Below are 57,671 nucleotides of genomic sequence, written 5' to 3' on the forward strand. Positions count from 1 at the left end.
CGGCAGTGTGACGATAATCATTAACGGAAATAAAATGGTTAAATAATTCAAAGAAAATATAAATACTAGATTAGCCCATTTCACATCTTTTTCCGTAAATAACCCCATAAAACCTATCACTAGCCAAGCAATATTTAATATTGTTGCCACAATGGTAAATGTCAACCCTAATGCAGGCATTAAGAAAAACGGCAATGGTAAAAGACAGGCAATATAAACAGCAATTTGTCTTTTAGTTATTTCCATACCTCTTACTACTGGTAACATTGGTACACCAGCCGCCTGATATTCTTCTTTCTTTTTCATTGCTAATGCAAGAAAATGTGGTGTTTGCCATATAAACATAATAAGAAACATTACAAATGGAACCACATGAAAAGAAGGGTCAACTGCTGCCCATCCAATTAGAGGAGGCATTGCACCGGATAAGCTTCCAATAGCTGTGTTTAAAGTATACCTTCTCTTTGACCACATGGTATATAAGACTACATAGCCAATCCAGCCAATAAAAGCAAATAATGCTGCATACCAGGTAGTAAACATTAATACTGCAAATCCAAGGAAACTTATAATAATTCCTGTTGTAAGCACTGCCCGCAATGAAAAGAATCCAGTTACAGTAGGTCTTTTCTTCGTTCTAGACATCTTAGGATCAATATCTACATCATACCAATTATTAATAATACATCCGCCGGCAATAACGAATGCACTTCCGATTATCATCAGAAGAAAGGCTCCCCAATAATCACTAAAGGAGGAGTTTGTTAAAGCGATGGCCACTAAAAAACCTGTTATTGCTGTAATTAAATTTGAATTTACAATTCCGATTTTTATAAGCGCCTTCACTTCTGACAGAAAAACAGTTACTTTTTGTTTGTTTGAAATAGTCGTGTTACCGATTAATTCCGAATAAGTCATATCTACTTTATCCATAATTTCCCCCCTTCGCACCAGTAGGAAGACATAATAATAAACAGAATACACGCGTTTGATTCTATGTACTCCGTTTCCTATCTAATTATAGCATGGATTTCTTTGACAATCTAATGAACTTTGAATATTATATTACAACAATTTGAACATCCAGCTAATAAGGAGATCGGAAAGTAGATAAAGAAAACAAATTATGTATATTTTCTATTTTTTTAGAACTTTAACTGTTCTTCTGCATACCCATCCATACTATATTTCTAGCAAACATAACTGAATTATGCAAGCTTTTTTTATTTGCTGATGAAAACTTTCAGAAAACATGATAGTATTAACAAGGGTTCGTTTATTATACTCTCTGCAGGCTGAAAACTGCCTTCATAACATGGATAGTTTTAGAGGTTGTTATATTTTGTTCAAAATTGGAAAGCGTTTCCCCCAGTATTTTTGGTAAACTGGAGATACTGTATATTTTTACATAGAAGTGAGGTTACATAGATATGTTGAAAAAACTAAAAATACTATCTGTGATAACGACCATAGGAATGCTTCCTCTTCTTCTCGGAGGAGCACTTGTTACAAAAACAGGTTCAGCAGATGGATGCGGAGACAGCTGGCCGCTTTGTGAAGGAGAATTTCTTCCTGCCAACCTGCATTTTGAAATGATAATCGAGTTAAGTCATCGAATGGTCAGTGGCGCAGTTGGTATATTAGTACTTTTACTTGCAATACTATCCTGGAAAGCATATAGAAATCATAAAGAAGTCATTTTCTTGAGTTTGTCTGCTTTATTTTTTATTATTGTACAGGCGCTTGTTGGCGCAGCTGCAGTTGTGTGGGGACAATCTGACTTTGTATTAGCTACACATTTTGGGATATCTTTAATTTGTTTCTCTTCCGTTTTTTTACTTATGTTATTATTCTTTGAAATTGATAAAAAGTTACATACAGAAGATATCCATATTAAAAAGCCCCACCGGATTGAAATCTATGCAATTTCTATTTACACCATGTGTGTAGTTTACAGCGGTGCATTGGTACGACATACAGAATCAAATCTGGTTTGTTCGGACTGGCCGTTTTGCTTCAACTCTGTGCCCTTTTCTATTGGAAGCTATACATTTAATCAATGGGTACAGATGGGACACCGTTTTGCAGCTGGAATTTTATTTTTGTGGACCATCTTCTTAGCGCTCCGCATGATAAAGAAGTATGGTGACAATAATGTTATGCGGTGGGGCTGGATTATAACGCCGGCACTGATTGCACTTCAGGTTATATTTGGAGCACTTGTAGTCTTCACGCAGCTTAATCTGTTTATCGCATTAATGCATGCCTTGTTTATCACATGTTATTTTGGAATGCTAAGTTACTTTATACATTTGTCATTCCGAAGCAGCAGAAAAGAAAAAGAATAGAATTTAACATATGGCTTAACTGTAAAACGAAAGGAACTACTGTTAAACAGGGTCCTTTCGTTTTTATCCTATAGTTGCGTATTTGTTCTATTAATTATTTAAAACCCAGGCGATGCGATTGCTTTATCTGGAATATACTTTTTGTTGTGTAGAAAACATTCTAAAATTACTGTATTCTATTCGTCATATAATCACTCCTATAACATTACAACACCCCTGGCAAGCCTGCCAGGGGTGTTTATTTTGCTTATTCAAATTCGATTAATAAATCATTTACTGCAATAGAGTCTCCTGCCTGGACATGAATTTCTTTAATCACACCATCTAGCGGCGCCTGTACAGAGGTTTCCATCTTCATTGCTTCATTTGTCATTAGATGCTGTCCTTTTTTAACAGTATCTCCTTTTGCGCAATGAATTTCAAGAACCGTTCCCGGCATTGTTGCCCCTACATGATTTGGATTTGATTTATCTGCTTTCGGGTTCGCTAGAATAGCAGACTCTATATTATTATCACGAATCGTGATCTCTCTGGATTGACCATTTAATTCAAAATAAACAACACGTGTACCGTCTTCTTTTGGTTCAGAAATAGTAACTAATTTAACAATCAATGTTTTACCTTTTTCAATTTCTACTTCAATCACTTCACCAAGTTTCATTCCATAAAAGAAAGTCGGCGTATCTAATACAGACATATCACCATAGGTGTTCAAGAAATCTTGGTAATCTTTGAATACTTTCGGATAAAGTGCATTAGAAATTAAATCATGGCTGTTAACCGGACGATTCAATTCATTATACAGCGCATCACGCATCTCTTTAAAATCTACATCCTCTAACAACTCACCAGGTCTGACCATAATAGGCTCTCTATCTTTCAAAATCAGTTTTTGCAGTTTTTCCGGGAAGCCTTGATATGGTTGTCCAATGTACCCTTGCGCAAATTCGATTACAGAATCAGGGAAGTCAATGGATGCACCTTTTTCATAAATTGTTTCCTCATCTAAATCGTTTTGCACCATAAACAGTGCCATATCCCCCACTACTTTAGAAGATGGAGTAACTTTTACAATATCTCCAAACATATCATTCACTTTACGGAACATATCTTTTACTTCATTCCAGCGATCACCAAGTCCGACAGCCTTTGCCTGCTGCTGCAGGTTACTATATTGTCCACCCGGCATCTCATGGTGATAAATTTCGGTATGCGGAGCCTTCATACCACTTTCAAAATCTTTATAGTACTCCCGGACACCTTCCCAGTACTGTCCAATTTCCTCATATTTCTCGATATTCAGCTCCGGCTGGTATTCCGTTCCATCTAATGCATAATATAGTGACTGCGCACTTGGCTGTGATGTCATTCCAGACATGGAACCAACAGAAACATCTACTGCATCCACACCTGCTTCAATTGCTCTTGAATATGCATAAACACCGTTTCCGCTTGTGTCATGTGTATGCAGATGAATTGGAATATCCACTGTTTCTTTTAGAGTGCTGATCAGCTGATACGCTGCTTCCGGCTTCAGTAATCCTGCCATATCTTTAATTCCCAGAATATGGGCACCTGCAGTTTCTAATTCTTTTGCCATATTTTTATAATAATCAATATCATATTTCTTTCTGCCTGTATCTAAAATATCACCAGTATAGCAAATAGCAGCTTCCGCAATTTTATCTGTTTTACGCACATTATCAATTGCTACCTGCATGCCTTCTACCCAGTTTAAGCTGTCAAATATTCGGAATACATCTATACCAGCTTCAGCGCTCTTTTTCACGAATAATTCAATAACATTATCAGGATAGTTCTTATATCCAACCGCATTGCTTGCACGCAGCAGCATTTGGAATAATACATTCGGCATGCGTTTTCTCAGCTGCAGCAACCTTTCCCAAGGGTCTTCTTTTAAGAAACGGTATGCCACATCATACGTTGCCCCGCCCCACATTTCTACAGAAAATAGGTTTGGAAGTAATTTTGCTGTCGGCTCTGCAATGTGAATTAAGTCATTTGTACGTACACGTGTAGCTAATAATGATTGATGTGCATCACGAAATGTCGTATCTGTTAATAATACCTGTTTCTGTTCTTTCAGCCATTTTGCAAGCCCTTCAGGACCGCGTTCATCTAAAATTTGTTTCGTCCCCGGCTGTATCTCTATATTTTCAGTGTTAGGAATAAACAATTTATCAAAATCCGGCTTTTCTTGTTTTTCAGCACCATCCACACCATTTAAAGTCGTATTTGCGATATACGTCAGCATTTTGGTTCCGCGGTCACGCCGTACCGGGAATATAAATAATTCTGGTGTTTTATCAACAAAAGTCGTATCATATTCCCCTGATAAAAATTGCTCGTGAAGCATAACATTTTCAAGGAATGGAATATTTGTCTTAATTCCTCTGATACGGAATTCCTTTAAGTTACGTACCATTTTAATTGTTGCCTGTTCAAAGTCAAGAGCCCAGGTAGAAACTTTAACTAATAATGAATCATAGTGAGGTGAAATAATTGCTCCCTGATATGCATTTCCGGCATCCAGACGGACACCAAATCCGCCCCCACTGCGGTATGCATTGATTTTTCCTGTATCAGGCATGAAATCATTCAACGGATCCTCAGAAGTTACACGGGATTGAATAGCGTATCCTTGCGTTGTAATTTTGCTTTGTTCCGGTATGCCGACCTCTTTATCGTGCAATCCAAAACCATCAGCAATTTTTATCTGTGTTTGAACAATATCAACACCAGTAATCATTTCAGTGATTGTGTGCTCCACTTGAACACGTGGATTCACCTCGATAAAGTAAAAATCATTATCAGTTACAAGAAACTCAACTGTACCTGCATTAATGTAGTCAACATTTTCCATCAAGTCTACAGCTGCCTGACAAATCGCTTCTCTTAAATCATCATTTAGCGACAGGCTCGGGGCAACCTCAATTAATTTTTGATGACGCCGCTGTACGGAACAGTCTCTTTCATATAAATGAACAATATTCCCTTGCTTATCACCAATAATCTGTACCTCAATATGCTTTGGGTTCTCAATTAATTTTTCAACATAAATTTCATCATTGCCAAAGGCAGCCTTTGCTTCTGATTTTGCGCGGTCATATGCATTTTCCACTTCATTTACATCCTGAACAACACGCATTCCTCTTCCACCACCGCCAAGCGATGCCTTAATAATAATTGGGTATCCATGCTCGTCTCCAAAAGCTTTTACCTCTTCTAAAGATTCAACCGGACCATCACTTCCCGGAATAATCGGCAATTTGGCAGCCAGAGCTTGTTCTCTCGCTTTTACTTTATCTCCGAACATATTTAAATGTTGGCTGTTAGGACCAATAAAAATAATGCCCTCTTCTTCACAACGTTTTGCAAATTCAATGTTTTCAGAAAGAAATCCATAACCTGGATGGATAGCATCCACATTTACTTCCTTTGCTAAAGCTATAATTCCTTCAATATCCAAGTAAGCATCGATTGGCTTCTTCCCTTCACCGATTAAATATGCTTCATCCGCTTTAAACCGGTGAAACGAAGCAGAATCTTCGCTGGAGTAAACAGCGACTGTACGGACATTTAACTCCGTACAGGCGCGAAATACACGTATAGCAATTTCTCCTCTGTTTGCAACTAATACTTTATTAATCTGCTTTAAGTCTGTCATGCTTTACCACCTCTGTATGAATTAATAGATTTTCTTTGAAATAAGCCAGATTTGGGTGCCAGCTCTTCCTTTTCAATTTCTTTCTTATTAACCTGCATAGCTATATTGTTAAGAATTCCCATGGCTATCATCATGAACAATAATGAAGATCCTCCATAGCTAATAAATGGTAAGGGAACACCAGTAATTGGCAGAACCCCGCTAATGGCACCTAAATTAATAAAGGTTTGAATTCCTACCATTGATGCAATTCCAAGTGCAAGCAAGGATCCAAAACTATCCTGGCACTTTCTTGAAATATATAGTCCTCTAAAAACAATTGTTGCCAATAGACCTAAAACGATGGCCACACCTACAAAACCAAGCTCCTCTGCAATAATGGCCATAATAAAATCTGTATGACCTTCTACCAGAAAGCCAAGTTTTTGAATACTCTGGCCTAGCCCTTCTCCTGTTAATCCTCCATTACCAATTGCAACATACGATTGAATTAATTGATAACCGTTTAAATCCGGAGAATTAAATGGCTGGTAGGCTCCTGTAAAACGGGATAATCTTTCCTCTGTTACCATATTCGGAATTGCAAACGCCAGTAAGACCAGTCCAGCAAAAACCAGAAGAAACAGATGCCTCCATTTAATACCAGAAGCAAAAATCACGGAACACGCCATTAGAAAAATGATGGATGCTGTTCCGATATCAGGCTGCCCTACAATCAATCCAAGGACCAATGCAGTGATTATTAGCGGAGGCAATACACCTTTACTAAATTGGTCTAAGTATGCCTGCTTTTTAGAATATATAGCAGCCAAATAAATAATTAAGCCGAGCTTGGCAACTTCAGCAGGCTGTAAGCTGAATGGGCCAAAACGAAACCAAGATCTTGCATTATTTACTGTATCTCCAAAGAAAAGAACAGCTACCAGTAATACAATACAAGCTATAATGATTAGCTTCATCAATCGCTGGTAAGTCTGGTAAGGCAGGAAAGATATGATGGCAAAACCGATAAGCGCAACAATAAAGAATATTGACTGTCTTATAAGATAATAATTGCTGTTAAAACCATCTACAACAGCTACTACCATACTTGCACTATATACCATTACTACTCCAAAACCAGCTAATAGAATTGGCGCAATCATCAATGTGAAATCGAAGTGTTTCCAATTTTTTAACATTATATTTTTCTCCCAGTCATTATGTAAGATTAAGAGATTTTTAACAGTATATCATAATATCTATAGAGCTGTTATTATTTATCTCTCTTTTGCCAGTATACATTTTTTAACATATTTTAAACAATAGCGAGCTCTAAAAGATTTAAAAAGAGCTTCAAAACTTTAGATTATAAGCTTCAAATCTCTTCTTGGGCTAACTTTTGTTACAGATGTCTTTATTTGTAATGCTTTTTTTGAATACGCTTTAAGCTGTCCTTATGTTCTGCGCTGCCTCCTGTTATACTATAAAAAAACCTTGCCGCTCTTTCAATTGGCAAAGTTTTATTTTAGTACTGTCACAGTTACAGGCAGTTATAATCACAATGTGCTTTGTGAGGCCTCATGTAGTATATTAAGCTTTTTCTCCAGATTTCCTAATAGATTTCGTCCCTCTTCTTCTGTAATTAATTCTAGGCGAACGGCAAAATCAATCTCTCTAGATAAGCCAAACATCTGTGTATCCAGTACGTCCTCATATACAGGACATTGTGGCATTGTTAAATTTTCTATCTGAACCTCGATTAAACGAAGTATCTTTTCAGCATCAGCTTTTAAAAGAGCGTGGGCTTTTTCACGGTGATTAATCGTTACATCAGGCATCAATATAATCCCCTCCGCATTTATCATTCTTGATATAATATTATCGCTACAAGCGCAAAAATGCAAATCTAATTTAAGTATATTATTAAAATTACTCTGTTTATATCCTATTAGTACGTATTCAAAAAGTACAATGAAAAGGACCAGTCGATCAGGAAAACGTCGTCCCGGGGAGCAATTGCTCACCCCATCAAAAAGCTCATCAGCGCACTTTGCACGTGTTGTGGCGGCTTATGCGTTACCCGCATTGCAGGTGTTTTTAGTAAAAAATTCTCTTATCACCGCGTCATTTTTACTGGATTTTTTGAACATCCTCTTTTATCCAATCTAAAATAGATGAAAGTAACTCCAATCTTTGCTATTGTTATAAACAGAAAGAATATGCACTGTACTTTTGATGAAGAGCGGGTTTATTCTTCATCCGTTCTCCCGCATGAAGCTTTCTCACATCACTGTACATATTGTAATTAATTTAGGGGGATAAGATAACATGATTGTAATGATTAAAGGAAATGTCGGGTACCCTATCACACTTGATCCTACTGTATGGATTTTTGATGATAGAAAAATTGAACTGGAAAAAGCTTTTATAGAAAGAGAAGTAAACAAAGACAGTGAATCCATTTTTCAGAAACCTCCCGTTAACAGAAGCATCTCTAAAATGGAGGGAGAAGAATACTTAAAGAACAGTTATGTGATCCCATTACATGACTTTCTTAATAATGCTGAACCTAAGGCTAATGCTAAAGAAGCCGAATTCATTAAAAACAATGGAAAAAATGAAAAAATATCATTAGAAGATGCAAAAAACGGCTACTTACTTTTCTCTCAAAAAGGTAAGCCCCTGCGTGAAGATGGTCCTGTACACTTTTATTATAAAGATGGCTCTAATCAGGATAATCCGATTAAACACATTAAGGAAATTCATATACACTAAATTATAGTTTTCCTTATATATTATTTTAAAGCTTCTGCAGAGAAACATTTTTGCAACACGTACTTTATGTAATAATTAAGCCTGCCTGCTGAATGCTGATAGTTTAAGCAAATTAGCAGGCAGGCTATTTATATTATTCATCTTCCTTGGACAGCTGATACATTTTATCCTTTTTTTCGTTGTAATACTGCACTCCAAATTGTGATCCTTCTGAAACCATTTTAGCATTTTCCAGCTGATCTAATTCTTCATCTGAAGACTCATCAGGTTTTCCCGCATTTTCAAAAACTCTCAGCGTACCTGAAACTGATTTTAATTTTTTCCGTTTTTTTCTATCTGACAATAATACCCCGGCAACTCCTGCTCCGACTGCTCCTAACGCTGATACAACATATCTTTTTTTCATATAATCACCCTTTCAAGATTCAGGCATTTACTTTAATTATATGATTCCCACTTTTCACCTTTTCAAACTTTGATTATTTAAATTGGTTTTAAAATTATGCTATACTAATAAAAGATATCGTTTTACTATTTTTGTCGAATTGGGGTGAAAAAATGCAGGTTAAATGCACCATATGTGATAAAGTAGAAGAAATAGAAAATGATTCGCCACATGCAAAAAGATTACGTAACCGCAGAAAAAATATTCATTTATGCACTCCATGCTATAAACGCATTGAAGAGAATACAAAAAAAAGGCTGGATACAGGTAAGTTTCGTTTCTACCAGGAAACAAAGAAAGTAGATGACTACTTATAACCCGTCGTAAATTTTTTTATCAGCTAAAAAAGCAGAGATCCCAAAATGGATACTCTGCTTTTATTATTGCGTATACAATATGCCAGAAATTCTTGCTGTAATCTGTGTACGTTACGAGCTGCTTTCCTGTACATCTTCCCGATTTTTTCTTTCTCGATGCAATCGAAATCGATAAATTCCCAGTACAAATATTATAATAACTAAACACTCCACGGTAGGCATTCTCATTACTGTTGAGAAGATTGTTACAACGAATGTACCAATCATCAATAATATGTATACAATCATATTTTTTAAGACCGGGAGCTTCTTAGCAAAGCCCAATTGATAAGCTATTGCTGAAAGAATTAAATTAATTACATAAAAAATCCAAAAGATATGCTCTGTTCCATTCATTTTAAGGATATACTCTAATACCATTATTCAAACGCCACCTTATCTTTACACTCCCTTTATCATACTAAAAGTGCTTCCATATGACTAGAGAAAAATATAAAATTATATGTCTGTTTTTTGAAGTTCTCCGCGCTATCCTTTATACTATTCTGTGGACAGATAATAAAGGCGGTTGAAAAATGAAAAAATTAGACATTCCAATGCTGTTATTAGCATTTCTAGTAGTTCTGCTATTTATTTTAGTTGGGCTGGCTATTGCTTTCCGAAGTGTTTGGGCTATCATTTTATGTATTATATTGGCATTTTCTACATTCGGATTTGCAATGTCTTACAAGAAAAAAAGGAAGGGATAATTATTTCCTTCCTTCCTTTATGAATTCTACGATAGATTGATGAATTGCCGGATTTGCAACTAAAGAAGATGATCTTTCCAAAGGATTCCAAGGATTTCCGTCAATATCTCCTGCAATACCGCCTACTTCTTCATTTAATATAATTCCTGCAGCTACATCCCACGGTGAAAGACTTAAAGCAAGATAAGCATCTTGAACTCCTTCAGCAATATACGCCAATTCTAATGACGCCGAACCGTGTGAACGTGTTCCTCTCACCTTGCGCACAAATTTTTGCATCACTGGATAATCTACCAGTTTATTCTCGCATAACCAAAAATGGTTCATACCGACAATAGCTTCTTCCAGCTTTTTCTCCTTGTCCAGCGGCGCTAATTTTGTATTATTTTTAAAAGCTCCTTCTCCACGTTTAACATGATATAATACATCACCCATAACATCATAAATAAAACCAATTTCACCCACGCCATTATGTAAAATACCAATAGATATGGCGAAAGTTCTCTTTTGATGGACAAAATTCATTGTTCCGTCAATCGGATCGATAATCCAAATTGTTCCATCAACTTCAGATAATGTATCTCCATATCCTTCTTCACCGATAATATGATGTTCTGGATAATATTGATGAATACGGTCTACAAAAAACTTTTCCGTCTGTTTATCGAGAACAGTTACTAAATCATTCGGATTTGATTTTGTTTCGATACCCAGCGGCTCATCCATATGTTCACGAATTAAATTTCCTGCTTCATATATCCAATTCTTTGCTGTCTCATAAATTTCTTGTCTTTGCTGCTGATTCATTATACATCGCCTCCAAAAACTTCAAGTAAGCTTATTTTATCAAACTCCTGTCCATTAGACCAATCCTAAACTTTTTAGTCAGAGTTTTTATCAACAAATAACCCTAATACGCCTCTTTCTTATATAGAAAGCTGCACTATATTAGGGTAAGCTAATCTCATATTAATCCATCAGAGCCATCCATTGTTCACTAAGCTGCTTTAATCTCTCTTTGGATTTAATTATTTGTACAGTATCCTCACCCTGCATAGCCTCGTACAATGTTGCCAATTCATAATCAATCTCTAATTTGATGACAGGGAGACGTTCTTCTGCTTCTTTTCGCCGGAGAGCTTCCATAACATATTTCATCCTATCACTCCTTAACGTGAAAACATATTGATTACTTTCGTTTCATGTATGTGCTATATATTATGATTTACAGAATAAATTGTTCACCTAAAATAATAAAAACAATTTATTGTTATCTGTCTATTCCCTCTATTTGATGAATTAAAACCTGCTTCTGGTCCGGCTTGACTTCTTTCTACAGATAAAGAATAATAATCTATATCAAAAAAGGTATGCAACATTAAAGAAAGGGTGTCATTTGTGAAATTACATCATTTTAATAAAAAAGATTTCCAAACATTTTTAATCGATGGCTTAGACGAGCGTATGGAAGCTATCCAAAATAGAATACAGCCAAAATTTCAGGCGATAGGTGAAGAGCTCGTATCATATTTATCAGAAAAGACTGGTCAAGAGCTATATTTACATATTGCAAAGCATGCACGGAGAACTGTCAATCCGCCGAAAGATACCTGGTTAGCCATTGCTGATAACAAGAGAGGCTATAAAAAACATCCTCATTTTCAGGTTGGATTATTTGATGATCATTTATTTATTTGGCTTGCACTTATCTATGAATTACCAAACAAGCAAAAAATTGCACAGAACTATTTAGACAGCTTTACTGAAATAAAAAGTCTTCCAAAATCATTTGTTGTCTCACTGGACCATACAAAAAAAGATTCTATTTCGTTAGAAGAGTTATCTCAAAAGGATTTAGAACGTTTCCGGGATGTAAAAAAAGCCGAGTTCTTAATTGGTAAGCATCTTTCTTATGATGATCCTATTTTACAAAACGATAAGGAGCTGTTCACCACCATAACAAAAACATATGAACAGCTGCTTCCTCTTTATCAATTAGCAATAGACAGCAGAGATGCATAAAAATAGCCCCTAAATTTTAGGGGCTATTTTTATGCCATGGTTATCAATGCTTCTTCCGACTCCCTTGCTTTTTTCACAACATGGTAGCTGGAATATCCGGAAGACCGTTTAAATTCCTCAAACAATTGCTTTTCTCTGCTTTTCGAAGGAACAATTTCCTTAAAACGACGATATAGATGAAGGAGGTCTGTACGTCTGACTTTTTTCTCGTATGCCTGTTCAATTAAAGAGAAAAAGTTCACTACATCAATAATTTCCTGCGTCGACCACGTCTCATCCATTGGATATGCGTAATTCATTTTTACACCTCTTTACTCCATTTTTCCCGAATCTGATCCGCTTCATGTATAATGGAGCTTATTAAATCTTCCACGCTTAAAATTTGATGAATACGGCTGGCCCCTTGGCCAGCCCATCCAAAACCTGCCGATTCCTCACCTGACTGAATATATTTTTGATTTACCTCTCCACTAATATAATCTTTTAACTTCTCATAATTATTCCCGTACTTTTCTTCCAAAGAAAGAATATTTTCTGTAAAAGAACTGCGTAATGCTCTGGCCGGAGTTCCTAACGAACGTTTTATCACAACAGTGTCTCCTTCATCTGCAGACAAAATCGCTTGTTTATAATTTATATGCGTGTGTATTTCCTTTGTTGCAATAAACCTTGTTCCCATTTCAATTCCCTCTGCACCAAGAGCAAGTGCGGCCATTAAGCCTCTTCCATCAACAATACCGCCAGAAGCAATTACCGGGATTTTAAGCGCATCAACGACATGCGGCGTTAAAACAATGGTACCTGTATCACTTCTGCCCAAGTGACCTCCACCTTCTTGTCCAACGACCATCACTGCATCTGCGCCTAATTCCTGGGCTTTTTGAGCCTGCCTTGAGGATGCTACCAAGACAAGTGTTTTTATGGAGGAATTTTTTAACATATCTAAAACACCAGCCGGGTTTCCGCCAGTAATAGAAACTACTGGGACTTGTTCATCGATGGCAACCTGCACCATGTGTTCAAATTTTCTGCCGTGCTGCCCAATTGCAAAATTTACACCAAACGGCTGAGTGGTCAGCTGTTTTACCTTATGAATTTCTTTTTGCAGACTTTCTGGAGTCGGTAAGCTCATCGCAGTAATTTGACCAAGCCCTCCAGCATTACTAACTGCTGCTGCAAGATCAGCATAAGCCAAATATGCCAATCCGCCCTGAATAATTGGATATTTAATATTTAACAGCTTTGTAATTCTCGTTTGGAACACAGTCTCCCCTCCATCTTTTTAGTCTATGGTTTCAATTAGATCTGGATCAACAATCTCATAGCCTTGTTCTCTGAAGCCGTCAATTACATCACCTAACGCTTCATTTGTCCATTCCCGGTCGTGCATAAGAATATTGGCGCCAGACCTCAATAAAGAGTGCTCCTCTCCAATTTCAGGAGCTTCTCCGCTAATCAGAGCTTCTTTCAGCTTGTCTGCATCTTGATACGGCTCAAAATAATCAAAACCATACGTCCAATTCATTAACACCATTCCTTCTTGCTCAACTACTTCACGAGAATGATCTGTATTCATCCCATGAGGCGCTCTGAAAAAAGCAGGCCGTTCCCCAATAATTTCTTCTACACGATCATTCACTGCTATAATTTCCTCTGTCTGCTCCTCTTCAGAAACATCAGGCAGCACCACATGCGTATTTGTATGATTTCCTATTGGAAAGCCCATTTCATAAATTTTTTTGAGCTTCTCTGCTCCTTCTTCGTCATCAATAAAATGACCATTAACAAAGAATATAGCCTTTGCATCCTTTTCTTTCAATGTTTCCGCCATCTCTAAAGCATTCTCATCAGGTGCATCATCAATTGTTAACAGTACTACCTTTTCCTCCGCATCATCAATAGGTTCTATTGATGATGTTTCTTCGGATATGTAATATTCCGGCTCTTTTTCTTCTGCCGCTTCGTCCTGTTCTTTATCTTCACCTGTTCCCTCAGACTGTGCAGATGCATCGTTTTCGTCAGTATTTTCTTCTGCTTCTGTGTCTTCTGTTTGGTCCTCCCCTTGCTCGCCGGTGCTGTCTTCATTATCATCACCAGAGCTGCACGCAGAAAGAACTCCAATGACAACAATTAACATAAAAATAACACTGCTTTTCCTTAACATTCTACAAAAACCTCCACGTTTCATAATAGTTTACTAGTTTTATTATAGGATAATATGTTACAATGAGCAATCGTACGGCTTGCATAGAAAACATAGAATAGCGCGTTTATTTCTTAACATTATGGGTATTTTACTAAAGAGCAGTCAGGAGGAGTTATTAGTGAAGAAAATAACAAATGTTTTCTGGATTTCGACAGTAATCGTACTTATTTTTATCATATGGGGAGTAATACCGTCCAGTATACTTCCAAATGCTAATTTAGATAATGTTACAAGTACAATTCAATCATTTATTGTAAGTCATTTTAGTTGGTATTACTTAATTGTTGCCACAATGTTTATCGGTGTTTCTTTTTTCTTGATTTTTTCGAAATATGGACTGATTAAATTAGGGAAACCGGAGGATAAGCCAGAATTTACTTATATCAGCTGGTTCGCTATGCTGTTCAGTGCAGGTATGGGTATCGGGCTTGTTTTTTGGGGTACTGCCGAGCCAATATTACACTTATTCGATAATTCACCTTATGGAGAGCTTGGAACAACTGAAACAGCTATGGTAGCTATGCAATACAGCTTTTTCCACTGGGGATTTCATCCGTGGGGGATTTATGCAATTGTCGGCTTAGCACTGGCATACTTTAAATTCCGGCATAATTCTTCAGGATTAGTAAGTTCCATATTAGTTCCTCTTTTCGGTGATAAAGTTAAAGGAAAATGGGGAACAGCCATTGATGTATTAGTTGTATTTGCTACTGTATTTGGTGTAGCAACATCATTAGGTTTTGGAGCCATTCAAATCAGCGGAGGTATCTCCTACGTTTTTGGTATTGACTCCGGCATATTATTACAACTGATTATTATTTTAGTCGTAACAGTATTATTTATTATTTCTGCTTTGAGCGGTGTCAATAAAGGCATTAAAATTCTCAGTAACGCAAATATTGTACTTGCAATTGCTTTAATGTTCCTTATATTAGTTTTAGGCCCAACAGATTATATTTTAAGCTTATTTACAAATACAGCAGGAAACTATATTCAAAACCTTCCCAGCATGAGCTTAAGACTGGATGCCTTTGGAACTGGGAATACAGAATGGATTAACGATTGGACTATCTTTTACTGGGCATGGTGGCTGGCTTGGGCTCCATTTGTGGGAACATTTATAGCCCGTGTTTCCCGAGGACGTACAATTCGTGAATTTGTCATTGGTGTTTTACTTGTACCTACTATTTTTGGCGCATTATGGTTTACTGTTTTTGGCGGTACAGCGATGTATTATGATTTACAAGGAACAACCAATATCGCCGGCCAAATTTCTCAATTCGGGGAAGAAGTAGCATTGTTCTCATTGCTTGAAAACTTCCCGTTAGGAACTGTACTTTCTTTAGTTTCTATTTTATTAATTGCTATATTCTTTATCACATCAGCAGATTCGGCAACATTTGTACTTGGTATGCAGACAACAGGAGGTAGCTTATACCCTCCTTATCAGATTAAATTAGTATGGGGAGTTATTCAGTCAGCAACTGCTGCTGTATTGCTATGGCAAGGCGGACTAAATGCATTACAGACTGCCTCTATTATTGCGGCATTGCCATTCTCCATTATTATGATTTTAATCGTATTCTCTCTGATGAAAACACTAAAAGCAGATGCAGCTAATATAGAACGAAAAAAAAGAAAAAGTTTAAAATCATAAATAAGTTAATAAAATGCAGAAAGCTTTCCTTGAGGCTACGGTAAATAATACGGAGTCCAAGGAGAGCTTTTACTATTTATAATCTTTTAATCTTTTTGCAACAAAAAAACTTATCATTTTACAGAATCTATTTTTCATTACTTTTCTTTTAAAGTATTACACTTTACTACAATTGAATGTTACTCTAATATCATTTTCTTTACTATTTTATAACATCTGCAAATTCATAAAATATATTTGTTAAGCTATGTATATCGTATGAAAATAAAAAAGTAGATACTTGTTTTATTTTCTGGAAGAGGTGGCATAGAATGAAGAAATTCAGTATCATTCTACTATTATTTACGATCATCCCTATATTAAATAGTTGCCAATCGGAAGAGGACATACAAGTAATCGAATTTCAATTTACGGATTATCAGGTTATATATGTACCTCCAGATGACGATAATGATAGCTATATGAATACATTTATTGACTTGAAGGCAAAGTATCCTAAAGAGCTTTCCAGTCCCGAAAAGCGTACAATGGATAATCAGGATTTACCTTCGGATTATACCTTAAGTACAAATAGTTTTTACTTACTTAAAGATGAATCAGTTGTTTTTTCAGTTGAAAATGCAATGTCACGCGGCCAAATCATGGATACATTAGAGTCTATTGTAGATACAAGCAATCAAATCGTATATTAAATACTTGCTAATGAAAAAAACATTAGAAGAAGTTATAATATGATAAAAAGGTATCAGCTTCTGTTTAAACATTTGCAGTAGCTGATACCTTTTTTATCCATCATCTGTATCATATTGTACGAGATTAAATTTAATACTTACTTGTAATCAGATAAAAAAAGACATGCCGGGCAGATTTACCCGATACATGTCTTTTTGGTTTAGGAACTTACATTGTGTGGATCGGTGTACCTAATCCAACTTCTGCAGCTTCCATTGTAATTTCACCTAAAGTTGGGTGAGCATGGATAGTTAATGCAATATCTTCTGCTGTCATACCAGCTTCAATAGCCAGTCCGATTTCAGAAATCATATCACTCGCATTTGGACCTGCGATTTGTCCGCCGATAATAAGACCGTCTTCTTTGCGGGTAACTAATTTCACAAAGCCTTCTGACGTATTTAATGATAATGCACGTCCATTTGCAGCAAATGGGAATTTCGCTGCTTTTACATCATAACCTGCATCTTTAGCAGCTTGTTCAGAAAGACCAACAGTTGCTAATTCAGGTTCAGTAAATGCTACTGCCGGGATAGCATTGTAATCAATGGCCACTTTCTCACCACTAATTGCTTCCGCTGCGATCTTAGCTTCATAAGATGCTTTGTGAGCAAGAGCCGGACCAGGAACAATATCACCAATTGCAAAGATGTTGCTTACAGAAGTTCTTCCTTGATTATCCACTTTGATCAAGCCTCTGTCATCTTTTTCAACGCCAATTTGTTCTAATCCAAGTTCTTCTGTATTAGGACGGCGTCCTACTGTAACAAGTACGTAATCTGCTTCAATTACTTCCTCTTTGCCATTTGCTTCATAAGTAACTTTTACGCCGTCTTTTGTTTCTTCTGCACCTTTAGCCATTGCTTCTGTAACAATTTTAGCGCCTTTTTTATCCAAAGCTTTTTTAACAACCTGTGTCATTTGTTTTTCAAATCCGCCAAGAATATCTTTCGCGCCCTCTAAGAAGGTTACTTCTGTGCCAAAGTTCGCATAAGCTGTACCAAGCTCTGTTCCAACATAACCAGAACCGATAACAACTAATTTTTTAGGAACTTCAGGTAAGTTCAATGCACCTGTAGAATCCAATACTCTTTCAGAGAACTTGAAAGAAGGAATTTCAATCGGTGAAGAACCAGTACCAAGAATACAGTTGTTAAATTTATAAGTTTGAGAGCTTTTTTCATCAGCAACTTTTACAGTATGCTCATCAACGAAGTAAGCTTCCCCTTTTACAATGTCAACTTTATTTCCTTTTAATAGTCCTTTAACACCAGAAGTAAGTTTGTTTACAACAGAGCCTTTCCATTCTTGTACTTTAGAAAAGTCAAGATTTACTTTTTCTGTTGTAATACCTAAATCTTCGGAGCCTTTAGCATTCTGATATTTATGCCCTGCTTCAATAAGTGCTTTAGAAGGAATACATCCAACGTTTAAACAAACGCCGCCCAATTCACCTTTGTCAACAATTGTAACCTTTTGTCCCAGCTGTGCTGCACGAATTGCTGCAACATAGCCTCCTGGACCAGCACCAACGACAAGTGTATCTACTTCTACCGGGAAATCTCCTACTACCATGACTTACGCCTCCATCATAATTAATTGTGGGTCATTCAATAAACGTTTGATTTGGTTCAATGCATTTTGAGCAGTTGCACCATCAACGATACGATGATCAAAGCTTAGTGATACAGCAAGAACTGGAGCCACTACGATTTCACCATCACGAACGACAGGTTTTTCTGCAATACGACCAATTCCAAGAATAGCAGCTTCAGGGTAGTTTAATACTGGAGTAAACCATTGACCTCCCGCTGAACCAATATTGGAAATCGTATTGGAAGCACCTTTCATTTCGTCTGGTTTTAGTTTACCATCTCTAGCTTTAACTGCCAATTCATTAATTTCGCTGGAGATTTGGAAGATAGATTTTTTATCTGCATCCTTCACAACAGGAACTAAAAGTCCACGATCTGTATCTGCAGCAATTCCGATATTGTAGTAATGTTTTTGTACAATTTCTTCTGTTTCCTCATCAATGTAAGAGTTAAAGATCGGGAATTTCTTAGTTGCAGAAACCAATGCTTTAACTACATAAGGTAAGTAAGTTAACTTAATTTCCTGTTCTGCAGCAACAGCTTTGAATTTCTTACGGTGTGCTACTAATTCTGTTACATCCACTTCATCCATCAATGTTACGTGTGGAGCTTTAGATTTAGAGTTAACCATAGATTTTGCAATTGCTTTACGCATTGCAGTCATTTTTTCACGTGTTTCTGGATACTGACCTTGTGGAGCAGCTGTTGTATTTTCAGATGTTGCAGTTTCTTTCGTTTCTCCAGCTTCTGCAGCATCAGAAGAAGCTTTAGGCTGATCTCCACTTAAGAAGCTTTCCACATCTTCTTTTGTAATACGGCCGTTTTTACCAGAACCCTGTACGTCTTTAATATTCACATCATTTTCACGTGCGAATTTACGGACAGAAGGCATCGCAATGACACGTTTATCATCAGAAGATTCATCTGCAGCTTCTGATTCTTGTGCAGCATTGTCATTTGTTTTTTCTTCTTTAGATTCAGAAGAAGTATCTTCAGATTTTGTTTCTTCCTCTTCTTCATCGTCATATCCTTCAGCATCGAATGAAATCAATGTATCACCTACAATTGCAACTTCACCTTCTGCTACGTGGATTTTAGTAACTGTTCCATCAACTTGAGACGGAATTTCAACGACAGATTTGTCATTTTGAATTTCACAAAGCACGTCGTCTTCTTTTACTTCATCGCCTTCTTTAACAAACCATTTAACAAGTTCGCCTTCGTGAATTCCTTCACCAATATCAGGTAATTTAAAATTAAATGCCATGAATTTGTCCTCCTAAAATTTAGAAATTAATTACTTCGTTTACTCTTTCAACAATATCTTTATGATCAGGTAACCAAACTTCTTCTGCATCAGAAAATGCATAAACTGTGTCTGGTGCAGTAACACGAAGAATAGGAGCTTCTAAATGTAAAATTGCTCTTTCTTGGACTTCAGAAATAACTTGTCCAGCAATACCAGCTTGACGTTGTGCTTCTTGAACAAATACAACGCGATTTGTTTTCTTAACTGATTTTAAGATAGTTTCATAATCAACTGGAGAAACTGTACGTAAGTCAATTACTTCAGCAGAAATACCATCTTTTTCTAATTCTTCAGCTGCTTTTAATGAAGAATGAACCATTGCTCCATAAGCAAGTAATGTTACATCAGATCCTTCACGTTTTACATCAGCTTTTCCAATTTCTACTGTATAAGCATCTTCTGGAACTTCGCCGCGGAAAGAACGGTATAATTTCATATGCTCTAAGAATACAACCGGATCATTATCACGAATTGCAGAGATTAATAATCCTTTTGCTTCATATGGTGTAGAAGGAATAACTACTTTTACACCTGGTTGTTGAGCGATAAGTCCTTCTAAGGAATCTGCGTGTAATTCAGGTGTATGAACTCCGCCGCCAAATGGAGCACGGACAGTAATCGGTGCATTATAATGACCGCCAGAGCGATAACGCAAACGAGCCATTTGACCACTGATTGAATCCATTACCTCATAAACGAAGCCGAAAAATTGGATTTCCGGAACCGGGCGAAATCCTTCCATTGCTAAACCGATGGCTAAACCGCCAATTCCTGATTCAGCAAGCGGTGTATCAAATACACGATCTTCGCCGAATTCATCTTGAAGACCTTCCGTAGCACGGAAAACTCCACCATTTTGTCCAACATCTTCACCAAATACAAGCACGTTTTCGTCATTTTTCAATTCTACGCGCATTGCATCAGTGATTGCTTGAATCATTGTCATTTGTGCCATGATTTATTTCGACTCCTTTGCTTCGTAGATTTCTTTTTGCTCCTGTAAGTGAGTTGGAAGCTCTTCGTACATATGATTAATTAAATCTGTAACTTTTTGTTTTGGTTGTTGTTCAGCTTGTTTGATTGCTTTTTTAATATCTTCTTTCGCTTCTTCAATTACTTTGTTTTCATCTTCTTCAGACCAAAGTTTTTTACCTTCAAGGTATTTACGGAAACGAACTAGTGGATCTTTTTGTTCCCACTCTTTATCTAATTCTTCAGTACGGTAACGTGTAGGATCATCACCGGACATGGTATGTGGTCCAAAACGATAAGTTAATGTTTCAATTAATGTAGGCCCTTCACCAGCAACTGCACGTTCACGGGCAAACTTTGTTGCAGCATAAACTGCTAAAACGTCCATGCCGTCTACTTGAATTCCTTCAATTCCAGCTGCAACAGCTTTTTGAGCTAATGTTTTTGCATTCGTTTGTTTTTCTACTGGAACAGAGATAGCAAAACGGTTATTTTGCACAACAAAAATTGCAGGAGCTTTATATGCACCAGCATTGTTTATTCCTTCATAAAAATCACCTTGAGAAGTACCACCGTCACCAGTATAAGTGATTGCTACATTTTTCTTGCCGCGTTTTTTCAAACCAAGAGCAACACCAGCTGTTTGAACATACTGTGCACCGATAATGATTTGTGGACTTAACGCTCTTACTTCATCCGGGTATTGATTCCCGTGAAAATGCCCTTTTGAGAATAAGAAAGCTTGATATAACGGAAGTCCTTGCCAAATTAGCTGTGGAACATCACGATACCCTGGTAAAATAAAGTCATCCTGCTCTAATGCAAATTGACTGCCTAACTGAGAAGCCTCTTGACCTGCTGTTGGTGCGTAGAAACCTAAACGTCCCTGACGATTAAGTGCAATGGAACGTTGGTCAAGTATACGAGTATACACCATACGTCTCATTAACTCCTTCAATTCATCATCTGATAAATCAGGGAGATCATTTTTGTTTACAACTTTTCCATTTTCATCTAGAACTTGGAACATTTCGAATTGGTTTTCAATATTTTCAAGTACCTGTTTCAAAATGATTCACCTCTTCCTTTCTTATATCAAAATTAAGTATTCTTTATCTATTCTACCCTTAAACAATAAAAATTACATACTAAAATCATTTACTCTGATATAGGATTTCCTAATCTGTGCTATTTTATCATTACTGTTCTAAAAGGACGAGCAATAGAAAGTAATACAATTTTTATCCTCTCTTATCTTAGCTCATTTTTTTATGATGGTCAATCACTTTGCTTCTTGTATTTTTAATATATTTCCCAAGGACTTTCCCTCCATCATTCTTCTAAGTTTAAACTGTATTACTAAATAAAAAAACTGTATTAGTTTTGTCCCGAAACTTAACAAGCTGCTTCTCAAAAATATTTTTTGCATTATGGAAAAGCCCACCTGTGTTATTATTTAGAGCTCTGTTTCATAAGAAAAGCCAAGAAAAGCAATCGGTCTTTAAAACAATGGTGTTCTTACCAAGGAGGTGCCCGCTCCAACATTTTTATTTATATACTTTCTTATTCTTTAAGAAAGACACCCTATACCGTTGTTGCAACGGTATAGGGTGTCTTATCATTTTACTTATTCATCTGTTTCCGTTTCTGCTGCATCTTCATAGCTCACATTCAGATTAGAGGCTTCATAAAATGCACGTTTTGCATCGTTGTACTCTGCTGTTAATTGATTAAATTCTTCGTTAAACGAAATAATTGTTTCATAATTTTCATTTAGTGCTTCTAAATGGTTGGTTACTTCTTCTTGTTCAAGCTCTTCTAACTGCAGCATTTCATATAATTCTTTTTCCTGTTCTACTGAAGTTTGGTAGGTATCATTTAAATCATAATATGCTGCATACCGGTTTGTCATAATTTCAAACATTTCTTCTGCATCCTGCTTTAGGTTTTCATCCTCTAAATCTGTAATAATAGATTCGACCTGGACAAACTCCTCCTCTGATGCTTCTATACTTTCTCTTTCTTCACCGAGCTTTTCCTGTTTTTGATCAGAAATAGAAATTGCATTCTGCGACAATTCTTGAATTTGGTCAAATTGCTCCATATCAAGATCCACAATTTGATTAAATATTTCCTTTTCTTGCAATTCAAGTTCTTCAATTTCTCCCTGCATCGTTTCGTAATCTTCTTCTAAATTAATTGCTTCTTCTAAATGGTCATGTATTTTTTCTTCAGAAGATTTACTACTGCATGCCGTAACTAACAATAAAGATGAAATAATGATTGCAAACATATAAATCTTTTTTGACACAAAAAAACCTCCAATATGTACATTTCTTTTTTTACTTCATAGCTGTTCATTCAAATCCTTCGACCTTGAGACTATACATGAATAAAATTGTAACATACTCACTAAGAGTCAGGGAAGAAAAGAGTAAAAGCTTTTACATCTCCTTCTCCTATTTTATAATATGAAATATCCTTAATTCAAATATGTGTTACTATAAGCAACAGACTTGTCTAACGTAAATTTTTAATGTGTTATAAACTCAACTTTCGCACTTTAAAAAGAAACTTCCTATCCATAGGAACAGGGGTTGATCATCTCTTCCATATATCTGTTGACAAAGATAGAAGGTAAAGTGTAAAGCGACCGCTGCGGCGGACCGTTTTGCTTTCCTAGGGGCACGCTCTTCAGCTAACTTTTGCCAAGAAGATCACTTGGCAAAAGTGGATCTTCAGATGGTGCTAATCCCTCAGGAGTCAAAACGGTCCGCCTCCGCTAACAGGGTATTCTATACTGAAATAACTGAACAAAAAAAGGCAGATCTGACAGAACAAATTTTTCGTGTTGCATGGTAAACATGCTCAGCAATCCTTGTTTTTGGTGTATGAAAGCTATTTTTGATATGAATTATTCCTGCTGTCATGATTTGAACTGCTAAACACCATTTGAAACACCAGCATGATTGTTTATTTAGGCTAAAAAGCGATGATTTCATCTTACTTCATCAGGATATTATTTCTTCCATGCGCTGTAGAATCCTATTAGAGCGCAGGCCAACCACGTAGACTCCTATGGGAACAGGGCGAGCTGAAGATCCACTTGAAAAGCGGGTTTCTTTTCAAGTTAGCTGAAGCCGTCCCCATGGAAAGCGGAGTGGTTGGCCGGAGCGGAAGCTATACACAATAACCTGTTCAAAATATAAAAAGATAAGTTAACTAAAAGCAAGTATGTTAATAGAGACCATGTACATCTTGGAACAGCAAGGTTAGTGTGTTTATTCTTAGGTGCGAAAGTTGAGTTATAAAGATAAATCTATAAAAGGAGTTATAAACATGATAACAATGAATGATATTGTCAGAGAAGGACACCCTTCTTTAACTAAAAAAGCAGCAAAGGTCAATGTTCCATTATCAGTAGATGATAAACAGTTATTAGAAGACATGCTTCAATTCTTGAAAAACAGTCAAGATGAAGAAATTGCCGAAAAGTATAATTTAAGAGCCGGAGTAGGTCTGGCAGCACCACAGCTAGGTGTAGAAAAACAATTGATTGCACTGCACTTTGAAGATAGTAAGGGAAAAAAATACAGTATGGGATTAGCCAACCCTAAAATTATCAGCCATTCTGTAGAGCAGTCATATTTACAAAATGGAGAAGGATGTTTATCTGTTGACCGTGTTATAGAAGGATATGTTCCAAGACATGCCCGTATTACAATAACCGCAACAGATATTAATGATAATCCTGTTAAGCTCAGATTGAAAGATTATCCAGCTGTTGTATTCCAGCATGAAATCGATCATTTAAATGGTGTTATGTTTTTTGACCGGATTAATGAGGACAATCCATTCGCAATTCCGGATAATGCAATTGAGATAAGCTAAGCTGACACATATCTAATGTGATATTTCTTTTCAAAATTGTATAATTTTGTTGATTTGGACGATGATAAATATAGTTTATACGATTCGATCAGACGTTTAGTTTTATAACGTCAAAAGTACGTCTTTCAAGGATAGGGCCTATAAAAAAAGCGTATTTATCCGCTCAATAAAAGATGGGCAAACTCGAGTTTTTCTAATTATTTATCGTTTTTTATTTAATTCTTTCCAATTTCGTACTATACTATAGATAAGAGGATTGGACGGTAGAGTGGTTAAATTTGCTTTTCTAAATTATCGGAAGGAGAAGTGAGTCCTTATGCTGAAACGTCTTAAAGAGAAACTCAAAAAACGTTTAAAGGATTTACTGGGCAAAGAGGGGCGTGTACCAACTACTAATAAATAATTAAACCGCCAAACAATAAATTTTAACGGAAAAAGCCATTTTTCAGGTGAGCTGACGGAAACTTACCTTTTATAACGGAATATAACACATCTAAATAATAACCCTAATGAAATAAAGTTTGTAAATTTTAAAGGAGAGATGAAATGATTTTTAAAGTATTATATCAGGCATCACAAGATCAAGTGCCTGTAAGAGAACGCACGGAGAGCCTTTATGTAGAAGCGCAATCCGTAAGAGAAGCAAGATCAAAAATTAGTGACCGTAACATTAACATTGAGTACATTCAAGTATTAGATGAGGCACATCTCGAATACGAAAAAAGTACTGGCAAGTTCGAATTGGAGAATGTATAACAATGAAGTTTGTAAAAAATGATCAGACTGCTGTATTTGCCCTTGGCGGACTTGGGGAAATCGGCAAAAATACGTATGCAGTTCAATTCCAAGACGAAATCATCCTTATTGATGCAGGAATTAAATTCCCGGAGGATGAGCTTCTTGGTATTGATTATGTAATCCCGGACTACACCTATCTTGTACAAAACCAAGATAAAATTAAAGGTCTTTTTGTTACACACGGTCACGAAGATCACATTGGTGGAATCCCGTTTTTATTAAAACAAATTAATGTGCCAATTTATGCTGGAAAGTTAGCAATCGGTTTAATCCGTAATAAACTGGAAGAACATGGCTTATTGCGCAGTACAAAGCTAATTTCCATTCAAGAAGATGATGTTATTAAATTCCGTAAGACTTCCGTAAGCTTTTTCCGCACGACACACAGTATTCCAGATTCATTTGGGGTCGTTGTAAAGACGCCGCCTGGAAATATTGTGCATACAGGTGATTTCAAATTTGACTTTACCCCTGTCGGCGAACCTGCAAACCTTTCTAAAATGGCTCAAATTGGCGAAGAAGGGGTATTATGCCTTCTATCCGATAGTACGAATAGTGAAGTACCTGGATTTACAATGTCTGAAAGCGTTGTTGGCGAAAGCATCCAAGATATATTCAGCCGTGTTGATGGCAGACTGATATTTGCTACATTTGCGTCTAATATCTATCGATTACAGCAAGTTGTTGAAGCAGCCGTTAAGCATAACCGTAAAGTGGCTGTCTTTGGAAGAAGTATGGAATCCGCGATAAACATCGGTCTGGATTTGGGTTATATCCAAGCTCCAAAAGATACGTTTATTGAAGGAAACCAAATTAATCGTCTTCCAGCAAATGAAGTAACGATCCTCTGTACTGGTTCACAAGGCGAATCAATGGCAGCACTTTCTCGAATTGCCAATGGAACGCATCGTCAAATTCAATTAATTCCTGGAGATACGGTTGTATTTTCATCATCACCAATCCCTGGTAATACTGTCAGTGTAAGCAGAACAATTAATAAGCTGTATCGTGCAGGAGCAGATGTTATTCATGGAAAACTGAGTAATATCCATACATCCGGTCACGGAAGTCAAGAAGAGCAAAAGCTTATGTTACGCTTAATTAAACCAAAATATTTTATGCCGATTCATGGTGAATACCGTATGTTAAAAGAACATACAAAATTAGCTGAATTATGCGGGGTTGAAGAAAATCATTCCTTTATCATGGATAATGGTGATGTATTGGCTCTTGGAAAAGAACAAGCTTCAATCGCAGGCAAAATCCCATCTGGCTCAATTTATGTAGATGGAAGCGGCATTGGCGATATCGGAAATATTGTTCTTAGAGACCGCCGAATTCTTTCTGAAGAAGGTTTGGTTATTGTCGTTGTCAGTATTAATATGAAAGAATTTAAAATTGAAGCAGGTCCAGATATTATTTCTCGCGGCTTTGTTTATATGCGTGAATCTGAAGACCTTATCAATGATGCACAAAAGCTTGTTGCCAAGCATTTAGAAAAAGTAATGGAACGACGGACAACACAGTGGTCAGAAATAAAAAATGAAATTACAGATACGATTGCTCCGTTCCTATATGAAAAAACGAAGCGTCGTCCAATGGTATTACCAATCATTATGGAAATTTAAATAACTAAAGCTTCATTCTCCCGGACAGATTACCAGGAGAATGAAGCTTTCTTTAAATGAGTCAAATATTGCTGTCTATTTTAGAAAGAGGTACAGACAATGAAAGATAAATACTATGATAAGCTGCTAAATATTTATACCATGGAGAACAAGAAAACAGTATACCCCGAGTCACATCACTACAACCCTTATGAGCCTACTCCATATAGTGCTTTGGAAAAATTAACTAAAGCTTATCCCTTTGATAAGCAGGACTCGGTTATTGACTTTGGCTGTGGGAAAGGACGTTTACCTTTTTACCTTCATTATTTTCAGCATTTATCTGTCACTGGAATTGAAATGGATTCAAATTTTTTTAATGATGCCGAATACAATTTACAAGCATATAAGCAATTATTAAGTTCTGAAAATAACAAAGCTGACATTCGATTTATCTGTTGCTTGGCAGAAGAATATAAAATTGCCGCAAAAGATAATCGTTTTTACTTTTTTAACCCATTTTCTATTCAAATTTTCAAGCGTGTTATTTCCAATATTCAAGAGTCTGTAGAAAATACACCACGAGAAGTCGATGTTATCTTATATTATCCGCATAGTACTTATATTCATTTTCTAGAGCACTACAGTCCATTCGAGCTATTACTGGAAATAAAACTAAAAGCTTATTGGTTGAATGCAGATGAGCGAATCGTTATCTACCGCTTGAATAATTAAATTTTTGAACTACATATATTTTACAAACTAGAATCTGTCTCTCTAAGATTTATTAAAAAAGAACCTTTCGTCTAATGGAAGGTTCTTTTATTTTCAGTCAAAAATATAGGCTTTTTCAAACCGGTTTATATCATAATCTGCTCCTATAATAATAAGTATATCCCCTTCTTTTAAAGGTTTGTCCGCTTCAGGGGATACATCAATTTCCGTACCACTTTTTATTGCAACAATATTGCATCCGAACTTCGCACGGACATCAAGTGAGATTAAAGTCTTTCCAATCATTTTCTTACCGGCAATCACCTCTACAATACTGTATTCATTGGAAAGCTCCAGATACTCTAAAATATTATTTGAAATAAAGCTGTGCGCCAATCTTTTTCCCATATCCCGTTCTGGATGAACAACATGATGGACACCAATCCTATTTAATATCTTATCATGATAATCATTCTGAGCTTTGACAGTAATTCTCTTTATATCCAAATCAGTTAATATCACTGCTGTCAGAATACTTGCTTGGATATTTTCACCGATAGCAACGATAACATGATCGAAATTTGTAATACCTATTTCTTTCAAGGCATCTTCATCCGTTGCATCGAGCACCACAGAATGATAAGCGATATTTTTATATTCATTTACTTTAGCTTCATCAGAATCAATTGCCAGGACATGCATTCCTTTCTCGCTCAGCTCCTTACAAATGCTGCCTCCAAATCTGCCTAAACCAATTACTGCAAAATCCTTTCTCATAAGAAACCTCCATTCTTCTGTTCCTTATATTAACATAAAGCATAAAAGAAAGGGAGCAGTTCAACCATCTGCTCCCCGCCTATACTATATTGCATCCAGCATTGTAAACTGTGATTTTACAAGATCATAATATTTTCCATGCTGCTGCATTAACTCCTGATGGCTTCCATACTCTAAAACCTTACCTTGCTCCAGAACATAGATACAGTCTGCTTCCCTTATGGTAGACAGACGATGCGCAATAATAATGGAAGTTCTTCCTTTTAATAATCGTTTCAATGCCTTTTGAATTTTCACTTCAGATTCTGTATCAATACTTGCTGTTGCTTCATCCAATATAATAATACTTGGATTTGCCAGCAAGGCTCTTGCAAAAGATAACAATTGTCTTTCTCCAGCAGATAGAATATTTCCCCGCTCTTCTACTTCTGTCTCATAATCATTCGCTAAACGGCTGATAAAACTATCTGCACCGACAACTTTTGCTGCTTCTTTTACTTCTTCATCCGTTGCATCCGGCCGTCCAAAACGAATATTTTCCATGATTGTTCCTGAAAAAATAAACGTATCCTGAAGGACGACACTGATTCGTTGTCTTAAGCTGTCTAACGTGACATCACGCAGGTCATGGCCATCGACTTTTACCGCACCAGATGTGGGATCATAGAAGCGGCTTATCAGATTTGCAATGGTAGATTTACCGCTTCCTGTATGCCCAACTAGAGCAATCGTCTGCCCAGCCTGAATATCCAGGGAAATTTTCTTTAAAGCTAAACGATCCGCATTATATGCAAATTCCACTTCATCGAATTCAATTCTTCCATCCATTTTTTTAATTTCATAAGCATTTTCTTTTTCAGCAACATTAGGCTGCTCATCCAGGAATTCAAAAATACGTTCTGATGACGCCATTGCCATTAAAAGCTGATTGTACATCTGTCCCAGCCTGGAAATAGGCTCCCAGAACATCCCCAGGAAAAAGGCAAAGGAAATAAAAGTTCCCAATTCAATTGTTCCATTAAGAATTAAATAAGAGCCAAAGGCAATTAGTATGATGGTTCCTGCTGCATCACAGATATCCACAAGCGGTCTGAAAAATGCACTTTTCTTCGCCGCATCACGGAAGCTGTTAAAATAGCCGCTGTTCACTCCATCAAAGAATTCCGCATTTTCTTTTTCCTGTGAGAAGGATTGGGTAATACGCATACCTTGAAGTCCTTCATTTAAATGCGAATTCATTCTGGATTGCTGCAGACGGACCATTTGCCAGGAACGTCTTATTTTCCTTCTTAATGTAGTAGATATAATAAACATCAGCGGAATAACGATGACAACAGCCAATGCTAAAGGCGGACTCATTATGAAAAGAATAATAATAATTCCACTTAACATTAAAATATCCATCAATAGATTAATAATTCCATTTGTAAACAGCTCTTGCAGGGAGTTGATATCATTTAAAATCCGTACAAGTATTGATCCCGCTGAACGAGTATCAAAAAAACGGTGGGAAAGTCTCTGTACATGGGAAAACAGCTTTTGTCTTAAATCATAAATAACATTCTGCCCTAGTATATTAACCCACTTTATCCGAAAACGATTGGCAATAAAACTGATCATATAAAGAATAGCAATACCTATAACGAGATAGACTAAAAGATTTGTATCACTGCGTGCAATTGCTATATCTACAGCTACTTTACCAATTAAAATAGGTATGGCTAACCTGACAGCTGTAGCAATAACCATCGCAATAATTGCGCCAGGCAGATATGTTTTTGAATATGGCTTTAAAAACTGAAGTAATCTCCACATCTGCTTCCAGTTAAACGGCTTCTCAATTGCCTGGTCTATCGTATAATGAAATCGCTCTAAATGCTTGCTTTGTTTTTTAGCTTCTTTTACTTTCGCCAAGATTTCTCCACCTCCCTTTAATGGACCACACTCATTATTTCTTCACGGTCCTGGTATTGGATATTATAAATACGTTCATAAGGGCCATTATTTTTTAATAAGAAATCATGTGTACCCCGTTCGACAATCTCTCCGTCCTCCAGCACTAAAATTTCATCAGCATGCTTTAAAGAGGAAATACGATGCGCAATAATAAAGGATGTTCTGTTTTTCATCACTTCCCGCAAAGCCTTTTGAATCTTATGCTCTGTCTGCATATCAACAGCAGATGTCGCATCATCTAAAACAAGAATACTCGGGTCGATACAAATTGCACGGGCAATTGCTATCCGCTGTTTCTGCCCTCCAGACAGACCCATTCCCCTCTCTCCGAGAAGCGTATCATATCCATTCGGAAGCTCCATGATAAAATCATGTGCTTGAGCCATTTTTGCCGCAGCTATAATATCTTCATCTTTAATTCCAGGTGTGCCATAAGAAATATTTTCTTTAATTGTTGTTGAGAACAGGAATGGCTCCTGCAAAACAAACCCGATTTGGCTTCGGAGACTTTTCAGCTTATAATCTGAAACAGGGTGTCCGTCAACCAGAACTTCTCCTTCCTCAGGCTCATAGAACCGTGTAAGCAGTTGTGTAATACTTGTTTTCCCGGAACCAGTTGCACCAATTAAACCAATCGTTTTGCCAGGTGGGGCATCGAAGCTGATATTCTTTAACGCTTCATCATCATCCTCAATATACGTTAACGTGACATTCTTAAATGTTACATGACCTTGAATCTCTTTATCGATGGCATCAGGCTTTTCTTCGATGTCCTCATGCGCTTCCAGAATCTCCAGCAGCCGCTCTCCGGATGCTTTTGCCTGAGAAAATTGATTAATGATAAATCCTAAGTTCATAAGTGGTCCCATAATAAACCAGACAAGGCTGAAAAATGCCATTAATTCTCCTGTTGTCATGGAGCCGTTTATTACAAAAAAACCACCGAACGCTAATAAAACAACTGCGCTAACATTTCCGATAAATTCCATTACCGGGAAATACTTTGCCCATAAACCTGAAGTAAACAAATATTTTTGCCGATAATTATCATTACTTGCAGAAAATCTGCCAATCTCGAAATCTTCTCTTGATAATGACTTAACCGTGTTCATCCCGCTTATATTTTCCTGTACCCTGGTGTTTAATCTTCCAAAGGAACGTCTAATGCTCCGAAAGGCCGGATGAACCTGCTTATCAAATTTATAAACAACAAATGCCAGAAATGGCATTGCAGCCATTGTTATAAGTGCTAGAGGAATAGAATAATAAAACATAACTGAAATACTTATCAGCATTAAAGAAACAACTCGAATTAATTCTGCAAAACCGACAGAAAGGAAGAAACGGAAACCTTCCACATCTGCAGTCAGCCGGGACATAATATCCCCTGTTTTTGCATTATCATAATACTTGAATGCAAGCGCCTGCAGCTTATCATATAACGATTCACGCAGCTTATATACAGCAGTCATTCCAAATAAATCACCCAGATACTGAAAGAAAAAAGTGGACACCCCTTTTATCATCATTAAGCCTAAAAAGGCACCACAGATATAAGGAATCAATCCATATCTCTGTTCAGCAACTACTTCATCAATTGTAATTTGAAGTATAATTGGATAAACTACTGTAATAACTGTCACGATAAGCATACCAATAATTGACCAAATAAAGTATTTCTTATACGGCCAATAAAAACGCTTTAATTTTTTAAAAATATTCAAAATTTATTCCCCCTTTCACTTTTCCGTAATAACTAATATAACGGTTTCCGAAATAAATTTCTACTGTTTTGCGCTATTTTTTGAAAATTATTTTAAAAAAGTTTTTTTCCATCAAAATACCTAGTTTAAGAGATAAACACCTCTAATTGTTCTGAATAATTCGTTTATTATCCATATCCTTGAAACTCTTTTTACTGCCACAACAAAAAAACTCCATTCTATAAAGAACAGAGAGATTTTTTCTTACTTTTCGTTTAATAAACGCTTTAAACGCTGCTCTATTAAATTTGTAGAAGATTTACCGCTTTGCTTAAACCGGAGTCTTTCCTGTTTATCAAATAAATACAAAGCAGGTACATAGCGGAACTGAAATAAAGCTGCGAGCCGGTCATCTATATCATCTAAAGAAACAGCATCAAAGTGCAGCTGATTCAGCTTATTCTTTATTTCTGATAAGCTTACCTGCTCCCTATCTAAATAAATATGAATTAAAATTGGAACAACTCTCTTTGACTTAATTTCCGGAACCTCAGCCAGCTGTTTTAAAAAATTACTACAGGATGAACAGCTTACGGACCAAAAAATAACAAGAACTGGTCTTCCGCTTGATAATAAAAGAGATCGGTTGCTGCCAGGTAAGGCTTTGATTTTGGATAAGTCAGGAAGAATATCATAAATCTGCATGATGTCACTCCTTATTTTTTACTCTTTAACTGATATATGACGAAGGAGAAAAATCTATGTATTTGTTTTTATTATACTCAATTTTCTTTATAATACAGACAAAAAGCATATGGAGATTTTATCATGACTCAAACTCGTTCAAGAGATTTCGTTCTTCATGCAAAAAGTCCTCAATTCTACTGGGAAGGTACTGGACAGTTATCCATTAAAACATTTTCTAATGGTAAAGTCTTTTACAGAAAAAACAAAGGATTTTTCGCTGTTGAAAATAACAGATACCTGCTTCTTAATGAAGGTGCATATACCATCAGCATTGATGAAGCTGTTTCAGTTGAATTAAAATAGTCTTAAATTTATTGTTAAGGGAGAGATAATTATATGCAGGCAGATACTATTCAACACATTGGACAAATTGGTGTACCAATTAAAAATTTACAAAGAGCCATACTCTTTTATCAAGAAAAATTAGGGCTGTCCCTTTTATTTAGTACAGATAGTATGGCTTTCTTTGATTGTGACCGCCTAAGGATTATGTTGACGCTTCCTGAAAAAGAAGCATTTGCCCATCCGAGCTCCGTTATTTATTTTCAAGTAGATGATATTCAAAGAGCATATCAACAGCTTAAAAAAAAGCAAGTAATTTTTATTGATGAACCACATATGATTACGAAAATAGGAAATATAGAAACATGGATGGTGTTTTTCAGCGATACAGAAAACAATACTCATGCACTCATGAGTGAAGTGAAAATTTAATTTAGAAAAGAAAAATTTTGAGCGGATAAAAAAAGACTTTCTTTAAAATAACAAGAAAGTCTTTTTATCCTTTATAATGAAATCTATTTTCCGCAAACAATTAATCGAATGATCGAATAAATCTTTCTACTGCTTCTGCACCAACAGAAAGTGCAGCTTCATTCGGAGCCAGCTTCGCGTGATGTAGTCCGTATGGCGACTCTACTCCAAGCCAGAACATAAATCCTGGGATTACTTTTAACATATCTCCAAAATCTTCTCCAGTCATTGCTGCAGAAGCCTGGACATATTCAATGTCTGAACCTGCTAAGGATTCTTGAAACAGCTCTACATATTTTCCATCATTCACTACTTGGTAATAGTTAGATCCATAATCTACATTTATCTCACAATCATATGCTATTTCGAAGCCTTTAATCAGCTTTTCCAGTTTTTCTTTCACCAATAGAATAGAAGAAGCTTCTGTTGTACGGATGGTTCCTTCCAACCGCGCTGTTTCTGCTATAGCATTTTGTACAAATCCACTTTCCATTTTCCCAATCGTAATAACAGAGCCGTCTAAAGGATTCAGCCCTCTGGAAACAATTTGCTGCAGCTGTACAACAAAGTTACTTGCTGCCACTGTCATATCCTTTGTTAAATGCGGATAAGCAGCATGTCCGCCGAGACCTTTAAAATCAATAAATAACTCACTTGTATTCGCGAATAAAAGTCCCGGTTTTGAAGACACTTTGCCGACTGATAAATTAGGAGCAATATGCAGTGCAAAAATAGTGTCCGGTTTCCAATCAAGAAATTCCTTTGATTCAATCATTGGCTTTGCACCGCCCGGGCCTTCTTCTGCCGGCTGAAAAATAAATAGAACATTATCTTTTACAGGCTGTGCAATCAGTCTGCTGAGAGCTGCCAAAGCAATAGTCATATGGAAATCATGTCCACAAGCATGCATTTTCCCCGGATGTGTGGAGGAGAAGTCAAAACCTGTGTCTTCTAAAATCGGAAGCCCGTCTATATCTGTCCGGAAACCGATCCGCTTTGATGGATTGGTTCCAGATACATGTACTAAAATACCTGTCCGCCAAGTTTTGATGTCAACCCGATCTGTCGCCATCTCCCGAATCTTCTCAAGCAAATACCTTTGCGTTTTCTCCTCTTTGAAGCCTAATTCAGGAATTTGATGGAGCTCCCTGCGGACAGTTTGCAAATCAAATGCTGTCATATCCTATTCATCTGCCTTAATTATCTAATTTACGAAGCTCTTGTTTAATTTCAGTTTTAGATTTAGTCTGCTCGTCAATTTCCTTTAACACACGTGCAGGCGTCCCACCTACTAATGTGTTTGGTTCTACATCCTTTGTAACAATAGCTCCTGCTGCTACAATAGAGCCTTTCCCGATAGTAATTCCTTCAAGTACTACAACATTTGCTCCAATAACAACATCATCTTCTACAATAACCGGTTTTGCAGAAGGGGGCTCAATAACACCAGCTAATACAGTACCGGCTCCAATATGACAGTTCTTTCCAACTGTAGCTCTTCCGCCAAGAACAGCGTTCATATCAATCATTGTTCCTTCACCGATTACAGCACCAATATTAATGGATGCACCCATCATAATAACGACGCCATCACCGATTTCTACCTGGTCACGAATAATTGCGCCTGGCTCGATACGTGCATTGATATTTTTTAGGTCCAGCATTGGAATCGCAGAATTACGGCGATCATTTTCTGTAACATAGTCTTCAATAATAGATTCATTTTCTTTTAGGAATGCTTCTATTGCTTTCCACTCGCCAAATAATGTACCGCTTTTTGCATCTACAAATGCTTTAATCCCGTCTTGCTCAGGAAGCTTGTCTAAATTTCCTTTCAAATACACTTTTACCGGGGTACTTTTCTTGCTATTAGAAATAAACTGTATAATTTCATTTGCATCCATAGTTAACTATTCCTCCATTTTTATAATCTCTTTATTACTTTAGCAGACGCTACCTTCAACGGCAACTAATATAATGCACTTATGTAAATAGAAAAGTCTGCTATCTTTTAAATAGGCTTTATCCCGCTGAAAGAGAAGTCTGCTTCTTAAAATTATACATAATAAAAAACCTCCATAATGCAGAATAAAGCGATTGTTCTTCCACATCATGGAGGTTTTATAATTATTTTTTATATGCATTCATATAGATATCCTTCTTCATTTGCTTTAATATGGCTCTTCTTGTCAGGATACCATCAAAATAACCATCTGCATCTACTAAACAAACAAACGGATGATCAATCGAAGCATTTAGACCGTCTAATAGATTATTTTCCCTTGTTAAGGTCGGCACGTCACTGGCCATTACATCCATTACCCGGATTTCTGACAGGCGATCCATTTCAAAGCTTTCTATCCCCAGCACTTCATTAAGAATAGCTGTTTTACCAATAATCCCCGAAAATTTATAAGCTGAATCAAGTACCGGAACTGCTGTATAACCGGATTTCATTAATACCAGTAATGCGTGTTCTAAAGGATTATTGAGCTGGACATGTGCCACCTTCTCAGCAGGTATAAGTACTTCACTTAACTTAATATCTGCCAACTGCTTATCTTGCGTTGCACTCACCTTATTTGCCCCCTTTTTTCATATAAACATTCGTATTTGCAAATTAATGATTCTTTTTAACATATCTGAAATTCTGTGAACAATTATCTATATATTACTTTTCTTGTATATCTGCTTCATATGAGCGTAACAAAGCCCATGTGCTTTATACCCTAAAACATTTATACATAAACTTCCAAATTAAATTATATTTCATTTTTATTTTATTCATACACACATTACCAGTTTAACACACTTCTGCTATTCTCTCACGATTATTGCATCAGCAAGTTCCTAAAGTGCCAGGATCTGGTTCCTTTTAACGTTCTCTAATCTTCTTATGTAAATTAATGATTTTCCAAATGAAAAAAGCGCTCTATCCGTGCTATAATTTTTATAACAGGTTATCAGAAAGGAAATTATATAATGAATCGCAGAACATTTTTAAAAAGGTCTCTAGGAAGCTTGTTAACATTACTGGGTTTAAGTGGCGGCACTTATTTTTATGCTCGTGAGATTGAACCATCTTTACTGACAATTACGGAAGAATCAATTACTTCTCCGCAAATCCCCGCAGCTTTTAATCAATTTAAAATTGTCCAATTTTCCGATACACATTTAGGTTTTCATTATGACTTAGAACAGTTGGAATCACTTGTATCAAAAATTAACAATCTGAAGCCTGATTTAATTCTGTTTACAGGAGACCTGGTTGATGAACCCAATAATTATCATTGGAATAATAAGCTCATCCAATTATTGCAGCAGTTAGAAGCTCCAGAAGGAAAGTTTTGGATTTATGGAAACCATGATCATGGAGGCTATGGAACAGAAATTTTATATGAAACATTTGAAGCAGCCAATTTTACATTGCTGCAAAATAGTGCATCCCGTATCCAGCGTGAAGATGCATCCTTCGTATTAGCAGGGATTGATGATGCTATGCTCGGTGATCCAGATATTAGTCAAGCTCTAGAAGAACGTACAGATTCTGACTTCACCATTCTTCTTGCACATGAGCCTGATCTCGCAGACGTAGTGAAGAATTACCCAGTGGATATTCAATTATCAGGACATAGTCATGGAGGACAGGTTCGTCTGCCATTTATCGGTGATCTATATACCCCTGCATATGCTGAAAAATATGTACAGGGAAAATATACTATTTCAGATAAATTGACGCTATATGTGAACAGTGGAATTGGAACAACCCGTTTACCATATCGGTTTTTATGCAGACCGGAGCTGCATGTATTTACACTTCATTCCTGATACAATTTTTAAAGACAGCAATTTCATAAAATAATGCAGCGAATCTTTGGTTCTTTTTATTAGCACTGTTTGAAGCAAGCCCTTAAATGTCATAATTCCTTCATAGGAGATGGTTTCTCAACATTTTATCCAATGCTATAATGAGTATAAGTATAATTGGGAAAGGATTTAATGATATGAGACGCTACTTAGTACTTATTGGTTTATTTTTTCTATTGGCAGGGTGTGGGCGAAGTTATGCTATTGAAACAACCATGTCAGAACAGGTTCCCGATTTTGAATACACAACGCAGGATAAGGAACAGCTTTCTTTGAGTGATTTAGAGGGAGATTGGTGGATTGCTGACTTCATTTTTACCAATTGCACAACAGTTTGTATGCCGATGACTCAAAATATGGCTCACCTGCAGTCCATGATGGAGGAAGAAGGGATTGATGCACAAATTGTTTCTTTTAGCGTAGATCCAGATTATGATACACCAGAAGTGTTAAAGGAGTACGCCTCTCATTATGATGCAAACTTTGATAACTGGTCTTTCGTAACGGGCTATGACTTTGAAACTATCCGTGAATTTTCCATTAAACATTTTAAGAATTTCGTTCAAGCCCCGGCAGATGGGGATGATCAAGTTATCCATGGAACCTCCTTTTTCTTAGTCAGCCCAGAAGGAGAGGTCGTCAAGAATTATGATGGTGTTGAAATGAAAAATATGGAGACCATCCTGGCTGATTTAAAAAAAGTAAATTAGACAACTCTGCTGTTACAATTGAAAGCAGCTCTTCCCGAGATCAGAAAGATTATAGTTCATTTGTTCAGCTAAAAGACCGCATCTCTATGAATGCGGTCTTTTCCTTTTCTTCTTTTCAAACTTTATCACGCGCAAAAACAAGCTCATTTGTTCGCATTTATTTTGATATAGTATTGAAATTGTATAAAGTTTAAGGTAGAGTAATAATTGAAATAAATTGATTTAAATCCTTTTTTAAAAGGGAGAGACTTGAAAATGAAACATGAAGTTGAGGTTCAAAAGATAGCACAAGCTTTATTTGTAATCAATAAGCATGCTAAAACAGCTCCTGAACCGAAGCAATTATATCAACTAAAAAAACAAGCTATCGAACAATTATTAAAAGAGAAGAGAGCTTTTAAAAAAGGGCTGCATTTTTCTAACCATCCAAGGCTTAGTAATCAGCATTCTACTGTACTTATTAAAGTTGGAGACTATTGTTTCCATATTCCTCCTGCAAAAGAGGATTTAAAACAGCTGGAGCATTTAGGTGCATTAGATCAAGCCTACCGAAATCCCCCGGTAAAAATGTCTTTATCTCAAGCAAAGCGGCTCATTTGCCAATATATTAACTGGAAACCGGAAAAATCAAAGTCCACATCGCCCAAGAAGCAGCGCTCAAGCTATTACGTCCCTTCCTCACTTGGCAAAATGGATTGGCCGCCTGTACGTTCTAAAAAGAAATAAGGAAATATCAGCCTCAGACGTTTACTACAGATTGCAAGAAATTAGGTAATGAGAGCTGTCTTCCTTATGTACAGGCTTTGTATCCAGTTTAAATAGGTGCCATCTATCTGACCTGCCGCGTATATTTATTTTCTTTTTAATAAAAATTGATGCAGCAATGGAAGCACAGCTAAGCTGATTCCTAAAAAAGCCAGACTTTGCATTGCTGCCTTTAAAAATTGCCACGCATTTCTTTCCTGAAGGACAGCTAAAATAACTGTTAAACTAATTATAATGGTGCTCGCACCAATGTAAGACAGAAACCGCAACATTTGTTTTTTTATCGCCCATTTATATATTTTTTTCACTATATAGTAGACTGCTGCAGTGCATAGAAGCATCATGCCGAGATAAACATAAACAGCATTAATTCCAATATTTCCTATAGATACAATACCTGATAACGACATGTTCTCACCCTTCTTCCAGTTTTCACTTCTATCTAGTTTAGTCACTGCTGATTTTTTTATACAAATGTGCTCGAAAAGAACAAGCCGTCTAATAAAATGATCTTCCCCAACAGAAACTATATCTTTAGATATTTCAGTAATACTTTTAACGAGGAATGTTTTCAAGGTCGGTTAATCTCTGGCTCCAGTCCCATGACAAAGACGAAATTCCTTTTTTCATCATATCCATCCTATAAAAGTAAAAACCGCTTTAGCAAGGATTTCCTTACTCAGCGGTTAATTCATCTTTATTCTTTTTATGAGCCAGTAAAAAAGCTTCTTGTTTCTTTTCTAATTTCTCTTCAATTTGTGATATACTTTTTTCATCGTTTAATAATTCTTGTCTGTTCATATCAACCAATTGTTCGAAATTAAGTGATCTTGGACGCATGTTGTATTCTCCTTTCTATACTTTTTATTATACCCGTATTCGTTCATATTAATCCAAATTATTTGAACATTTATTGAAATTTTTATATTTTTTTAAGTGAAGGTGATTTTGTTGAAGCATTTAATAAACAATAATGTTAAAAATATTGAAATATCTGGAATTCGTAAATTTTTTAATCTCGTATCTGGTGAAAAAGATGTCGTTTCTTTAACCATCGGCCAGCCGGATTTTCATACCCCTGATAATGTAAAAAAAGCAGGAATACAGGCTATTGAAAATAACTTTACAACATATACACCAAATCAAGGGATTCTGGAATTGCGGAAAGCAATACATTCCTATTATCAGACAAACTATGAACTGACTTATCAGCCGGAAACAGAAATTATTGTTACCTCTGGTGCATCTGAAGCAATTGATATTACTTTTCGAACCATTCTTACACCAGGTGACGAGGTAATTTTACCAAGTCCGATCTATCCAGGTTACGAGCCGCTTATCACATTGGCGAATGCCAAGCCGGTTCATGTTAATACAGCAGGTACAGAGTTTAAATTCACTCCTGAGACAATTGCAGATGCCATAACAGAAAAAACGAAATGTGTTGTACTTCCATCTCCGTCTAACCCGACCGGTGCGGCGTATTCAAAAGTTGAATTACAGGCTCTCGCTGAAGTACTTAAAGGAAAAGAAATATTTATTTTATCAGATGAAATTTATAGTGAAATTGTATTCGATTTTGACCATACTTCGATTGCTTCTATTTCCGATTTAAAAAACCAGACGATTGTTATCAATGGGGTATCCAAATCACATTCAATGACAGGCTTTCGCATAGGCTACACACTTGCTCCGGAGTGGTTATCCAAGCAGATGCTAAAGGTGCATCAATATAATGTGTCCTGCGCTTCCTCTATCAGTCAATATGCTGCATTAGAAGCCCTGACAACTTATCAGCAGCACACAGCCCATATAAAACAGATTTTTAAAGAGCGCAGAGATTATGTCTATGAACGTTTATTAAAGATGGGATTGGATGTTGAACGGCCACAAGGAGCCTTTTATATTTTCCCTAAAATGCAATTAAACAACATGAATTCATTTGATCTTGGTCTCTCTCTTGTACGTGATGCCAAACTGGCCCTTGTTCCAGGCAGCAGTTTCTCTACTCATGGAGAAGGCTATATGCGTTTAAGCTACGCGTATCATGAAACTATTTTAAAAGAAGGCTTAGACCGGTTAGAAGCATACTTATCCACAAAAAGGTAAAGCAATAACCTGAAAGCTGGAGAAGCTGCCCTCATACTTTGAGGGCTCTCTGATTCGCATGTTTGCGCCAGATTACTTAAACATGCTACGATAAGAGAAGATTATGGACTTTTTGGAGATGAGCATGTGGAAAATATCAATCATAAAAAAGAATGGATAGGCTGGTTCAAGGCAATTGTTATTACCATCATGCTTGCCCTTTTTCTCAGGACTTTTATTTTTGCCACTTCTATTGTAGAAGGAGAAAGCATGTATCCCACCCTTCAGGACGGAGAACGTGTGATTTTTAATAAGGTTGTTTATTCTATCCATGAACCCGGTCGTGGCGATATTGTAATTATTCATCAACCTCCCAAAAACTACGTAAAACGTGTGATTGGATTGCCCGGCGAAACGATAGAAATTGAAAATAGTCAGTTGTATATTAATGGTGAGGCTTATCAGCAGCATTTTCTAAGTGATGAAGTAATTGCACAAACCAATAATTTTGGCCCTATTGAAATTCCTGAAGACAATTATTTTGTAATGGGGGATAACCGGTTAATCAGTAAAGACAGCCGAAATGGACTCGGATTTATCCCGCGGGATGATATCATTGGTAAATCCGAATTAATTATCTACCCTTTCAGCGAATTTGGCTGGGTAGAGTAAAAGCAGAAAACTGACGTCCTCTTCTCTTCAGAGAAATGGAGGCAGCTTTCTGCTTTTCTTACTATCTTGGAATTTATAGAATCATTCCCTCGTAGATAACTATTCTTTATCCATAACACAAAAACCAATATTTAATACAAGAATTGCAAAACACACCACACCAAAAAGCATTTCCATCCTAAAGCACTCCCTTCACTTATGTACATACCATTATTTAATATACCTATTCTAATACCATCTTATCAATATCCTCACATAAAATAAAGAAAAAAATGTGATTGTATGTTTTTTTCAAAAAAGGCTATTATTTGGATAAATACTTCCCAGAACCAAAAGCGAAATTGTATTTTTTTTACTTAAAACGGAGCCGGCTCAAGCTTTTCTACACTGCAATTACCTAAATGTCAGCATTCAGGTTCCGAGAAAAACTAGGGCAAACGTCTATACACATTTTATCTATCTGCATACAGTAATACTGTAAGTTCAGGAGGTGAAAAGCATGGGCTATGGATATGGTGGTGGCTACGGTTACGGTGGCGGCTATGGCGGCGGCTACGCTGGCGGCTTTGCGTTGATTGTTGTTCTTTTCATTTTACTAATCATCGTAGGAGCTGCATTTTACTGCTAATCAAAAAATGGCTTGTGCTGAAGGCACAGGCCATTTATTTTATATGGTCAACAAATTTTTTCCTTTTCATAAGCTCCTTTAGCCAATAATAATTCTTTCTTTTGGATAATTAAATTTGGCAGGATCCTTTTTACGTTTAAATATCATTAGAAAGGTAAGAATACCTACCCGTCCAATAAACATTAATACCATTAATATAATTTTACTGGCTGCGGACAATTCATCTGTAATCCCCAGGGATAAGCCAACTGTTCCAAATGCAGAGGTCACTTCAAAAATAATCGCATCCAGGGAAACAGGTTCTAACAGGGTAAGTATAATAATAGATGAAAAAACAACCATAATTGCAAAAAAAGTTACAGTAACAGCTTTATTTAAATCGACTTCATAAATCTCTCTATGAAATATTTTAACGCTCCTTCCACCCCGAATAAACGTAAATAGAAAAATGAGTACCAGTGCAAAGGTTGTTGTCCTTATACCTCCCCCGGCACTGCTAGGTGAAGCCCCAATAAACATTAATGCAGACATAAATAAATGATTTGTATCTGATAATAGGTTCAGATCCATTGTTGCCAGCCCGCCACTTCTAGTTGTGACAGATTGAAACAAGGCATAAAAGAACGACTCATGCCAGCTGATATCTTTAAAAAAACCATGAATATCAAATAAATAAACCCCTAATGCCCCAACCAATATTATAGAAAAAAAAGTTGTCGTTGTAAGTTTCGTAAATAAACTAAAATGAAATTGGTTTTTTAATTTTCTTTTATGAAATAAATATTCCTTTACTTCAATAATTACTGGATAGCCGATGGCACCAAGGATAATTAGCACCATACACATAAATTGGACAAAATAATCAGATCGAAAAGGAATTAATGACTGCCCGGTAATATCAAAACCGCCATTAGAAACTGAGCTGATTACAAAGAAAAATCCATGTAATAATGCTTCGCCAGCCGAAGAATAATACTTCATAAAATAAATTCCTATGATAATGAAAAAAACAGCTTCTATTATCAGCAGTACAAAAACAATATTTTTAATTAATCTTACCATACCATCAAAATGGGTTTGATTCTGGTCAGTCATAATCATATTTCTTTCTCTGAAACCAATCCGCTTCCCTAACATAATCCAGAGCATTGTACCTATTGCCATAATCCCTACTGCCCCGAGTTGCATTATAAGAGCTAAAATAATAATCCCAGTCGTGCTTAATGAATCAGCAATAGAAATTGTACTTAATCCTGTTACGCTAATCGCACTGACAGCTGTAAATACAATATCAATTAACGGAATATCGATACCTGGCTGATGAGAAACAGGTAAAGATAACATTACCGTTGATAACGCTATCGCAGCAATATAATAAAACAACAACAGCTGGAAAGGTGTCCATTGGCGGATATTCTTATATTTACTACGTTTTTTTTGCATTGTTTTCCCTTCTTCTTCTCAAATAAAAACCTAAAAATGTATGTGCAAAAAGTCCGTTAAATAGGACCAAGAAGTTCAAGGCGCCGAGATTTTTTACAAACGAGCTTTCACTGGAGGTGGCGACTTCTGTGTTGTCCATAGAACGTGGACGGTCTTAGCAGAAGTTCCTCCATGCTTTTAAATACGTGAGTAACGCTTTTGGCGGGGCGAGTAATCGCAAGTCCCAGCCCCATTGGAAAACTCCCGTCAACCGACTTCCGCAGGATGCGGTGGCTTCTACGTTGCCCACACGACGTGGGCGTTCCTAGTAGAAGATCCTCTTATCCCGTGTCATTTTTATTGGACTTTTTGAACATCCTCTAATAAATTTCTTTAAATTTCTGGATTAAATTATCTCCCTCATATCCCTTCTCTATAAGTGTTGTTAAAAGCTGTTCCACATCTTTTTTTTGCTTATCGATTATTTTTCCCATCAGCATTACGTTCATTTGATTACCTATTTCATGCATCTCCGTCAATTTTGTTATAAATGAAGCGGGTTCATTCGTATCTTTTGTAATCGTCGCTTGGACCATCAGCTCTTCATTCTGCTTATCTTTAAAATACTCCCAATAAGAATGGTTGATAAACCCTTCGATTAACCATGTATCATAGTCATCTTCACGATTAATAATCAGCCCGTCGATCAGGTTTACTTCCGTTCCTTCTAATCCTTTATCATAATCTAAAATCACTAATTTACGCAGTTTAAATGTTTTCATACAATTCACTCCCCAGTATGAATCCTAATAATTTTACAACACTTCTCTTTGACAGTCCATCTCATTTTAATGTGAGGGCTTATGCTGCCCTTATAATAACACAGTTTTTATATTTGTTTCATGTAACAAAAATAATATTCTTTTCTGCAGCATATATGGAAGCAAGATTATTGGAATCAAAGGTAGTCCCATGATACACTTACTAGCAAATATTGTTTTTTTACAGGTTAGAAAATTTTAAAATTCATTTTTACAATATAGACGAAGGAGAGCAACTACATGAATCAAATCATTGAAACAATAATGAATCACCGATCTATTCGAAAATTTGCAGATAAACCTTTAAATAATGTTCAAATAAAAACAATTGTAGAATCTGCACAACGCGCATCGACTTCCAGTAATGTAATGGCGTATAGTATTATCGGCGTGTCAGACCTCGCGATAAAAGAAAAACTCTATGCAGTTTCCGGACATGCTCATGCGAAGAATAATGGTCATTTGCTGATTTTTTGTGCTGATTTGCACCGAATTAATCAATTAGAAGGAATTGAACATACAGGGACTTTTCAAAATAATATTGAAAGCACGGAACAATTTATAGTTGGCACAATTGATGCTGCTTTAGCTGCCCAAAATGCTGCCATTGCTGCAGAATCTTTAGGGTTAGGTATTTGCTACTTAGGAAGCCTGCGTAATGATATTCAGGCTTTTAACGATATTCTTCAATTACCGGCTCATGTTGTCCCGTTGTTTGGGATGGCAATCGGCTATCCAAAAGAAATACCGGATATCAAGCTGCGCCTCCCTCTTGCCGCAATCTATCACGAAAATCAATATATTCCTTTTGAAAAACAAAAGCACTTTATTCAGGAATATGATCTAACTATGAAAGATTATTATGAAACACGAAATTCCAATAACAAACAGGAAACATGGACAGAGCAAATCCGCCAAAAATATGAAAAACCAACTCGGATGGATGTAGGTCCATTTGTAAACGCAAAAGATTTAAACAAACACTAGAAACTGAATATATCCTTGGAGAAATTAATAAATCCCTCCATCTTATATCAAAAAACGACAGATAGCTGAACTGCACCTCCAATTGTTAATACATTTTACATTTGGAGTGAGGTTCAATAAACTGTCGTTTTTTATACATCAAAATTCAATTTTTCTTCAAACGTAAAAACTTTATTTTCCCCATCCAATTGATAATAAACTTGAAAATAAATGATATTAATCCAAAAAATCAACATCTTCTATCTCGAATGCAGGCTGATAATAAATATAATTACTGTCTAAAGTTCGATAAACATATCCGCCCGATAACCGATGTACACCCTTATATGCAGATATGGAAACTAATGGTGTCTGGTGACGGATAGTTATATCCTCTTTTCCAATATACTGAAGAGAAGATTCCATATGAATATGTAATAAAAATAAATCATCAAGAGGAATTGTCTCTGTCCAATCAATGTTGTCAAAAAAACCATAGGATTATTACTGCTGTTATGATGGTAAAAGCCGATATACTTCCCCAAATCGTAAAACGTTTCATAGCTAATCCCTCCTGCACTGCCACTTTTCTATTTAATGCTCTTATCTTTTTTTATTCAAAAATTTTTTCCATTATTATCAAATAAAAAATACTTAAACAGCAGCTAACCTTTTTAACTTTATTTACCTCTACTTATCCGTTTTCTTATTTCTTTACTAATCCTTGACTCCGTGTATATAGGCAGGTTTTTGGAAATTGTTTACAAGCATAAATAATGGCTTTTTTATCAAAATAATAAGTGCAAGATATGAAAAGGAGTGAAGGTAATGACAGTAGGTACGCAAGTTCAACAAACTATTTCAGGTTTAAAAAGTGCACAGGCAAGCCTTGAGCAGTTTGCACTTCAAACAGATAATAAACAGGCCAAGCAGCTGTATAAAAATGCAGCACAACAAACACAAGGTATTTTAGATCAATTAGAACCAAGAATACAACAAGTAATGCAGGAAGAGCCTCAGTACAAACAGTAATAAGATATGTTAGACAGTACAGTAAAACCGGGGACTATTCATACAGTCCCCTCTACATATCAGATAAAGAACAGGATGTGAGTATATGAATTCCAGAAAAATTACACTGTTGTTACTCTTTATTATTTTTTTAGCCGGTTGTAATCATAATGAATCTTCTTATTCCGATAATCCCAATATAACGCATTTATCCACGAGTTCTAATCAAGAAGCTGCTGTCCAGGCAAAAGAATTATTTACGGATAGAGAGGATATTGAAGCTGTTCATGCAGTAAATACAAAAGACACACTGCTGGTCACTATTGAAATCCCTCATCATGAGCGATTTTCACTGGAAGAAAAAAGTAAAACTTATCAAAAAGAACTGGAACGGGCTTTTCCCGATTTCACCATAGAATTGTCAACCGACAAAAAGATAATCATTGAAACAGCGGAGCTCGAGGAAAAAATAGTAAAAAATAATTTAATTGAAGACGAAATAAAGAAACAGATGGAGAAAATAATCCATTTATCCAAGGAACAGACTTAATAGGAGTGAATGCTTCAGCAGCCCTCCGTTTGTTTCATATAAACCCGAAAAGGAGTGTCTTAAATGGGAGATAAAAAGAAACAAAAATTACAGCCAAACCAACAGCAATATCAAGCTTTCCAACAAAAACGTGAAATAAAACGGCCCATCTTTAAAAATTGTATTAAGGCTTTCCTTATAGGCGGTTTAATCTGTCTTATCGGACAGCTTATTTCTACCTTTTATATTTATCAATTTAATTTCACAGAAAAAACCGCCGGGAATCCAACCGTTGCCACATTAATTTTTATCACGATGCTGTTAACCGGTTTCGGTGTTTATGATCGTATTGCACAATTTGCAGGAGCTGGTTCTGCAGTTCCTGTAACAGGATTTGGAAACGCCGTTATCTCTTCAGCAATTGAGTACCGATCAGAAGGATTTATTCTCGGTGTAGGCAGCAACATGCTCAAACTAGCCGGACCTGTCATTGTTTACGGTGTGTTTTCTGCATTTATCGTAGCCCTCATTAAAACGATTCTCACGCAATGGGGGGGATTTTAATGCTACAAGGACACCAATCCTGGATTTTTGAAAATCGTCCATCTATTCTATCTACAGGAACTGTCGGCGGGCCTTTTGAAGCAAAAGGAAAAATTCCAGAAGCATTTGATATTCTTCATGAGGATATGTGGATTAATCAGGATTCCTGGGAGAAAGCTCAGCAAAAAATGTTGGAAGAAGCAATACAGACTACTTTGAAAAAAGGCCGTATTGAAAAGGAAAAAGTGGAATTTTTAATTGCCGGTGATTTAATTAACCAAATGACCCCGACCAGTTTTGCCGCAAGTACAAGCAGCATCCCTTTTTTAGGGACCTTCAGCGCTTGTGCCACCTCTATGGAAAGCCTGGCACTCGCTGCTTCTATTATTAATGCTAAGGGGGCAAATTATATTCTTTGCGCAGCTTCCAGTCATAACGCAGCGACAGAAAAGCAGTTTCGTTACCCGACAGAATATGGCGGACAGAAGCCTCCTACCTCTCAATGGACAGTTACCGGGGCAGGATGTGCGCTTGTTACTCAAAATGGGGCCGGACCCTCTATAACATCTGCCACAATTGGAAAGGTAGCTGATATGGGAATGACTGATCCATTTAATATGGGCGGAGCTATGGCTATTGCTGCCGCTGATACGATTGAAGCTCACTTTCGAGATATGCAAATTGATCCATCTTATTACGATTTGATAATAACTGGTGACCTTGGTCATGTTGGAAGGGAAGTTTCTCTGGATTTATTACACGACCGTAATATCCCGATTGATGCAGAAAAATATGTTGATTGCGGCATCGCTATATATCGTGAGGATCAGCCGGTACTTGCCGGGGGAAGCGGGGCAGCTTGTTCAGCCATTGTGACCTATGGGCACTTTCTTCAAGAAGTAATGAAAGGAAATTTAAAAAGAATTCTTGTCGCAGCAACCGGATCTCTTCACTCTACACTAAGTATTCAGCAAAAAGACCCCATCCCATGTATTGCACACGCTGTGTCAATCGAAGCAAGAGGTGAACACATATGATTTTTTTCTGGGCATTTGTTGTAGGAGGTCTTATCTGCGTTATCGGGCAAATTATGTTTGATGTATTTAAGTTATCTCCTGCACACACATTATCGATTTTGGTTATTGCCGGGGCTGTTTTGGATGGAATTGGCTGGTATGAACCGCTTATTGATTTTGCCGGAGCAGGAGCAACAGTACCAATCACAAGCTTCGGGAACTCTTTAGTCCACGGAGCAATGCAGGAAGCGGAAAAGCACGGGTTAATTGGTGTGGTAACAGGAATGTTTGAGGTAACAAGTGCAGGTATTTCTGCTGCGATTATATTCGGTGTCATCGGTGCTATTATTTTTAAACCAAAAGGATAGGGAGATGCTTTATGACAGTAGGATCACAAGTAAAAACATGTTATGCTACCTTAAAATCCATTGAAGCTGGATTAGATCTTTTACATGCCTCAACAACAGAACAAGATTTAAAAACAACTATAGACGAGACTTCTCAGTTAATTAAGATTGCACGTCAGGATATACATCAGCAAATTATTCATATTGACAAACAAGAACCGCAATATAAATCCTAAAGGGAGGGAAAAGCATGCCTGAATGGATATCTATTATTATTCGGTCCATTATTTTAATCACAGTCTTATTTTTCTTTGTAAAATGGCTGGGTGCAAAGCAATTATCTCAGCTCAATATATTTGAAACCATTTCTGGAATTGTACTCGGAGGAATCGCCGCCTTCCATACTGTTGATCCATACAATAGCTTTTATTATGCATTATTAGCCATGTTTGTCTGGTTTATTGCTGCATTCACAATTGAAAAGTTATCCTTGAAAAGCAAGCGTATACGGGACTTCACAGATGGAAAAAGTACTGTTTTTATTCAAAATGGGAAGGTGATGGAGGAAAATTTAAAAAAAGAAGGCTATTCTACCGATGACCTGTTAGAAAAGCTCAGGAATAACGATCAATTCCTTGTTTCCGATGTAGAATTTGCTGTTTTAGAGCCGACTGGAGAATTAAATGTTCTGCCAAAACGGGAAAATCGGCCAATAACCTTAAAAGACTTAAATATCGCTCCAGCACCTGACAAAGAACCGCAAACCGTTATTGCAGACGGTAATATACTGCTGGAGCCTCTGGCTAATGCTTCTTTAAATCCAACCTGGCTTGAAGCTGAATTAGAGAAACAAAACGTCACAATAGATAACGTTTTTCTCGGTCAAGTTGATCATCAGGGACAGCTTTTCCTTGATCTGTATGATGATCATATTGCCGTGCCTGAACCTGCACAGTCTGCTCTTTTATTAGCCAGTATGAAAAAATGTCAGGCAGATCTAGAACTGTTTGCTTTAGCTACAGATAACCCTCAAGCCAAGGAATTATACGACCGGAACCAAAAACGGCTTCAGGAAGCAATAAGACGAATAGAGCCTTATTTAAAATAATAGGAGCCCAATATTAAATAAGCAACAAAAATAGGCAGTGAGACTTTTTCAGCTATATGAAAGCCTCCTGCCTTTATTGTTTTATCTTTGCTCCCATTCCTCTTTTAAAAATGAATAAATACAGGTATCCTGAGAATACTCCGGCAGATTAATATAACTTCTTAACAATCCTTCTTTTTGAAATCCAAGCTTGTCTAATAACTGATTAGATGCCTTGTTTTCAGGATAGGTAATGGCGCCGACTCTTTTTAAATTCAATTGCTGAAAGCTATATTCCAGTATTTTTTTAACAGCCTCACTTGTATATCCCATTCTCCAAAAATCAGGATGCATATCAAAACCAATTTCAGCCCGTTTATTCCATATCTGCAAATTATTTAATCCGATAGTGCCTGATAACTCTTCCGTATCTTTCGGTACTATCCCCCAACGAACAGCTCTATTTTCCTGAATATGTTTTTGGAAGGAATCAATCATTTTTTCGGCTTGTTCTATTTTTTGAAATGGCTCTATTCCATAATAGCGGGTAACTTCTTCCTTAGAAAAAATCTCAAATATCTTCTGTTTATGCTCCTGATTGATTTCGATTAAGCGCAGCCGCTCCGTCTCCATACTTGAAAATTCCATAGGCCTGCCTTCTTTCTTATTGGATTTAAGAAATACGAATAATTACCTTTCCAAATTGCTTTCCTCCGTCTAAATAGCTGAGTGCATCTAAACTTTGATCGAGAGAAAAAACACGATCGACCACCGGATGTAATTGGTATTGTTCAGCATGCTCAAGAGCAGCAATCAATTCTTCTCTGCAGCCCATCGTGGATCCAATAAGCTTGTACTGCCCATAAAAGAAAGAACGCAGATCAAACTCCACAATATCGTCCGTAGTTGCACCGAACGTTACAAATCTTCCTCCCTTCTTCAAAATAGTTAAAGAACGGCTAAAGGTTGCTTTTCCGTTACTATCAATAACCATATCGATTGTTTCATTCCCCAGTCTTTCCTTCCAGTCATCAGCTGTATCAATAACAACATCTGCTCCAAGTTTTACAGCCTTTTCTCTTTTCTCAGCACTTCTTGATGTTGAAATAACCCGCGCACCAATATTTTTTGCAAATGCAATTAGATAAGTTGCCACCCCTCCGCCTGCTCCAGGAATAAAAACAGTCTCTCCTTTTTGAAGCTGACCTTTTGTAAACATCGCCCGATAGCCTGTCAAGGCAGCCAATGGGAAGGCCGCTGCTTCTTCCCAGCTCATAAAGGATGGCTTGGGCTCTACCTGATCTTCGGAAATAACAATTTTTTCAGCAAACGTTCCATGATTCGGCATCCCTAAAATATCAAATTCTACCGGTGGAGCTTCATTATTTTTTACCCAGCGTAATGCAGGATTAATAATTACTTCATCTCCAACCTTTACATCTGTAACGTTTCTGCCTACTTTTTCAACAATTCCGGCCCCATCTGAACCAAGTATCAGAGCCTTGTCTGTTCCCTTTCTGCGATTAGGGATACCTAAATCTCGCCGGTTAAGGCCTGCTGCCTTCAGGCTAATAACTACTTCTGATCCCCCAGGCTCCTGCAATTCCATTTCTTTCATTTGTAAACTGCCGTTTTCATGTACAAGCGCTCTCATCAATTTAACCCCTCTCCATTATTCATATAATATTGTGATAGTTCTGCTGGTTTTGGAATATTATTTTTTCACAAAGAGATAATATTCAGCCTATATATTCATTTTAAAATACTAATGATTCTTTTACCCAATTATAAGCTCACGAATTTATTATGTACAAGAGCTCTCTTTATAATAAAAAAGAAAGCTCTTTATCTTAAAAGCCTAAAATATAAAAACAGCTGCAATTGTTGCAATAACTAAACCAATAACTACTGGAAAGAAATTTTTCCTCACTAATTCAATTGCAGAGGCACCACAGAATCCTGCTACAGCAATAAGAGATGACCAAGCGATTAGTGCACCTCCGCCTGACCAAATTGCCCCAAGCTGACCAATTGCAGCTAATGTACTTGCATCTATAGAAGAAGATTGTAATGATGCAGCCAAAGCTCCTGTTAAAGGTAAGCCAGAAAAACCAGATCCATCTAAACCAGTGATAATACCAACTAACAATAAACTAAAAGCAACAAAGACCGTACTTTCTGGAAGAAAAGACTGGATAGAGGTAATAATTTCAAATAAAAAAGATGGCGCTTCTTCTACAAGCAGGATATCCTTGGAAAACTCAGCACTTCCTAAAAAGAAAAATCCGGCAATAGGAATGACTGGTCCCATTGCTCTAAAAGCAAAGACAAACCCATTCGTAATGTGATTACCAACATAATCCAATGCATTTCGTTTTCCGAATACACCTGTAGCGAGTAATAATAAAATAACCGCTACTCCTCCTACAAGAGCAGCACCTTCTCCGCCTATTAAATCACTGGATCCAAAAAATTTATTATAGAGCATATACCCAACTACGGCCAGTAAAACAACAGGCACCAGCCAAGCAAAAATACGGCTCCATTTGATCAGATGCTTTGAAGCTGCTTTATGCCCGGAAGAATCATAGTCTTGAATTTGTTCTGCTTCTACCTGATTTCTCGGGTCTTCTTTTGAACGGATAGATTTCCGATAAAATAAATAGGCTAATACAGAAGCAATTACTCCAGTAATAAGAGATAGAACCAAAGACCGGTCTGCAACTACTGAAGTTTCTACACCGGCAGCTTTCGCGGATAACGCCGGAGCTACCTGAACAATATAATCAGAGGACAGCGCCATCCCTTGGCCTGCAATGGTAATTGCAACTGCAGCTGTAATAGCGGGAAGCCCGGACCTTATTGCCGCAGGAACAAGTAAAGCGCAAATAAGCGGCACGGCTGGTGTTGGCCAGAAAAATAAGGAGATACAATACGTAACAATAATCAAAACAAAATAAGAAAGGTGTCCATTAGTCATGACCTTTTGAATCGGCTGAATCATAAGCACATCTGCCCGTAAATCCTTTAGTGCGTTTAACAATGCAAGCATAAAAGTAATAATCAAAAAGATGCTGAAAAGCTCTTGAGCAGCAACTAAATTAGCGTAAAAAATAGCCATAAACCCACTGACTATGCTTCCCTTATAGACACACGCAATAACAAACGTTCCCAGCAAGCTTGGAAGGACAATCCCTCTCCGAAAAATCATTGTCACCAAAATAAGCAAAGTGAAAAATCCATACAGTAAATGCGGGATAGTTAAACCCATCTTATTCATATCCTCTCCTTCAATGTGTACAATAGCCTATGCAGCAATGAAGACAGAGGGTACAAAAATAATAGAAATAGATGTAAGGGCTGTTTTATCATAGTAAAGAACAGAAAATCATGCCTAATAAAGTTTCGTTGTATAATATCTTACTTACTAAGGAAAAAACGCAGTGGTTTTGGAATTTACCACTGCGTTTTAACTGAAATTTATTCTAGAATATCTATAACTTTTTTTACTGAGTCTGCAGATTTATCTAATTGTATTTTCTCTTCATCTGTTAAATCCAGCTCGATAATTTCTTCCATTCCTTTTCCACCGAGAACAGTAGGAACTCCCAGATAAATCTCCTGATATCCATATTCTCCTTCTAAGTAAGCAATGGATGGCAAAATACGCCGCTGATCCTTGAGAATTGCCTCTGCCATCACTGCTAACGATGCAGCAGGTGCGTAATAAGCACTTCCGTTTCCTAAGAGATTTACAATCTCCCCTCCGCCAGTCCGGGTTCGCTGTACAATTTCTTCCAGCCGTTCTGGAGAAATAAGTTTTTCAAGCGGGATCCCTCCAGCATAGGAATAACGGGTAAGCGGCACCATATCATCACCGTGTCCACCAAGAACAAACCCGGTTATATCTTTTACAGAAATATTTAATTCCTCTGCAACAAAAGCTCTAAAACGAGCTGTGTCCAGCACACCTGATTGTCCTATTACACGTTCTCTAGGAAAGCCCGATGCTTTATAAACTGTATATGTCATTGCATCAACAGGATTAGTCAGAACAACAATAATTGCATTCGGGGAATACTTCACAATTTCTTTTGTAACCGACTTCATTATTTTTGCGTTTGTATTTACTAAATCATCCCGGCTCATTCCTGGCTTACGTGCAATTCCGGCAGTAATAATTACTAAGTCAGAATCTTTTGTATCGGCATAATCCGACGTTCCAGTTACTCTCGCATCAAAACCTTGAACCGGAGCTGCTTCCGCCATATCCAATGCTCTTCCCTTTGTTGGGTTCTCCATATCCGGGATATCAACGAGAACAACATCTCCTAATTCCTTTTGGGCAACCATTAATGCAGTAGTTGCTCCTGTAAAGCCAGAACCGATAACGGAAATCTTTTTACGTACAGAAACCATCAAACTACCTCCTACTATTTGTTCCTTTATTTGAAGAAAATGTTTGCAGCAAATGATAATTTATATCGTTGCTGCAAACATTTTCTCAAGATTAACAGAATTAATTACTCTGTTTCAATATTTTTTTTAGAATAGAAAGCTGGCTTTTTTATGCTTCCATATTTTTAATAAGTTCATCAGCAAACTCAGAGCATTTCACTTCTGTTGCACCATCCATAAGACGGGCAAAGTCATAAGTCACCACTTTAGAACCAATTGTTTTATCCATTGATTTTGTAATTAAGTCAGCTGCTTCTCTCCATTCTAAATGCTCAAGCATTAATACAGCAGAAAGAATAACAGAAGACGGGTTAACTTTATCTAATCCTGCATATTTCGGAGCAGTACCGTGAGTTGCTTCGAAAATAGCATGTCCAGTATCATAGTTAATGTTTGCTCCCGGAGCAATACCAATACCGCCCACCTGTGCAGCAAGTGCATCCGAAATGTAATCACCATTCAGGTTCATTGTTGCTACTACGTCAAACTCTTTTGGACGAGTAAGAATTTGTTGTAAGAAGATATCTGCAATAGAATCTTTTACAAGGATTTTACCTGCTGCTAATGCATCATCCTGAGCTTTGTTTGCTGCATCTTTACCTTCCGCCTCAACAATACGGTCGTATTCAGCCCAAGTAAATACTTTATCACCAAATTCTTGTTCAGCAACTTCGTAACCCCAGTTTTTGAAGGCTCCTTCAGTAAATTTCATAATGTTACCTTTATGTACTAAAGTAACACTTTTGCGGCCTTCACTTAATGCATAATCAATAGCAGCACGAACAATACGTTTTGTACCTTCTTCAGATACCGGTTTAACACCAATGCCTGATGTTTCAGGGAAGCGAACATTTTTAACGCCCATTTCATTTTTTAAGAAGTTAAGAACCTTCTTAACCTCGTCAGTGCCTTCCTGCCATTCAATACCAGCATAGATATCTTCTGTATTTTCACGGAAGATAACCATATCAACATCTTCCGGACGTTTTACTGGAGATGGAACACCTTCAAAATAACGTACAGGACGCAGGCAGGTAAATAAATCTAATTCTTGACGTAAAGCTACGTTCAGAGAGCGAATACCGCCACCTATTGGTGTAGTTAATGGGCCCTTGATAGCAATCTTATATTCATTAATTTTATCAAGCGTATCCTTTGGTAACCATTCACCTGTCTTATCAAAAGCTTTTTGACCAGCATATACTTCTAACCAATCAATAGATTTTTCACCATTATAAGCTTTCTCTACAGATGCTTCGATAACACGGCGGGCAGCAGCCCAAATATCCGGGCCAGTCCCATCTCCTTCAATAAATGGGATTACTGGTTTATTTGGTACATTCATTTCGCCGTTTTCTACTACAATTTTTTCACCTTGTGTCATAGATAAAAACCTCCTATTAATGATTCCTATTACATTCTACTACATTTTAAAGATATTATCATTATCCTCTATCTTCAATAGCAACATAATCCTGTAAATCCGGTCCGTTATATTCAGCACGCGGGCGGATTAAGCGGTTGTCAGCATATTGCTCTAAAATATGCGCTATCCAGCCGGAAGTTCTGCTGACAGCAAATATCGGTGTAAATAAATCCTCATCAATTCCTAAGCTGTGGTAAACAGAAGCGCTGTAAAAATCAACATTTGCAGGAAGACCTTTATGCTCTTTTACATAGTCCTCAATTTTGATAGACATGTTATACCATTTTTCCTGCCCGGTACGTTTCGTCAATTGCTTAGACATTTCTTTTAAGAATTTAGCCCTTGGATCACCATTACGGTATACACGGTGCCCCATTCCCATAATTTTTTCTTTGTTTTCCAGTTTTTCTTTAATATAAGGGATAGCATTTTCTTCTTCACCAATTTCAAGAAGCATCTTCATTACATTTTCATTTGCACCGCCATGTAACGGTCCTTTTAAAGCTCCAATGGCTGCTACAAGTCCGGAATAAATATCGGAAAGTGTTGCTACACAAACCCTAGCTGTAAAAGTAGATGCGTTTAATTCATGGTCAGCATGAAGAACAAGTGCTTTATTAATTGCTTCTACTTCAATGTCCTCCGGATCTTTTCCATTCAGCATAAATAAGAAGTTTGCTGCATAGCTTAAGCCTTCTTTTGGCTGAACTGGATCTTTTCCATCACGAATTCTGGCAAATGCAGCTACGATAGAAGCAATTTTTGCCTGAATACGAATTGCTTTTCTCTTATTTGCTGCTTCATCCATATCGTCTGCTTCTTCGTCATAAATTCCTAATAATGAAACCGCTGTCCGTAGAGCTGCCATCGGATGAACACTTTTTAAATCATATGAACGCAAATGATTAATAATTGCGTCTGAAACGGTCATATTCTTTGCTAAATCAGCTTTTAGCGCATCTAGTTCTGATTTCGTTGGAAGCTTTTGATTCCAAAGTAAATAAATAATTTCTTCAAAGCTGGAATTTTCAGCTAAGTCATCAATTTTATAACCAACATAGGATAATTGATCATCAATGATCGAACTGATTGCTGATTGTGTTGCGACAATATTTTCTAATCCTTTTGTTGTTGACATATTACCCTCTCCCTTTCCAGTTAATCAGAGTATTACATATTTCTACATTAAATAAATAATACAAGGGTGACAAACTAAATTTTGGCTGTTTAAAGCTATGTAGGAATAAATTTAAGCAAATATTATTACATTCGCTTAGTATCAATCAGGTGATGGAACTCGCGTTTCGTGGACGATTAAACGTGGAACCAAAATCTTTTGAAAGTTACGAATCAAATAATTTATTATTCTACTTTTTAAACAAACTCAGAAAAACTTTATCTTTATTTGTACCCTGATTTGATTAAAGCAATCCTTTTTGCCTGCCCATCTATCATTATAAATGATAATAAGCAGAATGTGAATTGAAACCGTTTAAATTTTGTAAAATAACTGCTAACGGACTCTGTAATTGATTTTCTCATTATTTGCGTTAAATAAGCCCGGTTTATTAA

The 57,671-nt window shown here is 36.7% G+C and carries 58 protein-coding genes and 2 pseudogenes (1 of these 60 only partly in view); 27 read left to right on the top strand and 33 right to left on the bottom strand.

Annotated features, from left to right (window positions below; genetic code table 11):
• A protein-coding gene (cyoE, locus tag MKY30_RS21665) for a heme o synthase (RefSeq protein ID WP_147209650.1) crosses the window boundary here: on the bottom strand, positions 1–933 show its 5' portion. The gene continues 12 nt to the left of window position 1, outside the view; 933 of the gene's 945 nt are visible here — the first part of the coding sequence; the start codon lies at positions 931–933; the stop codon falls past the left edge of the window.
• A 497-nt stretch (positions 934–1,430) separates the two neighbouring features.
• Here cyoE and MKY30_RS21670 point away from each other — a divergent pair, with 497 nt between their 5' ends.
• A complete protein-coding gene (locus tag MKY30_RS21670; protein WP_147209651.1) occupies positions 1,431–2,348 on the top strand; it encodes a COX15/CtaA family protein in 918 nt (305 codons plus the stop codon).
• Between the two features lie 247 nt (positions 2,349–2,595).
• Here MKY30_RS21670 and pyc read toward each other — a convergent pair whose 3' ends face one another.
• The 3 genes from pyc to MKY30_RS21685 all read right to left on the bottom strand — a co-directional run bounded on the left by pyc (position 2,596) and on the right by MKY30_RS21685 (position 7,856).
• Positions 2,596–6,036, bottom strand: a complete 3,441-nt coding sequence (gene pyc / locus MKY30_RS21675; protein ID WP_341085355.1) for a pyruvate carboxylase — start codon at positions 6,034–6,036, stop codon at positions 2,596–2,598.
• A complete protein-coding gene (ftsW, locus tag MKY30_RS21680) occupies positions 6,033–7,217 on the bottom strand; it encodes a putative lipid II flippase FtsW (protein ID WP_147209653.1) in 1,185 nt (394 codons plus the stop codon). Before ftsW ends, pyc begins: the two co-directional genes overlap by 4 nt.
• A gap of 357 nt (positions 7,218–7,574) precedes the next feature.
• Complete coding sequence (locus MKY30_RS21685; RefSeq protein WP_077601049.1) at positions 7,575–7,856, bottom strand: YlaN family protein; 282 nt, start codon at positions 7,854–7,856, stop codon at positions 7,575–7,577.
• Between the two features lie 490 nt (positions 7,857–8,346).
• Here MKY30_RS21685 and MKY30_RS21690 point away from each other — a divergent pair, with 490 nt between their 5' ends.
• Positions 8,347–8,793, top strand: a complete 447-nt coding sequence (locus MKY30_RS21690; RefSeq protein ID WP_341085357.1) for a hypothetical protein — start codon at positions 8,347–8,349, stop codon at positions 8,791–8,793.
• Between the two features lie 133 nt (positions 8,794–8,926).
• Here MKY30_RS21690 and MKY30_RS21695 read toward each other — a convergent pair whose 3' ends face one another.
• Positions 8,927–9,199 (bottom strand): hypothetical protein, encoded by a 273-nt coding sequence (locus MKY30_RS21695; protein ID WP_339282425.1) that lies wholly within the window; start codon positions 9,197–9,199, stop codon positions 8,927–8,929.
• Positions 9,200–9,351: 152 nt separating this feature from the next.
• Here MKY30_RS21695 and MKY30_RS21700 point away from each other — a divergent pair, with 152 nt between their 5' ends.
• Positions 9,352–9,555, top strand: coding sequence for a YlaI family protein (locus tag MKY30_RS21700; RefSeq protein ID WP_147209657.1), 204 nt, complete (start codon positions 9,352–9,354; stop codon positions 9,553–9,555).
• Positions 9,556–9,666: 111 nt separating this feature from the next.
• On the opposite strand, the gene MKY30_RS21705 is transcribed toward MKY30_RS21700, so the two are convergent.
• Positions 9,667–9,975, bottom strand: a complete 309-nt coding sequence (locus MKY30_RS21705; protein ID WP_147209658.1) for a YlaH-like family protein — start codon at positions 9,973–9,975, stop codon at positions 9,667–9,669.
• Positions 9,976–10,130: 155 nt separating this feature from the next.
• Between MKY30_RS21705 and MKY30_RS21710 the strand changes: the two genes are divergently transcribed.
• Complete coding sequence (locus MKY30_RS21710; RefSeq protein WP_186813573.1) at positions 10,131–10,304, top strand: DUF5325 family protein; 174 nt, start codon at positions 10,131–10,133, stop codon at positions 10,302–10,304.
• Here MKY30_RS21710 and MKY30_RS21715 read toward each other — a convergent pair whose 3' ends face one another.
• Together MKY30_RS21715 and MKY30_RS21720 are read right to left on the bottom strand one after the other, a co-directional pair.
• Positions 10,305–11,111, bottom strand: coding sequence for an inositol monophosphatase family protein (locus tag MKY30_RS21715; protein ID WP_147209659.1), 807 nt, complete (start codon positions 11,109–11,111; stop codon positions 10,305–10,307). It lies immediately after the preceding gene.
• 162 nt (positions 11,112–11,273) lie between these two features.
• Positions 11,274–11,462: a hypothetical protein gene (locus tag MKY30_RS21720; RefSeq protein ID WP_341085358.1), complete on the bottom strand. Its 189-nt coding sequence runs from the start codon at positions 11,460–11,462 to the stop codon at positions 11,274–11,276.
• 240 nt (positions 11,463–11,702) lie between these two features.
• Here MKY30_RS21720 and MKY30_RS21725 point away from each other — a divergent pair, with 240 nt between their 5' ends.
• The gene (locus MKY30_RS21725; RefSeq protein ID WP_147209661.1) at positions 11,703–12,326 is read left to right on the top strand and encodes a YktB family protein; all 624 of its coding nucleotides are present in this window, start codon (positions 11,703–11,705) and stop codon (positions 12,324–12,326) included.
• A 29-nt stretch (positions 12,327–12,355) separates the two neighbouring features.
• Here MKY30_RS21725 and MKY30_RS21730 read toward each other — a convergent pair whose 3' ends face one another.
• Genes MKY30_RS21730 through MKY30_RS21740 form a run of 3 tightly spaced genes read right to left on the bottom strand, consistent with a single transcriptional unit; the run spans position 12,356 to position 14,490 of the window.
• Entirely contained in the window at positions 12,356–12,625 is a 270-nt protein-coding gene (locus tag MKY30_RS21730) for a UPF0223 family protein (protein ID WP_147209662.1), read from the bottom strand.
• 2 nt (positions 12,626–12,627) lie between these two features.
• Entirely contained in the window at positions 12,628–13,590 is a 963-nt protein-coding gene (locus tag MKY30_RS21735) for an NAD(P)H-dependent flavin oxidoreductase (protein WP_147209663.1), read from the bottom strand.
• A gap of 18 nt (positions 13,591–13,608) precedes the next feature.
• On the bottom strand, positions 13,609–14,490 hold the full coding sequence (locus tag MKY30_RS21740; RefSeq protein WP_341085361.1) for a polysaccharide deacetylase family protein: 882 nt from the start codon (positions 14,488–14,490) through the stop codon (positions 13,609–13,611).
• Between the two features lie 160 nt (positions 14,491–14,650).
• On the opposite strand from MKY30_RS21740, the gene MKY30_RS21745 reads away from it, so the two are divergent.
• Both MKY30_RS21745 and MKY30_RS21750 read left to right on the top strand, forming a co-directional pair.
• Complete coding sequence (locus MKY30_RS21745) at positions 14,651–16,189, top strand: glycine betaine uptake BCCT transporter (RefSeq protein ID WP_341085362.1); 1,539 nt, start codon at positions 14,651–14,653, stop codon at positions 16,187–16,189.
• A 311-nt stretch (positions 16,190–16,500) separates the two neighbouring features.
• Positions 16,501–16,881 (top strand): hypothetical protein, encoded by a 381-nt coding sequence (locus tag MKY30_RS21750; RefSeq protein WP_339282428.1) that lies wholly within the window; start codon positions 16,501–16,503, stop codon positions 16,879–16,881.
• A gap of 208 nt (positions 16,882–17,089) precedes the next feature.
• Here the strand turns inward: MKY30_RS21750 and lpdA are convergent, their stop codons facing one another.
• From lpdA to MKY30_RS21775, 5 genes are all read right to left on the bottom strand, one after another.
• Positions 17,090–18,496 carry a dihydrolipoyl dehydrogenase gene (gene lpdA / locus MKY30_RS21755; RefSeq protein WP_147209667.1) on the bottom strand — a complete coding sequence of 469 codons (1,407 nt, stop codon included), beginning with the start codon at positions 18,494–18,496 and terminating at the stop codon, positions 17,090–17,092.
• A gap of 3 nt (positions 18,497–18,499) precedes the next feature.
• Positions 18,500–19,783 carry a dihydrolipoamide acetyltransferase family protein gene (locus tag MKY30_RS21760; protein ID WP_147209668.1) on the bottom strand — a complete coding sequence of 428 codons (1,284 nt, stop codon included), beginning with the start codon at positions 19,781–19,783 and terminating at the stop codon, positions 18,500–18,502.
• A gap of 19 nt (positions 19,784–19,802) precedes the next feature.
• The gene (locus tag MKY30_RS21765; RefSeq protein ID WP_147209669.1) at positions 19,803–20,780 is read right to left on the bottom strand and encodes an alpha-ketoacid dehydrogenase subunit beta; all 978 of its coding nucleotides are present in this window, start codon (positions 20,778–20,780) and stop codon (positions 19,803–19,805) included.
• Positions 20,781–20,783: 3 nt separating this feature from the next.
• Positions 20,784–21,866, bottom strand: coding sequence for a pyruvate dehydrogenase (acetyl-transferring) E1 component subunit alpha (gene pdhA / locus MKY30_RS21770; protein WP_147209670.1), 1,083 nt, complete (start codon positions 21,864–21,866; stop codon positions 20,784–20,786).
• Positions 21,867–22,424: 558 nt separating this feature from the next.
• Complete coding sequence (locus tag MKY30_RS21775) at positions 22,425–23,108, bottom strand: YkyA family protein (RefSeq protein ID WP_246145070.1); 684 nt, start codon at positions 23,106–23,108, stop codon at positions 22,425–22,427.
• A gap of 1,028 nt (positions 23,109–24,136) precedes the next feature.
• On the opposite strand from MKY30_RS21775, the gene def reads away from it, so the two are divergent.
• From def to MKY30_RS21795, 4 genes are all read left to right on the top strand, one after another.
• Complete coding sequence (def, locus tag MKY30_RS21780) at positions 24,137–24,688, top strand: peptide deformylase (protein WP_147211072.1); 552 nt, start codon at positions 24,137–24,139, stop codon at positions 24,686–24,688.
• 546 nt (positions 24,689–25,234) lie between these two features.
• Positions 25,235–25,444, top strand: coding sequence for a DNA-dependent RNA polymerase subunit epsilon (locus MKY30_RS21785; protein WP_147211071.1), 210 nt, complete (start codon positions 25,235–25,237; stop codon positions 25,442–25,444).
• A gap of 2 nt (positions 25,445–25,446) precedes the next feature.
• Positions 25,447–27,114: a ribonuclease J1 gene (gene rnjA / locus MKY30_RS21790; RefSeq protein ID WP_077601031.1), complete on the top strand. Its 1,668-nt coding sequence runs from the start codon at positions 25,447–25,449 to the stop codon at positions 27,112–27,114.
• Between the two features lie 99 nt (positions 27,115–27,213).
• Complete coding sequence (locus MKY30_RS21795) at positions 27,214–27,828, top strand: methyltransferase (protein WP_147211069.1); 615 nt, start codon at positions 27,214–27,216, stop codon at positions 27,826–27,828.
• Between the two features lie 93 nt (positions 27,829–27,921).
• On the opposite strand, the gene MKY30_RS21800 is transcribed toward MKY30_RS21795, so the two are convergent.
• The 4 genes from MKY30_RS21800 to MKY30_RS21815 form a co-directional block, all read right to left on the bottom strand.
• Positions 27,922–28,584, bottom strand: a complete 663-nt coding sequence (locus tag MKY30_RS21800) for a potassium channel family protein (protein WP_147211068.1) — start codon at positions 28,582–28,584, stop codon at positions 27,922–27,924.
• 84 nt (positions 28,585–28,668) lie between these two features.
• Positions 28,669–30,399, bottom strand: coding sequence for an ABC transporter ATP-binding protein (locus MKY30_RS21805; protein ID WP_445667737.1), 1,731 nt, complete (start codon positions 30,397–30,399; stop codon positions 28,669–28,671).
• Positions 30,400–30,515: 116 nt separating this feature from the next.
• Positions 30,516–32,264, bottom strand: coding sequence for an ABC transporter ATP-binding protein (locus MKY30_RS21810; RefSeq protein WP_341085367.1), 1,749 nt, complete (start codon positions 32,262–32,264; stop codon positions 30,516–30,518).
• Positions 32,265–32,507: 243 nt separating this feature from the next.
• Positions 32,508–32,948 (bottom strand): TlpA family protein disulfide reductase, encoded by a 441-nt coding sequence (locus MKY30_RS21815; protein ID WP_341085368.1) that lies wholly within the window; start codon positions 32,946–32,948, stop codon positions 32,508–32,510.
• A gap of 123 nt (positions 32,949–33,071) precedes the next feature.
• Here MKY30_RS21815 and MKY30_RS21820 point away from each other — a divergent pair.
• A pseudogene (locus MKY30_RS21820) lies at positions 33,072–33,284 on the top strand (AraC family transcriptional regulator); the annotation flags it as partial.
• Positions 33,285–33,326: 42 nt separating this feature from the next.
• Positions 33,327–33,704 (top strand): VOC family protein, encoded by a 378-nt coding sequence (locus MKY30_RS21825; RefSeq protein WP_147211064.1) that lies wholly within the window; start codon positions 33,327–33,329, stop codon positions 33,702–33,704.
• Between the two features lie 100 nt (positions 33,705–33,804).
• Here the strand turns inward: MKY30_RS21825 and MKY30_RS21830 are convergent, their stop codons facing one another.
• From MKY30_RS21830 to cbpB, 3 genes are all read right to left on the bottom strand, one after another.
• Positions 33,805–34,923 (bottom strand): N-acetyldiaminopimelate deacetylase, encoded by a 1,119-nt coding sequence (locus tag MKY30_RS21830; protein WP_341085369.1) that lies wholly within the window; start codon positions 34,921–34,923, stop codon positions 33,805–33,807.
• 16 nt (positions 34,924–34,939) lie between these two features.
• On the bottom strand, positions 34,940–35,647 hold the full coding sequence (gene dapD / locus MKY30_RS21835) for a 2,3,4,5-tetrahydropyridine-2,6-dicarboxylate N-acetyltransferase (protein WP_147211062.1): 708 nt from the start codon (positions 35,645–35,647) through the stop codon (positions 34,940–34,942).
• A 223-nt stretch (positions 35,648–35,870) separates the two neighbouring features.
• The gene (gene cbpB / locus MKY30_RS21840) at positions 35,871–36,320 is read right to left on the bottom strand and encodes a cyclic-di-AMP-binding protein CbpB (RefSeq protein ID WP_147211061.1); all 450 of its coding nucleotides are present in this window, start codon (positions 36,318–36,320) and stop codon (positions 35,871–35,873) included.
• A 405-nt stretch (positions 36,321–36,725) separates the two neighbouring features.
• Here cbpB and MKY30_RS21845 point away from each other — a divergent pair, with 405 nt between their 5' ends.
• From MKY30_RS21845 to MKY30_RS21855, 3 genes are all read left to right on the top strand, one after another.
• The gene (locus tag MKY30_RS21845; RefSeq protein ID WP_147211060.1) at positions 36,726–37,571 is read left to right on the top strand and encodes a metallophosphoesterase; all 846 of its coding nucleotides are present in this window, start codon (positions 36,726–36,728) and stop codon (positions 37,569–37,571) included.
• 176 nt (positions 37,572–37,747) lie between these two features.
• On the top strand, positions 37,748–38,320 hold the full coding sequence (locus MKY30_RS21850; protein WP_147211059.1) for an SCO family protein: 573 nt from the start codon (positions 37,748–37,750) through the stop codon (positions 38,318–38,320).
• A gap of 255 nt (positions 38,321–38,575) precedes the next feature.
• Complete coding sequence (locus tag MKY30_RS21855) at positions 38,576–39,046, top strand: YkyB family protein (RefSeq protein ID WP_147211058.1); 471 nt, start codon at positions 38,576–38,578, stop codon at positions 39,044–39,046.
• A gap of 125 nt (positions 39,047–39,171) precedes the next feature.
• On the opposite strand, the gene MKY30_RS21860 is transcribed toward MKY30_RS21855, so the two are convergent.
• Positions 39,172–39,495, bottom strand: a complete 324-nt coding sequence (locus tag MKY30_RS21860; RefSeq protein ID WP_156986019.1) for a hypothetical protein — start codon at positions 39,493–39,495, stop codon at positions 39,172–39,174.
• A gap of 265 nt (positions 39,496–39,760) precedes the next feature.
• Positions 39,761–39,925: an FbpB family small basic protein gene (locus MKY30_RS21865; RefSeq protein WP_077601015.1), complete on the bottom strand. Its 165-nt coding sequence runs from the start codon at positions 39,923–39,925 to the stop codon at positions 39,761–39,763.
• 111 nt (positions 39,926–40,036) lie between these two features.
• Between MKY30_RS21865 and MKY30_RS21870 the strand changes: the two genes are divergently transcribed.
• From MKY30_RS21870 to MKY30_RS21880, 3 genes and pseudogenes are all read left to right on the top strand, one after another.
• Positions 40,037–41,194 (top strand): aminotransferase A, encoded by a 1,158-nt coding sequence (locus MKY30_RS21870; RefSeq protein WP_147211056.1) that lies wholly within the window; start codon positions 40,037–40,039, stop codon positions 41,192–41,194.
• Positions 41,195–41,320: 126 nt separating this feature from the next.
• The gene (lepB, locus tag MKY30_RS21875) at positions 41,321–41,845 is read left to right on the top strand and encodes a signal peptidase I (protein WP_281289854.1); all 525 of its coding nucleotides are present in this window, start codon (positions 41,321–41,323) and stop codon (positions 41,843–41,845) included.
• Between the two features lie 547 nt (positions 41,846–42,392).
• Positions 42,393–42,473: pseudogene (locus MKY30_RS21880) on the top strand (YjcZ family sporulation protein); the annotation flags it as partial.
• Between the two features lie 78 nt (positions 42,474–42,551).
• On the opposite strand, the gene MKY30_RS21885 reads toward MKY30_RS21880, so the two are convergent.
• Complete coding sequence (locus MKY30_RS21885; RefSeq protein WP_147211055.1) at positions 42,552–43,916, bottom strand: TrkH family potassium uptake protein; 1,365 nt, start codon at positions 43,914–43,916, stop codon at positions 42,552–42,554.
• Positions 43,917–44,275: 359 nt separating this feature from the next.
• On the bottom strand, positions 44,276–44,677 hold the full coding sequence (locus MKY30_RS21890) for a YwpF family protein (protein WP_147211054.1): 402 nt from the start codon (positions 44,675–44,677) through the stop codon (positions 44,276–44,278).
• 279 nt (positions 44,678–44,956) lie between these two features.
• Here MKY30_RS21890 and nfsA point away from each other — a divergent pair, with 279 nt between their 5' ends.
• The 8 genes from nfsA (at position 44,957) to MKY30_RS21930 (ending at position 50,236) form a co-directional block, all read left to right on the top strand.
• A complete protein-coding gene (nfsA, locus tag MKY30_RS21895) occupies positions 44,957–45,703 on the top strand; it encodes an oxygen-insensitive NADPH nitroreductase (protein ID WP_341085370.1) in 747 nt (248 codons plus the stop codon).
• Positions 45,704–46,510: 807 nt separating this feature from the next.
• Positions 46,511–46,714: a DUF1657 domain-containing protein gene (locus tag MKY30_RS21900; RefSeq protein WP_147211051.1), complete on the top strand. Its 204-nt coding sequence runs from the start codon at positions 46,511–46,513 to the stop codon at positions 46,712–46,714.
• An 85-nt stretch (positions 46,715–46,799) separates the two neighbouring features.
• Entirely contained in the window at positions 46,800–47,243 is a 444-nt protein-coding gene (locus tag MKY30_RS21905) for a hypothetical protein (RefSeq protein ID WP_339282437.1), read from the top strand.
• A gap of 63 nt (positions 47,244–47,306) precedes the next feature.
• Positions 47,307–47,786, top strand: a complete 480-nt coding sequence (gene spoVAC / locus MKY30_RS21910; protein ID WP_147211049.1) for a stage V sporulation protein AC — start codon at positions 47,307–47,309, stop codon at positions 47,784–47,786.
• The gene (gene spoVAD / locus MKY30_RS21915) at positions 47,786–48,802 is read left to right on the top strand and encodes a stage V sporulation protein AD (protein WP_186813667.1); all 1,017 of its coding nucleotides are present in this window, start codon (positions 47,786–47,788) and stop codon (positions 48,800–48,802) included. The genes spoVAC and spoVAD overlap by 1 nt, the downstream gene beginning before the upstream one ends.
• On the top strand, positions 48,799–49,149 hold the full coding sequence (gene spoVAE, locus MKY30_RS21920) for a stage V sporulation protein AE (protein WP_147211047.1): 351 nt from the start codon (positions 48,799–48,801) through the stop codon (positions 49,147–49,149). Before spoVAD ends, spoVAE begins: the two co-directional genes overlap by 4 nt.
• Positions 49,150–49,160: 11 nt before the next feature.
• Positions 49,161–49,364: a DUF1657 domain-containing protein gene (locus MKY30_RS21925; protein ID WP_147211046.1), complete on the top strand. Its 204-nt coding sequence runs from the start codon at positions 49,161–49,163 to the stop codon at positions 49,362–49,364.
• A gap of 14 nt (positions 49,365–49,378) precedes the next feature.
• Complete coding sequence (locus MKY30_RS21930; RefSeq protein WP_147211045.1) at positions 49,379–50,236, top strand: DUF421 domain-containing protein; 858 nt, start codon at positions 49,379–49,381, stop codon at positions 50,234–50,236.
• A gap of 81 nt (positions 50,237–50,317) precedes the next feature.
• Here MKY30_RS21930 and MKY30_RS21935 read toward each other — a convergent pair whose 3' ends face one another.
• The 6 genes from MKY30_RS21935 to citZ form a co-directional block, all read right to left on the bottom strand.
• Entirely contained in the window at positions 50,318–50,863 is a 546-nt protein-coding gene (locus MKY30_RS21935) for a GNAT family N-acetyltransferase (RefSeq protein ID WP_341085373.1), read from the bottom strand.
• 25 nt (positions 50,864–50,888) lie between these two features.
• Positions 50,889–51,869 (bottom strand): zinc-binding dehydrogenase, encoded by a 981-nt coding sequence (locus MKY30_RS21940; protein ID WP_341085374.1) that lies wholly within the window; start codon positions 51,867–51,869, stop codon positions 50,889–50,891.
• 204 nt (positions 51,870–52,073) lie between these two features.
• Positions 52,074–53,486 (bottom strand): hypothetical protein, encoded by a 1,413-nt coding sequence (locus MKY30_RS21945; protein ID WP_341085671.1) that lies wholly within the window; start codon positions 53,484–53,486, stop codon positions 52,074–52,076.
• Positions 53,487–53,695: 209 nt separating this feature from the next.
• Positions 53,696–54,634: a malate dehydrogenase gene (gene mdh, locus MKY30_RS21950; RefSeq protein ID WP_147211042.1), complete on the bottom strand. Its 939-nt coding sequence runs from the start codon at positions 54,632–54,634 to the stop codon at positions 53,696–53,698.
• Between the two features lie 148 nt (positions 54,635–54,782).
• Positions 54,783–56,057 (bottom strand): NADP-dependent isocitrate dehydrogenase, encoded by a 1,275-nt coding sequence (icd, locus tag MKY30_RS21955; protein ID WP_147211041.1) that lies wholly within the window; start codon positions 56,055–56,057, stop codon positions 54,783–54,785.
• 61 nt (positions 56,058–56,118) lie between these two features.
• Positions 56,119–57,237, bottom strand: a complete 1,119-nt coding sequence (gene citZ / locus MKY30_RS21960; RefSeq protein ID WP_147211040.1) for a citrate synthase — start codon at positions 57,235–57,237, stop codon at positions 56,119–56,121.
• Positions 57,238–57,671 lie beyond the last annotated feature (434 nt).

The sequence above is a fragment of the Oceanobacillus sp. FSL W8-0428 genome (assembly GCF_038004405.1).
Lineage (GTDB): Bacteria > Bacillota > Bacilli > Bacillales > Amphibacillaceae > Oceanobacillus > Oceanobacillus sojae.

Bases quoted from the DNA above. Each gene is read 5' to 3' on its own strand.
- MKY30_RS21795 (WP_147211069.1), top strand. From the start codon at position 27,214: ATGAAAGATAAATACTATGATAAGCTGCTAAATATTTATACCATGGAG.
- MKY30_RS21925 (WP_147211046.1), top strand. From the start codon at position 49,161: ATGACAGTAGGATCACAAGTAAAAACATGTTATGCTACCTTAAAATCC.
- MKY30_RS21855 (WP_147211058.1), top strand. From the start codon at position 38,576: ATGAAACATGAAGTTGAGGTTCAAAAGATAGCACAAGCTTTATTTGTA.
- MKY30_RS21670 (WP_147209651.1), top strand. From the start codon at position 1,431: ATGTTGAAAAAACTAAAAATACTATCTGTGATAACGACCATAGGAATG.
- MKY30_RS21830 (WP_341085369.1), bottom strand. From the start codon at position 34,923: ATGACAGCATTTGATTTGCAAACTGTCCGCAGGGAGCTCCATCAAATT.
- MKY30_RS21930 (WP_147211045.1), top strand. From the start codon at position 49,379: ATGCCTGAATGGATATCTATTATTATTCGGTCCATTATTTTAATCACA.
- MKY30_RS21850 (WP_147211059.1), top strand. From the start codon at position 37,748: ATGAGACGCTACTTAGTACTTATTGGTTTATTTTTTCTATTGGCAGGG.
- MKY30_RS21935 (WP_341085373.1), bottom strand. From the start codon at position 50,863: ATGGAATTTTCAAGTATGGAGACGGAGCGGCTGCGCTTAATCGAAATC.
- MKY30_RS21845 (WP_147211060.1), top strand. From the start codon at position 36,726: ATGAATCGCAGAACATTTTTAAAAAGGTCTCTAGGAAGCTTGTTAACA.
- MKY30_RS21750 (WP_339282428.1), top strand. From the start codon at position 16,501: ATGAAGAAATTCAGTATCATTCTACTATTATTTACGATCATCCCTATA.
- MKY30_RS21715 (WP_147209659.1), bottom strand. From the start codon at position 11,111: ATGAATCAGCAGCAAAGACAAGAAATTTATGAGACAGCAAAGAATTGG.
- icd (WP_147211041.1), bottom strand. From the start codon at position 56,057: ATGACACAAGGTGAAAAAATTGTAGTAGAAAACGGCGAAATGAATGTA.
- MKY30_RS21940 (WP_341085374.1), bottom strand. From the start codon at position 51,869: ATGAGAGCGCTTGTACATGAAAACGGCAGTTTACAAATGAAAGAAATG.
- MKY30_RS21690 (WP_341085357.1), top strand. From the start codon at position 8,347: ATGATTGTAATGATTAAAGGAAATGTCGGGTACCCTATCACACTTGAT.
- MKY30_RS21805 (WP_445667737.1), bottom strand. From the start codon at position 30,399: ATGTGGAGATTACTTCAGTTTTTAAAGCCATATTCAAAAACATATCTG.
- ftsW (WP_147209653.1), bottom strand. From the start codon at position 7,217: ATGTTAAAAAATTGGAAACACTTCGATTTCACATTGATGATTGCGCCA.
- spoVAD (WP_186813667.1), top strand. From the start codon at position 47,786: ATGCTACAAGGACACCAATCCTGGATTTTTGAAAATCGTCCATCTATT.
- MKY30_RS21760 (WP_147209668.1), bottom strand. From the start codon at position 19,783: ATGGCATTTAATTTTAAATTACCTGATATTGGTGAAGGAATTCACGAA.
- MKY30_RS21695 (WP_339282425.1), bottom strand. From the start codon at position 9,199: ATGAAAAAAAGATATGTTGTATCAGCGTTAGGAGCAGTCGGAGCAGGA.
- MKY30_RS21865 (WP_077601015.1), bottom strand. From the start codon at position 39,925: ATGCGTCCAAGATCACTTAATTTCGAACAATTGGTTGATATGAACAGA.
- MKY30_RS21730 (WP_147209662.1), bottom strand. From the start codon at position 12,625: ATGAATTACGCATATCCAATGGATGAGACGTGGTCGACGCAGGAAATT.
- MKY30_RS21945 (WP_341085671.1), bottom strand. From the start codon at position 53,486: ATGGGTTTAACTATCCCGCATTTACTGTATGGATTTTTCACTTTGCTT.
- MKY30_RS21785 (WP_147211071.1), top strand. From the start codon at position 25,235: ATGATTTTTAAAGTATTATATCAGGCATCACAAGATCAAGTGCCTGTA.
- lpdA (WP_147209667.1), bottom strand. From the start codon at position 18,496: ATGGTAGTAGGAGATTTCCCGGTAGAAGTAGATACACTTGTCGTTGGT.
- mdh (WP_147211042.1), bottom strand. From the start codon at position 54,634: ATGGTTTCTGTACGTAAAAAGATTTCCGTTATCGGTTCTGGCTTTACA.
- citZ (WP_147211040.1), bottom strand. From the start codon at position 57,237: ATGTCAACAACAAAAGGATTAGAAAATATTGTCGCAACACAATCAGCA.
- MKY30_RS21825 (WP_147211064.1), top strand. From the start codon at position 33,327: ATGCAGGCAGATACTATTCAACACATTGGACAAATTGGTGTACCAATT.
- MKY30_RS21860 (WP_156986019.1), bottom strand. From the start codon at position 39,495: ATGTCGTTATCAGGTATTGTATCTATAGGAAATATTGGAATTAATGCT.
- MKY30_RS21710 (WP_186813573.1), top strand. From the start codon at position 10,131: ATGAAAAAATTAGACATTCCAATGCTGTTATTAGCATTTCTAGTAGTT.
- MKY30_RS21740 (WP_341085361.1), bottom strand. From the start codon at position 14,490: ATGTTAAGGAAAAGCAGTGTTATTTTTATGTTAATTGTTGTCATTGGA.
- spoVAC (WP_147211049.1), top strand. From the start codon at position 47,307: ATGGGAGATAAAAAGAAACAAAAATTACAGCCAAACCAACAGCAATAT.
- MKY30_RS21700 (WP_147209657.1), top strand. From the start codon at position 9,352: ATGCAGGTTAAATGCACCATATGTGATAAAGTAGAAGAAATAGAAAAT.
- def (WP_147211072.1), top strand. From the start codon at position 24,137: ATGATAACAATGAATGATATTGTCAGAGAAGGACACCCTTCTTTAACT.
- MKY30_RS21885 (WP_147211055.1), bottom strand. From the start codon at position 43,916: ATGCAAAAAAAACGTAGTAAATATAAGAATATCCGCCAATGGACACCT.
- MKY30_RS21705 (WP_147209658.1), bottom strand. From the start codon at position 9,975: ATGGTATTAGAGTATATCCTTAAAATGAATGGAACAGAGCATATCTTT.
- MKY30_RS21800 (WP_147211068.1), bottom strand. From the start codon at position 28,584: ATGAGAAAGGATTTTGCAGTAATTGGTTTAGGCAGATTTGGAGGCAGC.
- MKY30_RS21720 (WP_341085358.1), bottom strand. From the start codon at position 11,462: ATGAAATATGTTATGGAAGCTCTCCGGCGAAAAGAAGCAGAAGAACGT.
- nfsA (WP_341085370.1), top strand. From the start codon at position 44,957: ATGAATCAAATCATTGAAACAATAATGAATCACCGATCTATTCGAAAA.
- MKY30_RS21685 (WP_077601049.1), bottom strand. From the start codon at position 7,856: ATGCCTGATGTAACGATTAATCACCGTGAAAAAGCCCACGCTCTTTTA.
- spoVAE (WP_147211047.1), top strand. From the start codon at position 48,799: ATGATTTTTTTCTGGGCATTTGTTGTAGGAGGTCTTATCTGCGTTATC.
- MKY30_RS21900 (WP_147211051.1), top strand. From the start codon at position 46,511: ATGACAGTAGGTACGCAAGTTCAACAAACTATTTCAGGTTTAAAAAGT.
- rnjA (WP_077601031.1), top strand. From the start codon at position 25,447: ATGAAGTTTGTAAAAAATGATCAGACTGCTGTATTTGCCCTTGGCGGA.
- pyc (WP_341085355.1), bottom strand. From the start codon at position 6,036: ATGACAGACTTAAAGCAGATTAATAAAGTATTAGTTGCAAACAGAGGA.
- MKY30_RS21815 (WP_341085368.1), bottom strand. From the start codon at position 32,948: ATGCAGATTTATGATATTCTTCCTGACTTATCCAAAATCAAAGCCTTA.
- dapD (WP_147211062.1), bottom strand. From the start codon at position 35,647: ATGGATGCAAATGAAATTATACAGTTTATTTCTAATAGCAAGAAAAGT.
- MKY30_RS21890 (WP_147211054.1), bottom strand. From the start codon at position 44,677: ATGAAAACATTTAAACTGCGTAAATTAGTGATTTTAGATTATGATAAA.
- MKY30_RS21905 (WP_339282437.1), top strand. From the start codon at position 46,800: ATGAATTCCAGAAAAATTACACTGTTGTTACTCTTTATTATTTTTTTA.
- MKY30_RS21765 (WP_147209669.1), bottom strand. From the start codon at position 20,780: ATGGCACAAATGACAATGATTCAAGCAATCACTGATGCAATGCGCGTA.